This window comes from Micromonospora sp. D93 (genome assembly GCF_018070365.1).
Lineage (GTDB): Bacteria > Actinomycetota > Actinomycetes > Mycobacteriales > Micromonosporaceae > Micromonospora > Micromonospora ureilytica.
The window spans coordinates 1-56736 of sequence record NZ_JAGPXW010000040.1; the positions used below are offsets into that span (position 1 = coordinate 1).

52 protein-coding genes, 2 tRNA genes, 1 other RNA gene and 2 pseudogenes (1 of these 57 only partly in view) are annotated in these 56736 nt (G+C 71.0%); 25 read left to right on the plus strand and 32 right to left on the minus strand.

The annotated features are described in order from the left end of the window. Positions 1 to 3: 3 nt before the first annotated feature. Entirely contained in the window at positions 4 to 1065 is a 1062-nt protein-coding gene (locus KBX71_RS30460; protein WP_210821200.1) for an aspartate-semialdehyde dehydrogenase, read from the minus strand. A gap of 5 nt (positions 1066 to 1070) precedes the next feature. Next, complete coding sequence (locus KBX71_RS30465; protein ID WP_124823345.1) at positions 1071 to 2336, minus strand: aspartate kinase; 1266 nt, start codon at positions 2334 to 2336, stop codon at positions 1071 to 1073. 259 nt (positions 2337 to 2595) lie between these two features. Here KBX71_RS30465 and KBX71_RS30470 point away from each other — a divergent pair, with 259 nt between their 5' ends. The 3 genes from KBX71_RS30470 to leuA all read left to right on the plus strand — a co-directional run bounded on the left by KBX71_RS30470 (position 2596) and on the right by leuA (position 6163). Then, entirely contained in the window at positions 2596 to 3387 is a 792-nt protein-coding gene (locus KBX71_RS30470) for a hypothetical protein (protein WP_307847397.1), read from the plus strand. Between the two features lie 85 nt (positions 3388 to 3472). Beyond that, positions 3473 to 4003, plus strand: a complete 531-nt coding sequence (locus KBX71_RS30475) for a nitroreductase family protein (RefSeq protein ID WP_210821201.1) — start codon at positions 3473 to 3475, stop codon at positions 4001 to 4003. Positions 4004 to 4411: 408 nt separating this feature from the next. Next, positions 4412 to 6163, plus strand: coding sequence for a 2-isopropylmalate synthase (gene leuA, locus KBX71_RS30480; protein WP_196929115.1), 1752 nt, complete (start codon positions 4412 to 4414; stop codon positions 6161 to 6163). A gap of 29 nt (positions 6164 to 6192) precedes the next feature. On the opposite strand, the gene KBX71_RS30485 is transcribed toward leuA, so the two are convergent. Then, a complete protein-coding gene (locus KBX71_RS30485; protein ID WP_210821202.1) occupies positions 6193 to 7686 on the minus strand; it encodes an MFS transporter in 1494 nt (497 codons plus the stop codon). Between the two features lie 107 nt (positions 7687 to 7793). Here KBX71_RS30485 and KBX71_RS30490 point away from each other — a divergent pair, with 107 nt between their 5' ends. Then, positions 7794 to 8450: an HNH endonuclease family protein gene (locus tag KBX71_RS30490; RefSeq protein WP_210821203.1), complete on the plus strand. Its 657-nt coding sequence runs from the start codon at positions 7794 to 7796 to the stop codon at positions 8448 to 8450. Next, positions 8426 to 8815, plus strand: coding sequence for a hypothetical protein (locus tag KBX71_RS30495; RefSeq protein WP_210821240.1), 390 nt, complete (start codon positions 8426 to 8428; stop codon positions 8813 to 8815). Before KBX71_RS30490 ends, KBX71_RS30495 begins: the two co-directional genes overlap by 25 nt. 24 nt (positions 8816 to 8839) lie before the next feature. On the opposite strand, the gene KBX71_RS30500 is transcribed toward KBX71_RS30495, so the two are convergent. The 7 genes from KBX71_RS30500 to KBX71_RS30530 form a co-directional block, all read right to left on the minus strand. Continuing rightward, entirely contained in the window at positions 8840 to 9943 is a 1104-nt protein-coding gene (locus tag KBX71_RS30500) for an ABC transporter ATP-binding protein (RefSeq protein ID WP_124823353.1), read from the minus strand. Further along, positions 9940 to 10953, minus strand: a complete 1014-nt coding sequence (locus KBX71_RS30505; RefSeq protein ID WP_210821204.1) for an ABC transporter ATP-binding protein — start codon at positions 10951 to 10953, stop codon at positions 9940 to 9942. The genes KBX71_RS30500 and KBX71_RS30505 overlap by 4 nt, the downstream gene beginning before the upstream one ends. Before the next feature lie 7 nt (positions 10954 to 10960). Then, positions 10961 to 11923, minus strand: a complete 963-nt coding sequence (locus tag KBX71_RS30510) for an ABC transporter permease (protein WP_210821205.1) — start codon at positions 11921 to 11923, stop codon at positions 10961 to 10963. After that, positions 11920 to 12924 carry an ABC transporter permease gene (locus KBX71_RS30515; RefSeq protein ID WP_210821206.1) on the minus strand — a complete coding sequence of 335 codons (1005 nt, stop codon included), beginning with the start codon at positions 12922 to 12924 and terminating at the stop codon, positions 11920 to 11922. The genes KBX71_RS30510 and KBX71_RS30515 overlap by 4 nt, the downstream gene beginning before the upstream one ends. A gap of 85 nt (positions 12925 to 13009) precedes the next feature. Then, on the minus strand, positions 13010 to 14671 hold the full coding sequence (locus KBX71_RS30520; protein WP_210821207.1) for an ABC transporter substrate-binding protein: 1662 nt from the start codon (positions 14669 to 14671) through the stop codon (positions 13010 to 13012). Between the two features lie 313 nt (positions 14672 to 14984). Then, positions 14985 to 15578, minus strand: coding sequence for a recombination mediator RecR (gene recR, locus KBX71_RS30525; RefSeq protein WP_124823358.1), 594 nt, complete (start codon positions 15576 to 15578; stop codon positions 14985 to 14987). 8 nt (positions 15579 to 15586) lie between these two features. Beyond that, the gene (locus tag KBX71_RS30530) at positions 15587 to 15895 is read right to left on the minus strand and encodes a YbaB/EbfC family nucleoid-associated protein (protein WP_007466279.1); all 309 of its coding nucleotides are present in this window, start codon (positions 15893 to 15895) and stop codon (positions 15587 to 15589) included. Between the two features lie 200 nt (positions 15896 to 16095). Here KBX71_RS30530 and KBX71_RS30535 point away from each other — a divergent pair, with 200 nt between their 5' ends. Then, complete coding sequence (locus tag KBX71_RS30535; protein ID WP_210821208.1) at positions 16096 to 16767, plus strand: DUF998 domain-containing protein; 672 nt, start codon at positions 16096 to 16098, stop codon at positions 16765 to 16767. A gap of 61 nt (positions 16768 to 16828) precedes the next feature. Here the strand turns inward: KBX71_RS30535 and KBX71_RS30540 are convergent, their stop codons facing one another. Both KBX71_RS30540 and ffs read right to left on the minus strand, forming a co-directional pair. Then, the gene (locus KBX71_RS30540) at positions 16829 to 19978 is read right to left on the minus strand and encodes a DNA polymerase III subunit gamma and tau (protein ID WP_210821209.1); all 3150 of its coding nucleotides are present in this window, start codon (positions 19976 to 19978) and stop codon (positions 16829 to 16831) included. Between the two features lie 202 nt (positions 19979 to 20180). Further along, an RNA gene (ffs, locus tag KBX71_RS30545) (signal recognition particle sRNA small type) lies at positions 20181 to 20270 on the minus strand. An 82-nt stretch (positions 20271 to 20352) separates the two neighbouring features. Here ffs and KBX71_RS30550 point away from each other — a divergent pair. Then, positions 20353 to 20437, plus strand: a tRNA-Ser gene (locus KBX71_RS30550). A gap of 71 nt (positions 20438 to 20508) precedes the next feature. Here the strand turns inward: KBX71_RS30550 and KBX71_RS30555 are convergent. Both KBX71_RS30555 and KBX71_RS30560 read right to left on the minus strand, forming a co-directional pair. Then, positions 20509 to 21141 (minus strand): pentapeptide repeat-containing protein, encoded by a 633-nt coding sequence (locus KBX71_RS30555; protein WP_210821210.1) that lies wholly within the window; start codon positions 21139 to 21141, stop codon positions 20509 to 20511. Between the two features lie 100 nt (positions 21142 to 21241). Further along, the gene (locus KBX71_RS30560; protein ID WP_210821211.1) at positions 21242 to 21484 is read right to left on the minus strand and encodes a flavin reductase; all 243 of its coding nucleotides are present in this window, start codon (positions 21482 to 21484) and stop codon (positions 21242 to 21244) included. A 191-nt stretch (positions 21485 to 21675) separates the two neighbouring features. Between KBX71_RS30560 and KBX71_RS30565 the strand changes: the two genes are divergently transcribed. The 4 genes from KBX71_RS30565 (at position 21676) to KBX71_RS30580 (ending at position 24189) form a co-directional block, all read left to right on the plus strand. Continuing rightward, positions 21676 to 22443 (plus strand): helix-turn-helix transcriptional regulator, encoded by a 768-nt coding sequence (locus KBX71_RS30565; RefSeq protein WP_210821212.1) that lies wholly within the window; start codon positions 21676 to 21678, stop codon positions 22441 to 22443. After that, positions 22434 to 22625, plus strand: coding sequence for a DUF397 domain-containing protein (locus KBX71_RS30570; RefSeq protein WP_210821213.1), 192 nt, complete (start codon positions 22434 to 22436; stop codon positions 22623 to 22625). The genes KBX71_RS30565 and KBX71_RS30570 overlap by 10 nt, the downstream gene beginning before the upstream one ends. 422 nt (positions 22626 to 23047) lie before the next feature. Beyond that, on the plus strand, positions 23048 to 23602 hold the full coding sequence (locus KBX71_RS30575) for a hypothetical protein (protein WP_210821214.1): 555 nt from the start codon (positions 23048 to 23050) through the stop codon (positions 23600 to 23602). Between the two features lie 92 nt (positions 23603 to 23694). Then, positions 23695 to 24189, plus strand: coding sequence for a hypothetical protein (locus tag KBX71_RS30580; RefSeq protein ID WP_210821215.1), 495 nt, complete (start codon positions 23695 to 23697; stop codon positions 24187 to 24189). Positions 24190 to 24203: 14 nt separating this feature from the next. Here KBX71_RS30580 and KBX71_RS34895 read toward each other — a convergent pair whose 3' ends face one another. After that, positions 24204 to 24347, minus strand: coding sequence for an alpha/beta hydrolase (locus KBX71_RS34895; protein ID WP_210821242.1), 144 nt, complete (start codon positions 24345 to 24347; stop codon positions 24204 to 24206). Positions 24348 to 24361: 14 nt separating this feature from the next. Here KBX71_RS34895 and KBX71_RS30590 point away from each other — a divergent pair. Further along, positions 24362 to 24778 (plus strand): annotated as a pseudogene (locus tag KBX71_RS30590) (LuxR C-terminal-related transcriptional regulator); the annotation flags it as partial. 47 nt (positions 24779 to 24825) lie between these two features. Here the strand turns inward: KBX71_RS30590 and KBX71_RS30595 are convergent. Beyond that, the gene (locus KBX71_RS30595) at positions 24826 to 25020 is read right to left on the minus strand and encodes a hypothetical protein (protein ID WP_210821216.1); all 195 of its coding nucleotides are present in this window, start codon (positions 25018 to 25020) and stop codon (positions 24826 to 24828) included. Positions 25021 to 25039: 19 nt separating this feature from the next. On the opposite strand from KBX71_RS30595, the gene KBX71_RS30600 reads away from it, so the two are divergent. From KBX71_RS30600 to KBX71_RS30610, 3 genes are all read left to right on the plus strand, one after another. Beyond that, positions 25040 to 25258, plus strand: coding sequence for a TetR/AcrR family transcriptional regulator C-terminal domain-containing protein (locus KBX71_RS30600; protein ID WP_210821217.1), 219 nt, complete (start codon positions 25040 to 25042; stop codon positions 25256 to 25258). Between the two features lie 81 nt (positions 25259 to 25339). Continuing rightward, complete coding sequence (locus tag KBX71_RS30605) at positions 25340 to 26521, plus strand: ice-binding family protein (RefSeq protein WP_210821218.1); 1182 nt, start codon at positions 25340 to 25342, stop codon at positions 26519 to 26521. 337 nt (positions 26522 to 26858) lie between these two features. Beyond that, positions 26859 to 27608 (plus strand): SDR family oxidoreductase, encoded by a 750-nt coding sequence (locus KBX71_RS30610; RefSeq protein ID WP_210821219.1) that lies wholly within the window; start codon positions 26859 to 26861, stop codon positions 27606 to 27608. A gap of 57 nt (positions 27609 to 27665) precedes the next feature. Here KBX71_RS30610 and KBX71_RS30615 read toward each other — a convergent pair. Continuing rightward, positions 27666 to 27752: transfer RNA gene (locus KBX71_RS30615), tRNA-Ser, on the minus strand. A 75-nt stretch (positions 27753 to 27827) separates the two neighbouring features. Between KBX71_RS30615 and deoD the strand changes: the two genes are divergently transcribed. Next, a complete protein-coding gene (deoD, locus tag KBX71_RS30620) occupies positions 27828 to 28535 on the plus strand; it encodes a purine-nucleoside phosphorylase (protein WP_074315244.1) in 708 nt (235 codons plus the stop codon). Positions 28536 to 28639: 104 nt separating this feature from the next. On the opposite strand, the gene KBX71_RS30625 is transcribed toward deoD, so the two are convergent. The 4 genes from KBX71_RS30625 to KBX71_RS30640 are packed head-to-tail and all read right to left on the minus strand — an operon-like array spanning position 28640 to position 32131. Beyond that, a complete protein-coding gene (locus tag KBX71_RS30625; RefSeq protein WP_210821220.1) occupies positions 28640 to 29839 on the minus strand; it encodes an ABC transporter permease in 1200 nt (399 codons plus the stop codon). Continuing rightward, positions 29839 to 30522, minus strand: a complete 684-nt coding sequence (locus KBX71_RS30630; RefSeq protein ID WP_210821243.1) for an ABC transporter ATP-binding protein — start codon at positions 30520 to 30522, stop codon at positions 29839 to 29841. Before KBX71_RS30630 ends, KBX71_RS30625 begins: the two co-directional genes overlap by 1 nt. Before the next feature lie 8 nt (positions 30523 to 30530). Next, positions 30531 to 31622: a peptidoglycan-binding protein gene (locus KBX71_RS30635; protein WP_210821221.1), complete on the minus strand. Its 1092-nt coding sequence runs from the start codon at positions 31620 to 31622 to the stop codon at positions 30531 to 30533. Continuing rightward, positions 31619 to 32131, minus strand: coding sequence for a hypothetical protein (locus tag KBX71_RS30640; RefSeq protein ID WP_247684376.1), 513 nt, complete (start codon positions 32129 to 32131; stop codon positions 31619 to 31621). The genes KBX71_RS30635 and KBX71_RS30640 overlap by 4 nt, the downstream gene beginning before the upstream one ends. 141 nt (positions 32132 to 32272) lie before the next feature. Here KBX71_RS30640 and KBX71_RS30645 point away from each other — a divergent pair, with 141 nt between their 5' ends. Next, the gene (locus KBX71_RS30645) at positions 32273 to 32929 is read left to right on the plus strand and encodes a response regulator transcription factor (RefSeq protein ID WP_210821223.1); all 657 of its coding nucleotides are present in this window, start codon (positions 32273 to 32275) and stop codon (positions 32927 to 32929) included. Beyond that, the gene (locus KBX71_RS30650; RefSeq protein WP_210821224.1) at positions 32926 to 34080 is read left to right on the plus strand and encodes a HAMP domain-containing sensor histidine kinase; all 1155 of its coding nucleotides are present in this window, start codon (positions 32926 to 32928) and stop codon (positions 34078 to 34080) included. Before KBX71_RS30645 ends, KBX71_RS30650 begins: the two co-directional genes overlap by 4 nt. 13 nt (positions 34081 to 34093) lie before the next feature. On the opposite strand, the gene KBX71_RS30655 is transcribed toward KBX71_RS30650, so the two are convergent. The 4 genes from KBX71_RS30655 to KBX71_RS30670 all read right to left on the minus strand — a co-directional run bounded on the left by KBX71_RS30655 (position 34094) and on the right by KBX71_RS30670 (position 35948). Continuing rightward, positions 34094 to 34540, minus strand: coding sequence for a nucleoside deaminase (locus tag KBX71_RS30655; RefSeq protein ID WP_210821244.1), 447 nt, complete (start codon positions 34538 to 34540; stop codon positions 34094 to 34096). Positions 34541 to 34685: 145 nt separating this feature from the next. Continuing rightward, positions 34686 to 35213 carry a tRNA adenosine deaminase-associated protein gene (locus KBX71_RS30660; protein ID WP_124821381.1) on the minus strand — a complete coding sequence of 176 codons (528 nt, stop codon included), beginning with the start codon at positions 35211 to 35213 and terminating at the stop codon, positions 34686 to 34688. A gap of 117 nt (positions 35214 to 35330) precedes the next feature. Then, positions 35331 to 35498: a hypothetical protein gene (locus tag KBX71_RS30665; protein WP_167493094.1), complete on the minus strand. Its 168-nt coding sequence runs from the start codon at positions 35496 to 35498 to the stop codon at positions 35331 to 35333. Positions 35499 to 35609: 111 nt separating this feature from the next. After that, positions 35610 to 35948 (minus strand): hypothetical protein, encoded by a 339-nt coding sequence (locus KBX71_RS30670; protein WP_210821245.1) that lies wholly within the window; start codon positions 35946 to 35948, stop codon positions 35610 to 35612. Positions 35949 to 36063: 115 nt separating this feature from the next. Here KBX71_RS30670 and KBX71_RS30675 point away from each other — a divergent pair, with 115 nt between their 5' ends. After that, positions 36064 to 36825, plus strand: coding sequence for a M23 family metallopeptidase (locus KBX71_RS30675; protein ID WP_210821225.1), 762 nt, complete (start codon positions 36064 to 36066; stop codon positions 36823 to 36825). 2 nt (positions 36826 to 36827) lie between these two features. After that, entirely contained in the window at positions 36828 to 37901 is a 1074-nt protein-coding gene (locus KBX71_RS30680) for a PHP domain-containing protein (RefSeq protein ID WP_210821226.1), read from the plus strand. On the opposite strand, the pseudogene KBX71_RS30685 reads toward KBX71_RS30680, so the two are convergent. After that, positions 37784 to 38903, minus strand: a pseudogene (locus KBX71_RS30685) (DMT family transporter); the annotation flags it as partial. The gene KBX71_RS30680 and the pseudogene KBX71_RS30685 sit on opposite strands and share 118 nt — an antisense overlap. Before the next feature lie 130 nt (positions 38904 to 39033). Here KBX71_RS30685 and KBX71_RS30690 point away from each other — a divergent pair. After that, positions 39034 to 40704, plus strand: a complete 1671-nt coding sequence (locus tag KBX71_RS30690; protein ID WP_210821228.1) for a DUF885 domain-containing protein — start codon at positions 39034 to 39036, stop codon at positions 40702 to 40704. 80 nt (positions 40705 to 40784) lie between these two features. On the opposite strand, the gene KBX71_RS30695 is transcribed toward KBX71_RS30690, so the two are convergent. The 3 genes from KBX71_RS30695 to KBX71_RS30705 form a co-directional block, all read right to left on the minus strand. Beyond that, positions 40785 to 42203 carry a DUF6114 domain-containing protein gene (locus tag KBX71_RS30695; protein ID WP_210821229.1) on the minus strand — a complete coding sequence of 473 codons (1419 nt, stop codon included), beginning with the start codon at positions 42201 to 42203 and terminating at the stop codon, positions 40785 to 40787. Between the two features lie 91 nt (positions 42204 to 42294). Further along, entirely contained in the window at positions 42295 to 42918 is a 624-nt protein-coding gene (locus KBX71_RS30700) for a DUF6230 family protein (protein WP_210821230.1), read from the minus strand. A gap of 391 nt (positions 42919 to 43309) precedes the next feature. Beyond that, positions 43310 to 44506: a DUF3068 domain-containing protein gene (locus KBX71_RS30705; RefSeq protein WP_210821231.1), complete on the minus strand. Its 1197-nt coding sequence runs from the start codon at positions 44504 to 44506 to the stop codon at positions 43310 to 43312. Positions 44507 to 44617: 111 nt separating this feature from the next. Between KBX71_RS30705 and KBX71_RS30710 the strand changes: the two genes are divergently transcribed. Both KBX71_RS30710 and KBX71_RS30715 read left to right on the plus strand, forming a co-directional pair. Continuing rightward, the gene (locus KBX71_RS30710) at positions 44618 to 45883 is read left to right on the plus strand and encodes an acyltransferase (RefSeq protein WP_210821232.1); all 1266 of its coding nucleotides are present in this window, start codon (positions 44618 to 44620) and stop codon (positions 45881 to 45883) included. A gap of 109 nt (positions 45884 to 45992) precedes the next feature. Continuing rightward, the gene (locus KBX71_RS30715; RefSeq protein WP_210821246.1) at positions 45993 to 47171 is read left to right on the plus strand and encodes a glycosyltransferase family 4 protein; all 1179 of its coding nucleotides are present in this window, start codon (positions 45993 to 45995) and stop codon (positions 47169 to 47171) included. On the opposite strand, the gene KBX71_RS30720 is transcribed toward KBX71_RS30715, so the two are convergent. Genes KBX71_RS30720 through KBX71_RS30730 form a run of 3 tightly spaced genes read right to left on the minus strand, consistent with a single transcriptional unit; the run spans position 47156 to position 51009 of the window. After that, complete coding sequence (locus KBX71_RS30720; protein ID WP_210821233.1) at positions 47156 to 47350, minus strand: hypothetical protein; 195 nt, start codon at positions 47348 to 47350, stop codon at positions 47156 to 47158. The genes KBX71_RS30715 and KBX71_RS30720 overlap by 16 nt on opposite strands. 35 nt (positions 47351 to 47385) lie before the next feature. Then, positions 47386 to 49131 carry a hypothetical protein gene (locus KBX71_RS30725; RefSeq protein ID WP_210821234.1) on the minus strand — a complete coding sequence of 582 codons (1746 nt, stop codon included), beginning with the start codon at positions 49129 to 49131 and terminating at the stop codon, positions 47386 to 47388. Further along, positions 49132 to 51009: a hypothetical protein gene (locus KBX71_RS30730; RefSeq protein WP_374102668.1), complete on the minus strand. Its 1878-nt coding sequence runs from the start codon at positions 51007 to 51009 to the stop codon at positions 49132 to 49134. A gap of 167 nt (positions 51010 to 51176) precedes the next feature. Between KBX71_RS30730 and KBX71_RS30735 the strand changes: the two genes are divergently transcribed. Next, the gene (locus KBX71_RS30735; protein ID WP_210821235.1) at positions 51177 to 55574 is read left to right on the plus strand and encodes an alpha-(1->3)-arabinofuranosyltransferase; all 4398 of its coding nucleotides are present in this window, start codon (positions 51177 to 51179) and stop codon (positions 55572 to 55574) included. Next, positions 55571 to 56736, plus strand: the 5' portion of a protein-coding gene (locus KBX71_RS30740) for a lipopolysaccharide biosynthesis protein (RefSeq protein ID WP_374102667.1). It continues 175 nt past the right edge of the window; the window shows 1166 of its 1341 coding nt (coding positions 1–1166); the start codon lies at positions 55571 to 55573; the stop codon falls past the right edge of the window. The genes KBX71_RS30735 and KBX71_RS30740 overlap by 4 nt, the downstream gene beginning before the upstream one ends.

The window sequence follows — 56736 nt, forward strand, 5'->3', positions numbered from 1 at the left end:
GGGTTAGGGGGTTCGGAGTTCTTTGGCTAGGAGTTCGGCGATTTGGGCGGTGTTGAGGGCTGCGCCCTTACGGAGGTTGTCGCCGGTGACGAAGAAGTCGAGGGCACGGGGGTCGTCCAGGGCGCGGCGGATCCGGCCGACCCAGGACGGGTCGGTGCCGACGGCGTCGATCGGCATCGGGAACTCCCCGGCCGCGGGGTCGTCGACCAGGATCACTCCGGGGGCGTTACGCAGCGCCTCGCGGGCGCCCTCGGCGTCGACCTCGGTGGCGAAGACCGCGTGCACGGCGACCGAGTGGGCGGTGACGACCGGCACCCGGACGCAGGTGGCGGACACCTTGAGGTCGGGGAGGCCGAGGATCTTCCGCGACTCGTTGCGGATCTTCATCTCTTCGGATGACCAGCCGCTGTCCGCCGGGGAGCCGGCCCAGGGGACCACGTTGAGCGCCATGGGTGCCGGGAACGGGCCCAGGTCGTCGCCGACCGCCTGCCGCACGTCACCGGTGCGCGAGCCCAGCGCCCGATCGCCGGCGACCTTGGCGAGCTGGTCGTGCAGGATGTCGACACCGGACTTGCCCGCGCCGGAAACCGCCTGGTAGGAGGCGAGGACCAGCTCTCGGAGGCCGTACTCGCGGTGCAGCGGCGCGACCGCGACGATCATCGCGAGCGTGGTGCAGTTGGCGTTGGCGATGATGCCCCGCGGCCGGTTGCGGACCTGCTCGGGGTTGATCTCCGGAACGACCAGCGGGACGTCGCGGTCCATCCGGAACGCGCCGGAGTTGTCGACAGCGATCGCGCCTCGGGAGACGGCGATCGGGGCCCACTCGGCGGAGACCTCGTCGGGCACGTCGAACATGGCCACGTCGACCCCGTCGAACGCCTCGGGGGTCAGCGCCTGGACGACCATCTCCTCGCCCCGGCAGCGCACCCGGCGCCCGACGGAGCGTTCGGAGGCGAGCAGCCGGATCTCACCCCAGACGTTGCGTCGCCCGGTGAGCAGCTCACACATCACGGTGCCGACGGCACCTGTCGCTCCGACCACGGCGAGGGTGGGCAGCGCCGTCATCGGCGCTACCTACCCGTCCCCGCGTAGACCACGGCTTCGGTGTCGCCGCCCAGCTCGAACGCGTCGTGGATGGCGCGGACGGCGGCGTCGAGGTCGCTGTCCCGGCAGACCACGGAGACCCGGATCTCGGAGGTGGAGATCATCTCGATGTTGACCCCGGCGGCGCCGAGCGCGGCGAAGAAGCCGGCCGCCACACCGGGGTGCGAGCGCATGCCCGCGCCGATGAGCGAGACCTTGCCGACGTGGTCGTCGTAGAGCAGGCCCTTGAACTTGACCGGCTCCTGGATCTTGCTGAGTGCCGCCATCGCGGTGGGGCCGTCGGCCTTGGGCAGGGTGAACGAGATGTCCGTCCGGCCGGTGCCCTCGGTGGAGACGTTCTGCACGATCATGTCGATGTTGATCTCGGCACCGGCGACGGTGTCGAAGATCCGCGCGGCGGCACCCGGCTCGTCGGGCACCCCGACGATCGTGATCTTGGCCTCGCTGCGGTCGTGCGCGACCCCGGTGATCAGTGCCTGCTCCACGGAAAGGTCCTCCATCGATCCGGTGACCATCGTGCCGGTGTTGGTCGAGTATGACGAACGGACGTGGATCGGCAACCCCGCCCGCCGGGCGTACTCCACGCTACGCAGGTGCAGCACCTTCGCGCCGCACGCGGCCAGCTCCAACATCTCCTCGTAGGTGATGTGCCGGATGTGCCGGGCGTTGGGCACGATCCGCGGGTCGGCGGTGAAGACGCCGTCCACGTCGGTGTAGATCTCGCAGACGTCGGCGTGCAGGGCGGCGGCGAGCGCCACGGCGGTGGTGTCCGAACCACCGCGGCCCAGCGTGGTGACGTCCTTGGTGTCCTGTGAGACGCCCTGGAAGCCGGCCACGATGACCACCGACCCCTCGTCGAGCGCGCCCTTGAGCCGCCCGGGGGTGACGTCGATGATCCGTGCGCGGCCGTGCACCGACGTGGTGATCACGCCGGCCTGCGAACCGGTGAACGAGCGGGCTTCGTACCCCAGGTTGTGGATGGCCATGGCCAGCAGGGCCATGGAGATCCGCTCCCCGGCGGTGAGCAGCATGTCCAGCTCGCGGCCCGGCGGCAGCGGGCTGACCTGGTTGGCCAGGTCGAGCAGCTCGTCGGTGGTGTCGCCCATCGCGGAGACCACCACCACCACGTCGTCGCCGGCCTTGCGGGCGGCGACGATGCGCTCGGCCACCCGCTTGATCCGCTCGGCGTTGGCGACGGAGGACCCGCCGTATTTCTGCACCACGAGTGCCACGACGGTGCACTCCCTCCCAGCGACCCTGAGCGTGCCGACGCCGCCGGAACCGGGGCCGGCGGCGCGTGTCAGACCCCTTGAGGGTATCCGGCGGGTAACGACGCCGGGTCAGGTGATCCCACCATCCGGCCCGCCCGGGGCCGGCCGGGCCGGATCCCACCAGGTCGGGAGGTACGCCGACACGCCTCGCCCGACACGCCGGGACGAGCCCGGTACGCGTCGGCACCCACCGATCGCCCGCACCCACCAGAATGGGCCGGTGCCCGTCCTCATCCGCTCGGCCGGCCGCGTGCTCGGGCCGCTCGTCCTCGCCCTGCCCGCGCTCCTGGCCGGCTGCACCAGTGCGCAGCAGCCCCCGGCTCCGCCGCCCGCCGATCCGGGGCCGGTCGACGTGGACGCCGCGCGGGATGAGCTGGCCGCGCTGGCCGCGGCGGCCCAGGACCGCCACCTGGTGGCCCAGTACGTGTACAGCCAGACGGGTCGACCCGATCGCACCATCGTGCTCACCAGCGCCAACGACGGCAGCTGGCGGGTCGACGTGCCGGGGGGCGCGTTGGGTGGCACGGCCGACGTCTCGATGGCCGAGACGGCCGACGGGCTGTTCCAGTGCGCCCTCCCGTCGTCCGGTCATGCCGAGTCGGCGAGTTGCGTACGCCTGGGTGATCGCGACGACGCGATCCCACGTCGGTCGGACCCCCGGGTCCAGCACCCGCTCACCGACTGGCTGGACGTGCTCACCGACCGACGCGCACCCTTGGCGGTGGCCCCGGCCGACGCGCCCGAGGGTGTCACCGGCACCTGCTACTCGGTGGACTCCACCTCGGCCTCGCTCAACGCCCCGCTGGACGTGGGCATCTACTGCTACGACCGGGACGGCACGCCGACCGGCGTCCGCACCGGGGCCGGGACGCTGCGGTTGGCCGCTCCACCCGGCCCGGCGCCGGCCACCGTGCAGCTGGCCGGCCCGGTGGTGGTCGACCGGGAGCCGCTCGACACCGCGGCGCCGCCGACCCCGGACCCGTCGGAGAGCACGGGCGCGACAACGCCCTGATCTTCGTCCCGTTACGGGTGCTCTTGCCCACATTCAGCCACCCCTGCCTGTGTGGGCGAATCGCCCATACAGGACGATCCGTCGTATGGCCGACCTCACCCCGCTGCTCGCCTACCGCTGGAGCCCACGAGCCTTCGACCCGAGCGCCGAGCTGACCCCGCAGGAGTCCGCCTCGCTGCTCGAGGCCGCGCGCTGGGCCCCGTCGGCCGAGAACGGGCAGCCCTGGCGGTTCGCCCTCGGCCACCGGGACGACGAAACCTGGAAACGGATCCTGATCAGCCTCCCGGTCGACGACCAGACCTGGATCCGGCACGCCGCGACCCTTGTGGTCGGCGCCCACACCGGCCTCGACACCGAGCGCGCCGCGTACGACCTGGGGCAGGCGATCGCCCACCTGACCGTGCAGGCCACCGCGCTCGGCCTGCACGTGCACCAGCTCACCCGTTTCGACCGGGCCGGCCTCTCCACCGAACTCGACCTGCCCGGAGGCGTCCGCCCGTTGGTGGTCGCCGCCGTCGGCCGGCTCGGGGACCCGTTCGCCCTCCCGGCCGAGCTGCGTGCCCGGGAGACCGGTCTGCGCCGCCGTCGTCCGGTTGCCGACCTGCTGCTGCGCTGATCGAGCTCACCCGCCGCGCTCCGGGTGTCCACCGGCGGGTGGGGTTGGTTACCGACGGCAGCGATCTTCGTGCTGGTAGGGCTGGCGATCGTGCCTGCGGTGAGCTGGGCCGAACGGACGCCACGGCTGGGTGCCGAGGTCGCGGAACAGCCCATGACTCCGGTCCCATAGTCCGGACCTGTCTTTCCACCCCCCGTTCCATCACGTAGGGTGACCTGGTCATGTGGCAGGCGCTGCTCCTCCTTAGCCGCCGCGACGAGGCCTGACCGGCCGGCACCTCGTCGCGGAGTCGCATCGCGCCGTCCAGCACATCCGAGTTCCTTCTCGGCACCGCCGCGCATCGTCGCCCGGCATCTCGCCGACACCTTCCGATCTGCTGACGCCACATGTTCCAGGGAGCACTCTGAGATGGCTCAACCTGTCACCGACGCTGAGACCGATCCGATCGCCCGGCAGCGCCCCAGCCGGATGCCGTACCACCGCTACCAGCCGTACCGGGAGCAGTTCCGGGTCGAACTGCCGGACCGCACCTGGCCCACCCGCACCGTCGACGCCGCCCCCCGCTGGTGCGCGGTGGATCTCCGCGACGGCAACCAGGCCCTGATCGACCCGATGTCGCCGGAACGCAAGCGCCGGATGTTCCAGCTGCTGGTCCAGATGGGCTACAAGGAGATCGAGGTCGGCTTCCCGTCGGCCAGCCAGACCGACTTCGACTTCGTCCGGCAGCTCATCGAAGACGACATGATCCCGGACGACGTCACCATCCAGGTGCTCACCCAGTGCCGCGAGCACCTGATCGACCGGACGTTCGAGTCGCTGCGCGGCGCGAAGCGGGCCATCGTGCACTTCTACAACTCGACCTCGACGCTCCAGCGACGGGTGGTCTTCGGGCTGGACCGGGACGGCATCGCCGACATCGCCACCAGCGGCGCGCGGCTCTGCCAGAAGTACGCGGAGATCCACACCCCGGACACCGAGATCTTCTACGAGTACTCGCCGGAGTCGTACACGGGGACCGAGCTGGAGTACGCGCTGGAGGTCTGCTCCCGGGTGATCGACGTGATCGACCCGACCCCGGACCGGCCGCTGATCATCAACCTGCCGGCCACCGTCGAGATGGCCACCCCCAACGTGTACGCCGACTCGATCGAGTGGATGCACCGGCACCTGCCGCGCCGCGACAGCGTGGTGCTGAGCCTGCACCCGCACAACGACCGGGGCACCGGCGTGGCCGCCGCCGAGCTGGGCCTGCTCGCCGGCGCGGACCGCATCGAGGGCTGCCTGTTCGGCAACGGTGAGCGCACCGGCAACGTCGACCTGGTGACGTTGGGGCTCAACATCTTCTCCCAGGGCATCGACCCGATGATCGACTTCTCGAACATCGACGAGATCCGGCGAGCCGTCGAGTACTGCAACCAGCTGCCGGTGCACGAGCGCCACCCGTACGCGGGTGACCTGGTCTACACCGCCTTCTCCGGCTCCCACCAGGACGCCATCAAGAAGGGCTTCGACGCCCTCGCCGCCGACGCGAAGGCGGCCGGCGTACCTGTGGACGAGCACACCTGGGCGGTGCCCTACCTGCCGATCGACCCGAAGGACCTGGGCCGCACCTACGAGGCGGTCATCCGGGTCAACTCGCAGTCCGGCAAGGGCGGCGTCGCGTACATCATGAAGAGCGAGCACCAACTGGACCTGCCGCGCCGGCTCCAGATCGAGTTCTCCGGGGTGGTGCAGCAGGTCACCGACCACGACGGCGGCGAGGTCGACCCGACCGCCATGTGGGAGATCTTCGCGACGCACTACCTGCTCGACCACCAGCCCGACCCGGCGGTCCGGTTGGCCGGCTACACGATCGGCACGGCCGACGGCAAGGTCGAGATCGAGGCCCAGGTCGGTGTGGGCGGCGAGCAGCGGTCCCTGGCCGCCGTCGGCAACGGCCCGATCGACGCGTACGTCAACGCGCTCCAGTCGGTCGGAGTGGGCGTGCGGGTGCTCGACTACCACGAGCACGCGCTCTCCTCCGGTGGTGACGCGCAGGCCGCCGCGTACGTGGAGTGTGAGGTGGACGGGAAGACGGTCTGGGGTGTCGGCACCGACGCCAACATCGTCACCGCGTCGATCAAGGCGGTCACCAGCGCCGTCAACCGCGCCCGCCGCTGACCTACGCGCGGCACCCCCGGGGTGGTTCCCTACTTCGGGGGTGTCGCGACGGGCAGCGAGTGGCAGGGCTGGGAGGGCGGGGCTTTCCGGGGCGGTCGGTGGACCAGCACGAGGGCCAGCACCGCGCCGGCCACGAGCAGCCCGGCACACCACTCCATCGCGCCCCGGAACGCGTCGGTCAGGTCGGCCTTCTGCTCGTACCCGGCGCCGGAGAGCCCGACCAGCAGCGGCAGCGCCGCCACCGCGAGCAGCCCGCCGGCCCGGGACGCGGCGTTGTTGAAGCCGCTGGCCACCCCGGAGAACCGGTCCTGCACGGCGGCCAGCACCGACGCGGTCAGCGGCGCCACCACCAGGGTCAACCCGATGCCGAAGAGCAGCACCCCGGGCAGCACGTCCCGCCAGTACGACGCGCCCGGTCCGACGCCGCGCAGCAGCAGCAGACCGACAGCGGCGATCACCGGTCCGATGGCGAGCGGCAGCCGTGGGCCGATCCGCGCCGACAGCGCACCGGCCCGCGCGGAGCCGACCAACAGCAGCAGGGTCATCGGCAGCAACGCGATGCCGGTGCGGAAGGCCGACCACCCGACCACGTTCTGCAGGTAGACGGCGAAGAAGAAGGTGAAGCCGCCGAGCGCCGCGTAGACGACAACTGTGAAGAGGTTCAGCACCGAGAAGAGCCGGCTGCTGAACAGCCCGGTGGGCAGCATCGCGGCGTCGCCACGCCGCCGCTCCAGCAGGACGAAGGCCACCGCGGAGAGCACCCCGACCACTGCCGCGATCAGCACCTCGGCGGAGTCGAACCCGCGGGCCGGCGCGTCGATCAGGGCGTAGGTGACGCCGGCGAGGGCGAGCGCTCCGAGCAGGGCTCCGGCCACGTCGAACCGCCGTCGGGCCCGATCCCGTCCCTCGGTGCGGGAGGCGCTCTCGTCCCGGCTCTCCGGCACCCAGCGCAGGGCGGCCAGCAGCACCAGCACGGCGATCGGCAGGTTGAGGAAGAAGATCCAGCGCCAGGAGAGCGTGTCGATCAGCCAGCCCCCGATGAACGGGCCCAGCGCGGTGGACACCCCGGACAGCCCGGCCCAGGCACCGATCGCCCGGCCCCGGTCGTCGGGATGGAAGCTCGCCTGGAGCACCGACAGCGACCCGGGCGTGAGCAGCGCGCCACCGGCGCCCTGGAGGAACCGGGCCGCGATCAGCATGCCGGTGTCCTGGGCCAGCCCGCAGAGCACGGAGGCGGCGGTGAACCAGACCACGCCGATGAGGAAGATGCGTCGCCGGCCGAAGCGGTCGCCGAGCGCGCCCCCGAGCAGCACGAACGCCGCCAGCATCAGCAGGTAGCCGTTGATGGTCCACTGGAGATCGGCGACGTTCGCGCCGAGATCCTGCCCGAGTTTCGGCAGCGCCACGTTGACGACGGTGCCGTCGAGGAAGACCATGCCAGAGGCGAGTACGGCGGCGAGCAGCGTGCCGCGGCCGGCAGTGGTGCCCATCCGGAGGGGGGACGCCGGTACGGGTGCGGTCATCCCACCAATGTGCCTTGCATCATGTGGGAGACGCCACGAAACGCCGAAACCGTGCCCGGGTACTGTGCGCAATCGCCGGGAGCCCCCAAGCTGGAGAGGTGTCGTCTGTGCGTACCAGATCAGGACCGCGAGCGGCGGTGACCGCGCTTGCCGCGGCGCTGGCGCTCGGCGTGGCCGGTTGCGTCCCGCAGGATGAGCCGACCACACCGCCGCCGAGCGGCGGCGGCAACGCCGCGGAGCAGCTGAGCCAGCTCACCGTCGCTACCGCCGGCTCGATGAAGGGCTACAGCCGGGAGCGCTTTCCGCACTGGCGGGACACCGGCAAGAACTGCGATGTCCGGGACAGCATCCTCCAGCGCGACGGCAAGGACGTGAAGCTCTCCGGCTGCAACGTGGTCGGTGGGCGCTGGGAGAGCGTGTACGACGGTCGCAGCTTCTCGGATCCCTCCGACGTGGACATCGACCACATGGTGCCGTTGGCCAACGCGTGGCGCTCGGGTGCCGACGGTTGGGACAACGCGAAGCGCGGCGATTTCGCCAACGACACCACCCGTCCGCAGCTTTTCGCGGTTTCGGCGTCCTCGAACCGGTCAAAGGGTGACCAGGACCCGTCCCAGTGGAAGCCGGCAAACCGGTCTTACTGGTGTAAATATGCGCAAGACTGGGTGACGGTCAAGCACTACTGGAAGCTGACGGTGACCAGCGCCGAGAAGGCCGCCCTGACCGACATGTTGGAGGGCTGTTCAGTGGGGAGCGACTCGTGACCGCCGCCGGCGACACCGGCCCGTCCGCCGCCGGCATGACCGCGGACGGCAGCGCCGAGACCCCCGCCGCCGTGCCGGGTGCCGGCATGGTCGCGGATTCGGACGGCGCGGCCGGCCCACAGAGCCGCACCACCGACATCGTGCCCGGCCCCGGCGGCGTGATGACCGACGAGGTCGGGGTCGTCACCGGCGACCTGACGCTGCGCACCGAGTACGCGGACGGCACTGTCACAGTGCGGGTGCAGTACAAGGACGCGGACGAGTGGTACGCGGTAACCGGCACGTCGGTCACGCTGGCCGACCCGGCCGGGCTGGACGCGGTGCACGGCGTCGCGGTGGGGCTGCTGAACCGCCCCGAGGGCTGACCAGCGCCGGCACCGCGTCCAGTCTCAGACGTACGAGCCGGGCTCGGTGGGCGCGGAGACCACGGCCGGCGCGTCCCCCTCGCCCTCGGGTCGGACGATCTGCGCGCTGACCCCGTGCGGGCGCAGTTCGCCGCTGGCGATCTGCTCGGCCCAGTGGCAGGCCACCCGGCTGGCGCCGATGTCCCGCAGCACCGGTCGCTCGTCGGCGCAGCGGGTGGGCTGCGCCCACGGGCAGCGGGTGTGGAACCGGCAGCCCGACGGCGGGTTGGCCGGCGACGGCAGGTCACCGGCGAGCAGGATGCGCTCCCGGCGGTCCTCCACGTCCGGGTCCGGCACCGGCACCGCGGACATCAACGCCCGGGTGTACGGGTGCAGCGGCTCGGTGTAGAGCCTGTCGCTCGGCGCCTCCTCGACCAGTGCGCCCAGGTACATGACGCCGACCGTGTCGGAGATGTGCCGCACCACCGCGAGGTCGTGCGCGATCACCAGGTAGGTCAGCCCCAGGCTGTCCTGAAGTTCGTCCAGCAGGTTGACCACCTGGGCCTGGATCGAGACGTCGAGCGCCGAGACCGGCTCGTCGGCGACGATCAGCTCCGGCCCGAGCACCAACGCGCGGGCGATGCCGATGCGCTGCCGCTGCCCGCCGGAGAACTCGTGCGGGTAGCGGGACAGCGCCCAGCGCGGCAGCCCGACCGCGTCCAGGGTCTCGCCGATGATCCGCCGCCGGTCGGTGCGGTCGGTGCCGATCCCGTGGGTCTGGAGGCCCTCGGTCAGGATCGACTCCACGTTCTGCCGAGGATCGAGGCTGGACATCGGATCCTGAAAGATCATCTGCATCCGACGACGCATGCTGCGCAGCTTGCCCGACGGCAGCGTGGTCAGCTCGACACCGTCGAAGCTGACCTCACCGGCGGTCGGCGGGGTCAGCTGGAGCAGCGCCCGACCCAATGTGGACTTGCCGCAGCCGGACTCGCCGACCAGGCCGTACGTCTTGCCGCGCGCGATGCTCAGGTCGACCCCGTCGACGGCCTTCACGTGGCCGACCACCCGGTCGAAGAGCACCCCCCGCTTGATCGGGAAGTGCACCTTCAGGTCGCGCACCTCGACGAGGATGTCGTTCTCACTCATGCTGATTCCTCCTCGCGCGGGGCGGGCACCAGGCCCGGCAGCGGCTCCGGGTTGACGCACCGGTAGCTCCGTCCGTCGTGCGCGTGCACCAGCTCCGGCGGCTCGCCCACACACTCGTCGATCCGGCGGGCGCAGCGCGGGGCGAAGGCGCATCCATCCGGCCAGGGCAGCAGGTCGCGGACCGAACCGGGGATCGGGTTGAGCTTCTCGCCCCGCCCGGCGTCCAGGCGCGGCACCGAGCCGAGCAGACCCACTGTGTACGGGTGACGCGGCTGGCGGAACAGCGGACGACGGCGGGCCGTCTCCACCACCCGGCCGCCGTAGAGCACGTTGACGGTGTCGCACATGCCGGCCACCACGCCCAGGTCATGCGTGATCATCAACAGTGCGGTGCCGGAGTCCCGGACCAGCTCCTTGAGCAGCTCCAGGATCTGGGCCTGGATGGTGACGTCCAGCGCGGTGGTCGGCTCGTCGGCGATCAGCAGCCGTGGCTGGCAGGCCACCGCCATCGCGATGAGCGCACGCTGGCGCATCCCACCGGAGAGCTGGTGCGGGTACTCCTTGAGCCGACGCTTCGGGTCGGGGATGCCGACCCGGTCCAGCAGCGCCGCCGCCTCCTTCGCCGCGGCCTCGCCCTTCATCCCCCGGTGCCGGGTGAGCACCTCGGTCACCTGCAACCCGATCGGGATCACCGGGTTCAACGAGGAGAGCGGGTCCTGGAAGATCATCGCGATGTCCCGACCCCGGATGTCCCGCCGCGACCGATCGTCGAGCTGGAGCAGGTCGGTGCCGTCGAATACGGCCTTGCCGCCGACCCGCAGGCCGGGCTGCTTGGGCAACAAGCCCATGATCGCGAGCGAGGTGACGCTCTTGCCGCAGCCGGACTCGCCGACCAGGCCGACCACCTCACCGGCGTCGACCGAGAAGGACACCCCGTCGACCGCGTGCACGGCCCGCTGACCGCGGCGGGCGAACGTGACGGAGAGATCTTCAACTTCGAGCAGTGCCATTACGGGCCTACTTCCGCAGCTTCGGGTCGAGGGCCTCACGCATCGCCTCACCCAGCAGGGTGAAGCCGAGCGCGGTGATGATGATCGCGACGGCCGGATAGATCGCCAGTGACGGCCGGATGCCGAGGTACTGCTGCGCGTCGGCGAGCATGACCCCCCACTCCGGCACGGCGGTGTCCGGATTGCCGAGGCCGAGGAAGGAGAGCGCCGCAGCCTCGATGATCGCGGTCGCCAGGGTCAACGTGGCCTGCACGATCACCGGGGCGAGCGAGTTCGGCACCACGTGGGTCAGCGCGATCTTCGACTTCTTCACGCCGAGCGAGGTCGCCGCCAGCACGTAGTCACTGTTGGCCTGGGAGATCATCGAGCCGCGCAGCAGCCGGGCGAACACCGGCACCGAGACCACACCGACCGCGATCATCACAGTGGTCAGGCTGGCCCCGAGCAGAGCGGCGATGCTCACCGCCAGCAGCAGGCTCGGCATCGCCAGCAGCATGTCGATGAAGCGCATCAGGGTGGTGTCGATCCACCGCCCCCAGCGGCCACCGAGACCCGCCGCGGCGCCGGAGACGCCACCGATCAGGGCGCCGATCGCCAGACCGATCAGGGTGGAGACCACGCCGACCAGCAGGGTCTGACGGGCACCCACGATCATCCGGCTGAACTCGTCCCGGCCCTGGTGGTCGTAACCGAACCAGTGCTCACCGGTCGGGCCGGGAATGACACCCGGCCTGATCAGCCCCTCCCGGATGCCGATCGTGTCCGTCGCCGCGTACGGCACGAGGAACGGGCCGACCACCGCGACCAGCACGAAGAGCGCCAGGATGACGGCGCCGACGATCGCGGCCGGGTTACCGCGCAGCCGGCGGAACGCCTCCTGCCAGAGGCTGACACCCCGCTCGTCGTCACGGGCGGCCAGCTCGGAGAGCCGGTCGATCTTTTCGCGCTTCTTGCCTGGGCTGAGTGTCATCGCACCCTCACCCTCGGGTCGATGAAGCTGTAGGAGAGATCGACCAGCAGGTTCACCAGCACGTACACCACCGCGATGATCAGGATGAAGCCCATCAGCACCGGATAGTCGCGTTGGCCGATGGCCTCGGCGACGAACGCTCCGATGCCGCTGAAGGCGAAGACGGTCTCGGTCAGCACCGCGCCCGAGAGCAGGCCGCCCGCGAGCAGACCGATCGAGGTGGCGACCGGCAGCATGGCGTTGCGTAGGACGTGCCGGCGACGAACCGTCTGCTCGGTCAGGCCCTTTGCCTCGGCGGTTCGTACGAAGTCCTCGTTCAGCACCTCCAGCACGCTCGCCCGGGTGATCCGGACGATGATCGCCAGCGGGATGCTGGCCAGCGCAATGCTGGGCAACACCAGATGCCAGAGGGCGTCGGCTGCGGCGTCCCACTCACGGGTCATCAACCCGTCCAGGACGAAGAAGTTGGTGACCCGGGTCGCCCCGAGAGTCGGGTCCTGCCGGCCGCTGGACGGGAACCAGTGCAGGTTCTCCGAGAAGATCGCTTTGAGCACGTAGCCCAGGAAGAAGACCGGGATGCAGATGCCGATCAGCGAGCCGCCCACGGACGCGTGGTCCAGGAAACGGCCGCGACGGCGAGCAGCCAGGTAGCCCAGCGGGATGCCGACACCGATGGCGATCACCATGGCGGTGATGGTCAGCTCGACGGTGCCGGGGAAGCGCTCGATGAACTCCGTGGTGACCGCCCGCTTGGTGGAGGTCGAGGTGCCCAGGTCGAGCTTGATCATCCGCCGTACGAACCGGCCGTACTGCACCAGGATGGGCTCGTCGAGCCCCATGTTGCGGCGGATCGCGGCCCGCATCTCGGGTGTGCCGCGCTCGCCGAGAATGGCGGTCTCGGGGCCGCCGGGGAGTCGGCGGAGCCAGATGAAGAGCAGGAGGGAGAGCCCGAACAGCGTGGGTATCAGCTGAAGCAGGCGCCTGACGATGAACCGGAACACGGCGGCCTCGAAGGGGTGCGGAGGGTTGCGGGCGGGCGCTGTGCGACAGCGCCCGCCCGCGTTCCTTGCTGCGTCAGATCAGGACTTACTTGAACTCGGCGGTCGCGTACCGCTCGTCGGTGAGCGGGCTCGCCTTGACGCCGGTCACGTCCTTGCCGAACACGATCGCCGGCGGGGAGTGCGAGATCGGCACACCGGGCAGGAACTCCATCACGGACTTGTTCAGGGCCTTGTACTTCTCGGTCCGGGCCGCGATGTCAGCGGTGCTGTCCGCGTCCTTGAACTGGTCGAACAGGGCCTTGTTGTTGAAGCCCCACTCGTCCTTCGGCCGGTCGAAGAAGGTGCCGATGAAGTTGTAGGCGTCGCCGTAGTCACCGGTCCAGCCCAGGAAGTGGATGTCGTGCTTGCTACCCGAGGTGGTGGCGTTCAGGTAGTCCGGGCTCCACTTCAGCGGGATCGCCTCGACGGTGATGCCAACGGCCTTCAGGTCCGCCGAGAGCAACTCGAAGATGTCCTTCGGGTTCGGCATGTACGGCCGGGTGACCTCGGTCGGGTAGTGGAACTTCAGCGTCAGGTTCGACGCGCCGGCCTCGGCCAGCAGCGCCTTCGCCTTGGCCGGGTCGTAGGTGTACTTCGTGACGTCACCGTTCCAGCCCTCGACGGTGTCCGGCATGAAGTTGTCGGCGACCTTGGCTCCCGGCGGCAGCTTGGAGGTGACCAGCTGCTGACGGTTCAGGGCGTACGCGATGGCCTGCCGGACACGGATGTCGGCGAGCTTCGGGTTGCCCTTCTGGTTCATCGCCAGGTAGAGCACGTTGAACGCCGGGCGCGTGAGCATGTTGAAGCCCTCGGACTTCAGCGGCTCGACGTCGGCCGGGCCAACCAGGTCGTAGCCCTGGATGTCACCGGAGCGCAGCGCCTGCTTACGGGCGTTCTCATCCGAGATCGTCTTGAAGATGAGGGTCTTCAGCTTGGCCTTGGCGCCCGAGTAGTCCTCGTTGCGCTCCAGGGTCAGCGTCTTGTTCGCGACGTCCCAGGTCTTGAACTTGAACGGGCCGGTGCCGGTCGGGTGCTCCGTCGCGTACGCCGGGTACTTGATGTCCTCGGCGGTGCCCGCGACGTTGCTCGCGTCGAACTCCTGCAGCGCCTTCGGGCTGTGGATGGAGAACGAGGGGAGCATCAGCGCGGCCGGGATCTTGCTGGAGACCCGGGTGAAGGCCAGGTCCACAGTGGTGGCGTCCTTGGCGGCGCAGGACTTGAAGAGACTCGGCGGGAGATCCGCGTTCTCGTTCTTGGCGAAGCCGCCCATGACGTCCTGCCAGTACGCGGTCACGTCCGGGCTCTGCATGAGGCCCTTGGCGTTGTACCAGCGGTTGAAGTTGACGCAGACGGCCTCGGCGTTGAAGTCGGTGCCGTCGTGGAACTTCACGCCCGAGCGGAGCTTGAAGGTCCAGGTGGTGCCGGCGGCGTCCGGGGTCCAGGACTCGGCCAGGCCGGGGGTGACCTTCGTGCCACCCTCCTCCGGTCGGACCAGGGTCTCGAAGACCTGACGCGCCACGCGCAGCGACTCACCGTCGCTGGCGAAGCTCGGGTCGAGCACCTTCGGGTCTCCGGCGACGCCGAAGACGAGGGTGTCCTTCTTGCTACCGCCGGATTTGTCGTCGCGGTTGCTCTCGGCGCAGCCTGCTACCGCGAGGGCCGCGACCGCGATGGCCGCGATCGCGACCTTCGGCCTGGGTGCACGCATGTGTGCTTCACCTCGTCCTTGGGGGTACGGACAACGTGGTGACAGGGGTCACCGATGGCGGTGACCATAGCTCCCGATGCGTCCACCCGGAAACCGCCGGGTGGACGGTTGGTATCGAATCGTGCCTCAACCGCCGCTTGGCATTCGATTCTTAGGTAAACAGCGGCAAAAACCGATCAATCTGCATCCGCGATGCTGAACTGTTACGTCGAACAGCCCCGATGAGGGGACAGGTGTCAGATCATTTCCGGGCAGAGACACAGCGGTGGCCGGCACCCACCCGGGTGCCGGCCACCGGCCGTACGTCAGGGAATCAGACGGCCCGGCGCCCCTCGAAGGCCCGACCGAGGGTGATCTCGTCGGCGTACTCCAGATCGCCGCCGACCGGCAGCCCACTGGCCAGCCGGGTCACCGAGATGCCCATCGGCTTCACCATCAGCGCCAGGTAGGTGGCGGTCGCCTCGCCCTCGGTGTTCGGGTCGGTGGCGAGGATCAACTCCCGCACCTCCCCACCGCTCAGCCGGGTCATCAACTCCCGGATGCGCAGGTTGTCGGGGCCGATCCCCTCCAGCGGATTGATCGCCCCGCCCAGCACGTGGTAGCGACCGCGGAACTCACCCGTCCGCTCGACCGCCACCACGTCCTTGGGCTCCTCCACCACGCACAGCACCTCGTCGGTGCGGCGCGGGTCGCGACAGATCCGGCACTGCTCGGACTCGGCCACGTTGTAACAGGTCGTGCAGAACCGCACCAGCTCCTTGACCTTGCGCAGCGCGCCGGCCAGCCGGTTGACGTCGGCCGGATCCGCCGACAGGACGTAGAACGCGATCCGCTGAGCGCTCTTCGGGCCCACGCCCGGCAGCCGACCCAGCTCGTCGATCAGATCCTGGATGGCACCTTCGTACATCTGCCGGCTCAGAAACCGGGCAGGCCGAGGCCGCCCATGCCGCCGGCGACCGGGCCCATCTTGCGCTCGGTCAACTCCCGGGCCGCCTCAGCGGCGTTGTGCACGGCCGCGACGACCAGATCCTCAAGCGTCTCCACGTCGTCCGGGTCGACGGCCTTCGGGTCGATCTTGATGGCCTTCAGCTCGCCGGAGCCGGAGACGGTCGCGGTGACCAGCCCGCCACCGGCGGTGCCGGTCAGCTCGGCCTCGGCCAGCTCGGCCTGGGCGGCGGCGATCTGCTGCTGCATCTTCTGCGCCTGCTTCAGCATCTGCTGCATGTTCGGCTGTCCACCTGGGCGCACGGGATGGCTCCTTCTCACACTCGTCTTCTCGACCGCCGCTCAGCCTATCCGCTGGGACCGACCTCGCCCCGCCCGGTTCGTCCGCCCACGCCGAGCCTTGGGTACGGCTACCCCTACCCCGAACCGGCCATCTGCGGGTAGTGCGCCGGGAGCCGCCGCACTGGTCTGCTCGTGTCATGAACCTCAACCGCACCGGCCGGGTCGGCGCGCTGTGCTGGGTCGCGGCCGCACCCATCTTCCTCGTCGCCAGCCTGATCAGCGGGCTGCGGTGGCGCGAGCCCACCTACAGCTGGGCCACCCACAACATCAGCGACCTCGGCAACGCCCACTGCGGCGTCTGGGACACCACCCGCCCCCGCTACGTCTGCTCGCCATGGCACCCACTCATGAACACCGCGATGCTGGCCACCGCCGTACTGCTCACCGTCGGGCTCCTGCTGACCTGGCGGATCCTCGGCCGCGGCCCGGCGGTGCGCTCGGCCCAGACACTCCTGCTGCTGGCCACCAGCGGATACGCGCTCGCGGCCGTCCACCCGGCCGACGTGGACGAGAACCTGCACGTCCTCGGCGCATTCCTGATCATGGGGATGGGCAACGTCGGCCTACTCCTCGCCGGCTTCGCCCCGCACACCACGACGCTCGGCCGCTGGCGACCGCTCACCCTCACCGCCGGGCTGATCGCGCTGGCCGGAACGACACTGTTCTTCGCCCAGCAAGGCGTCGGGATCGGAGTAGGAGGCATGGAACGCCTAGCCGTCCTACCCTTTCCCCTCTGGGCCTGCGCCCTGGGAGTCTTGCTAGCCGAACCCCCTCCCCTGCGCGATCTTGCACTTTCTGCCTCGACATAAGGGGGCATTCTCCGCAAGACGGCGACCGAAACTGCAAGATCGCCGAGCCGGGGCGGGGCTGTTAGCGGGCGTCGATCTCGTTGATCTTTTCGGCGCCGAAGGTTTCCCGGAGCAGCCGTACCGCCTGCTCCTCGCTCGACTCCCGCGCCGTCTTCTCGTCGATGATCTCGTCCAACGGCTCGTCGCCCGGGTCGAACCCCTCGAAGGCCGGGGCCGCCGCCGGTGCCGCGCCGCCGGGCCGGCCGGCCCGCGCCGGGCCGTCGAAGTCCGGGTCGTAGGGCGGCTCGCCGGCCCATTCGGCGTCCGCGACGGGCCGGGCTGCCGCTCCGGTACGCGCACCGCGCCCCGCCGCCGCCGCGCGAGCCGCGGCGATGGCGCTGCTCACCGGGGCACCACCGGCTGTCGCCGGCTGCCGGGCCGCCGGTGTCGGGTTACCCCGCCCGCCAGGCTTACCGCCACCGGCCGCTGCCCCGGGACCGCCCGAACCGCCCGGTCCGGTGCTGTTCGCGCCACCGCCGTTCGCGCCACCGCCGTTCGCGCTACCGCCATTGGTGCCACCGCCGTTGGTGCCGCTGCCGCTCCCGGCGCTCGCGATCGTGGCGCTGCCGTTCGCGCCAGTCGACGCCGGCCCGGAGTGGGGGCTCGACTCGTTTCCGGCCGATGCTCCGCCCGGTCGGGCGGCCTCAGGCCAGTCCTCGTCATCCGTCGCCTCAGCGGCGGGGGCGCCGCCGCCGGGACGGGCCGCTTCCGGCCAGTCGCCGTCGTCGTCCGCCGCCGGGGCGGACGGCGTCGCACCCTGTCGACCGGCACCGTGACCACCAGAACCCGCGCCAACACCGCCGCGCGAAGCCGAGCCGGCAGCAGCGCCGGCCGGGTTCGCCGAGGTGAACGAGGCGTTCGTCGAGTCGGCGGCGGTCGGGGCGTGAGGTGCCACACTCCCCGACCCGGCAGGGTTCGAGCCCGGAGCGGGGTTCGAGCCCGGCATGACGTTGGAGCCTGACGCAGCGTGCGAGCTAGGCGCAGCGTGCGAGCTTGGCGCGGGGATCGAGCTAGGCGCAACGTTCGAGCCAGGCGCAACGTGCGAGCCTGACGCGGGGATCGAGCCAGGCGCGGGGTTCGAGTCTTGCGCAACGTTCGAGGCAGACGCGACGTTCGAGCTTGGCGCGGGGTTCGAGTTCGCTGCGGCTGGCGGCGCGCTCGTCGGACCGGCGGCGGCAGCCGGGGTCGCGGCGTTCGTCGCAGCGGGCGGCGTGTCCGGCCCGGAGGACGGCGCGGCGGGTCGGGCGGCGGGTTGCGAGCGCGTTGAGCCGGATAACGAAACGCCACCGCGCTCGCCGGCCACCTCGCACCGGATCTGCCAGCGCCCGCCCAACTCCTCGTAGAGCGCGTCGGTGAGCACCGCCGCGTGGTCGGCCATCATCTTGGCCAGCACCGTGGACTTCACAGTCAGCACCAGCATGTCGCCGTCGAGTTCGCGGACGACCGCGTCCCGCATCAGGGCGGCGATCCGCTTGTTGGTCCGGTTGACCTTGCCGACCACGTCGGGCCAGACGCGGCGGACCGCGACCGCGTCCAGCGCGGCGGGCGGTGCCCCCGGTCGGGGCGGCGCGGGCGTGGCCGGGTCGGGCAGCACCGCCGACGGTGGCACCACGCGACGCGGGGCCGGCCCGGCGGGCGAGACGGGTACGGCCTGGTCAGCGGGTGCCGGCCCGGTCGACGCGCCGGGAGACGCCGGGATCGGCGAGTCGGCCGCCGAGACGTACGGGGCCGGCACGCCGGAGGTAGGAGCGCCCGAGGCCGGAGCGCCCGAGACGGGTGCGTGCGAGGCGGGAGTTCCGGTGACCGAAGCGGCCGGGGCGGGAGCGCCCGAGGCCGCGGCGTTCTGGGTCGGGGACGCCGCCGGGTCGACCGCCCACGGCGGTGCGGAGGTCGGGGCGTTCGCGGGTGCCAGGGTGGCGGCAGCCGGGACCGGGGTGGCTGGCTGTGGGCGTACCCCTTGGTGGTTGGTTGGCGCGGAGCCGGCGGTGGCCGACGGCGCGTCGGTGCCGCTCAGGGTGAGCCGACGTTCCATCCGCTCAAGGCGCTGGAGCAGGCCGCCGGTGGAGTCGTCGACGCCGGGCAGCAGCATCCGGGCGCAGATCAGCTCCAGCAGCAGGCGGGGCGCGGTGGTGCCGCGCATCTCGATCAGCCCGTTGTGCACGATGTCGGCGCAGCGGGAGAGCGTGGCCGAGCCGAGCTGCGAAGCCTGGGCGGCCATCCGCTCGATCTGGTCGCCGGGGCCGTCGATCAGACCCTTCGCGGCGGCGTCCGGCACCTGCTGGATCACGATCAGGTCGCGGAGCCGTTCCAGGAGGTCGGAGGCGAACCGGCGCATGTCGTGCCCGGCCTCGGCGACCCGGTCGACGGTGGCGTACGCGGCGGCGCCGTCCCCGGCGGCCAGCGCGTCGCACATCTCGTCGATCAGCGCCGAGTCGGTGACCCCGAGCAGCGCGACGGCTCGGGCGTAGCTGACCCCCTGCGCGCCCGCGCCTGCGATGAGCTGGTCGAGCACGGAGAGGCTGTCCCGCATGCTGCCGCCACCAGCGCGCACCACCAGCGGAAAGACCGCCGGCTCGACGGCGACGCCCTCGGCCTGGGTGAGCTGCTCCAGGTACGGGCGGACGACCTTCGGCGGAAACAGCCGGAACGGGTAGTGGTGGGTCCGCGACCGGATCGTGCCGAGGACCTTCTCCGGCTCGGTGGTGGCGAAGATGAACTTGACGTACTCCGGGGGCTCCTCGACCAGCTTGAGCAGGGCGTTGAAGCCCTGGGTCGAGACCATGTGCGCCTCGTCGATGATGTAGATCTTGAAGCGACTGCTGGCCGGCGCGAAGAAGGCGCGCTCGCGCAGCTCGCGGGCGTCGTCGACACCGCCGTGGCTGGCCGCGTCGATCTCGATCACGTCGATCGAGCCGGCACCGTCAGTGGCCAGCGAGCGGCAGGAGTCACACTTGCCGCACGGCTCGGGAGTGGGGCCCTGCTCACAGTTGAGCGAGCGGGCCATGATCCGGGCGCTGGTGGTCTTGCCGCAGCCACGGGGGCCGGAGAAGAGGTAGGCGTGGTTGAGCCGTCCGCTGCGCAGCGCCTGCGACAGCGGCTCGGTCACGTGCTCCTGACCGATGACCTCAGCGAAGGTACGCGGCCGGTACTTGCGGTAGAGCGCCAGCGTCACTCGTCCCGCCTCCTCTCGACCGAGCCATTCTGCGCCGGTCGGGCGCGGGTGACCACCCACCACCCCGGGCGCCTGGGCCTTCGGGCTTGATCGACTCGGCTGTCGGCCTTGATCGACTCGGTTTCCTGGAAACCGTGGTGTCCGCGTGGCCGGGACACCGCGACATCACGGATGTCGAGTGGATCAACCAGCCCACAGACAAAAAGGCCTCCCGTGCACCCGGCAGAGCTCGCTTATCCTTGCTGCCTTCCGGCCCTGGGGAGGTTCACGAGATACCGCCGCACGGGAGGTGACGCCCAGCCTACCCGACCGCCCGTCGATCTTCAGGGGGTGGTGGGGTGGCCCGGCCGACGCGGGCCTGTATCCTGGCTCGCGGAGGATTCGCCTAGAGGCCTAGGGCGCACGCTTGGAAAGCGTGTTGGGTTTACACCCTCACGAGTTCGAATCTCGTATCCTCCGCTCATCTGAGCAGCACGAACGACAGGGCCGGCCCCAACGGGGACCGGCCCTGAGTCGTCTGTGCGGTGGCGTCAGTCCACCACCTTGACGTTCTCCGCGCCCTGCCCCGAGAACCACGCCTCCAGCTCGGCGCCGCCGAGAGACCGGGTCGCTTCCTCGTCGACGAGGACCGGACCGACGACGGCGCCCTTCGCGCCCTCGAACTGGCAGCCGAACATCCTCGCGCCGGTCAACACCGTCGGCATGCTCGTGCCGCCGAGCGTGCACCAGCGCAGGCTGGCCAGCTCAAGATTGGCGCCGCGCAGATCGGTCTTGTAGAGCTTGGCGGAATTGAGGATCGCGTGGCGGAGATCCGCCCCTTGCAGAACGGCATCGTCGAGCTGCACCGCGAACAGTCGAGCCGAGCGGAACAACGCGTTAGCGGCCGAGCAACCGACCATTTCCGCCTTGGCCAGGTCGGCGAAGGAGAAATCCGCGCCCTGCAACTCGGCGTTGCTCAGGTTGGCGTCGCCGAGGTTGGCCTCCTCGAATCGGACACCGACCAGATGAGAATTGGCGAGATAGGCGCCGAGCAGGTCGAGTCCGCTGAGGTCCGCACCGCGAAAATCAAGAAAATCCCCGGACAGGTACGCCGTGGCCGAAGCGTCGGCGAGCCACTCCTCCAGCGCTTCCCGCGCGTCAGGGCTGTCTGGCCAGCGGATCACGTCGCCGCTGGACCGCCTGTACCTGCTCATTTGTCGACACCACCTTGCCGTCCCACTCCGACCTCGGCCTCGATCCGGAAACTAGCGTGCGCTGGCGAGGTCAGGCGCGGGCGCGGGCCCAGGAGAGGAAGCGCTCGGTCAGACGGGCCGGGTTGACGTCGGTGAGATGTTCGCCGGCCTCGGTTTGCAGCGTCGCCAGGTAGACGGTCAACCCGAGCCGGTCGTGCCGGTATTCGCCGAGCAGCCGCAGCTTCGCCGCCGAGCAGGGCCAGGCGATGCCGCACGCCGCACAGCGCCAGGTGGGTCGGGCCGGCAGGTGGTTCCGGTAGCGGCGGCGGGACACGGGCGGACCTCCTTCACTGTGGACGGGGGTCGCCCCCACCGGGGCGACCCCCGGACTGACGCCGACCACCGGGCTCCTGCGCCTCCACCGGCCACGCCGTCTTCTGTGGACCACCCTTGGGTGAGTTACGAGGCAGATACACCGCGTAGCGATATGGTCACCAGATATCCGGGACATCCGATGGAGGAGCCGTGAACGACGCGCTTCGAGTGGCGCTCAGCGACACCGGGCACACCACCGAATCCCTCGCCGAGACCGTCGGCGTCGACCCGAAGACGGTAGGACGCTGGTTGACGAAGGACCACATCCCGCATCCCCGTCACCGGTTGGCGGCAGCAGAGGCACTACACAAGGACGTGTCGGACATCTGGCCGGACACTTCAAGACGTCGCGACCCCATTTGGTTCCGTCCGTGGCAGGAGATCGAGCGCGAGGCGGTGTCGCTTCGCTGGTTCGAGTCGACCGTGCTGCCCGGGTTGCTCCAGACCGAGGCGTACGCCCGTGCGGTGCTGGGCGGCGCGGGCCTGATCCCCCGGGGCGAGATCGACCGACACCTCACGGTCCGGCTCGGCCGGCAGGGCGTGCTCAAGCGGGACGACCCGCCGCAGTTCACGGCGGTGATCGACGAGGCGGTCATCCGCCGCCCGGTGGGCGGCCGGGCGACGATGCGCGAGCAATTGTTGGCCGTGGCGGCGGCGTGCGTCGAGCCGCACATCCGGGTGCACGTCGTGCCCAGCACGGTCGGCACCTATGCCGGCCTCAACGGACCGTTCGTGATCGCACACAGCCACGACCACCGGGTTGCCGGCTACCTCGACAACCAACTTCAGGGACAAGTCGCTAGCGACCCCGAGGACATCGCCGCCATGATGGCGGCATGGGAGAACGTGCGCGGGGAGGCGTTGTCGCACTGGCAGTCGGTCGAACTCATTACGGAAGTGGCGGAGTCATGGAGCTGAACCGCGCCCGGTGGCGCAAGAGCAGCCGCAGCAGCGGCAACGGCGGCGCCTGCGTCGAGGTCGCCGACAACCTGCCCGGCGTCGTCGGCGTGCGGGATTCAAAGGACCCGACCGGCCCGGCGCTCGCCTTCGCGCCCGTGGCCTGGCGCGCGTTCGTCACCCAGCTCGCCCGGCGGGCCTGAACGACCCCGACGATCCGTCACCCCTCCGGCCGGATGCGGCCCGCCGCCGGATGCGGCCCGCCGCCGGATGCGGCCCGCCGCCGGATGCGGCCCGCCGCCCTCAACTCCGCCGAGATCTTGGACAGTTTCCGTTCGCGCGGAACGGAAAGTGTCCAAGATCTGGGGATTTGATGCCGGGAAGGCTCGATGCGCTGACACCGTCCGTACCGGTTGGGGCCGGTTTGATCCTCGCCGGCGGGCTGACGACCGGCCGCCGGCTGACGGCGTTCTCGCGGCCCGGGACTCCCGCAAACGCCCGGGGCGGACCATTCGGTACTGCGCAACTGAGCGTGGACGACGGGTACCGTCCGGAGGCGCGGCCTCCGAGCCTGGGACCGTCGTACACATGTTCTATCCACAGGCTGTGGACGGCGGAGGGTTCGATGGCTTACCAGCTCAGCGCGGTCGTCGCGGACGCTGAGCTGCTCCGCGAGCAGACCGCCGAGCTGGATCATGCGGTCCTCGGCGAGCTGCGCCAGGACTTCGCGTTACTGCCGGTCACCCCGCAGCTGGTGATCGAGCTGACCGGGTCGTTGCCGGATTTCGCGACGGACGACCGGAGCGCCGCCCGCCCGTTCGACCTGGTGTTGTCGACGGCGCTGGTCGAGGTGCTGACTCGCTGGTCACAGTCGGGGCCGGTGGCCTATCTGGAGGCGGCATTCGGTGGTGGCGTCGGCTACCAGTCGGCGGTGGTGTGGTTGGGCGGGGTGTTGGCCTGGGGCCCGCGCTTCGACGACGAGTTGGACGCGTCGCGCGAGCAGTGGCCGATCAACGGTGCGCTGAGTCGGCTCGGCGTGGAGCCCGGCACCTGGATCGACAGGTTCGCCGAACTGGGGTTGCACCTGGAGCGGAACACCGACGGCTGGCTCGCGCACGGGCGACGTCGACTCAGCGCCGACTACTGGGATGAGCTAGTCGAACAGTGGGAAAACCAGTAATTCGGCCACCAGCAGCAACCTGAACGCTCCCGTCCCGTTGGGGACTGGGGGATTCCATGAAATTGCGACAATTTGCTTTTATTGCCATGCTGATGACGGCTGCCTCGATCGCTGGCAGCGGCGTACCGCCAACCGGGCCGATCTCGGATGGCCGGCCCGCCGGCAGCGTGGAGATCATCGGCCTGAACGGCCTACAGAACATCGAGTTCGGTGCCACCGAGGACGAGCTGACCCGACGCGGCATCCTGCGTACCAGCCTGGATGCCTGCGGGCCGGTGCTTGCCGGCCATGACACGGTCAGCCCGGTCTTCGTGGAGGACAAACTCGTACTGCTCTGGGTCGGCGACCCGATGCGGACACCGGAGGGCATAACGGCGGGCTCGCCCGTCGACCAGGTCTGGGACCGCTATCCGGAGGTCAGCCGGCTGCTCGCTCCACAGGGGACGCACCGCCTCGACGGGTTGCTCGCCCGCAGCGGCGACCGCGCGTACCTGTTTCTGCACGACGGGCGCACGGTCCGAAAAGTAATCGCCGGGTACGCGGACTGGGCCCGCCGCCTCTTCGACGAGGGAGCGGGCCCGTGCTGACCGGCGCGGACTGATCAGGGCGACGTGTGGCCGACGCAGTCGAGGTCTCTGGCCGGCAGCTTTCCGTCGGCAAGATAGGTGACGACCGCATCGTCCACGCACACGTTGCCGTAGTTGCCGAAGACACCGTGGATCCGAGCGTCGCGCAGGGTGAGCAGCCGGGAGCCGGCTGCCGGTGCTGCTGCTGTCCCAGCACGTCGAGCGTGCCTACGCGACCGAGCTGCTCACTGACGGGCAAGGCGGCGTCGGCTACCTGCTCAAGGACCGGGTGTCCCGGGTCGAGGAGTTCCTTGACGCCTTGCGTCGGGTCGCCGCCGGGGGCACCGTGCTGGACCCGCAGGTCGTGGCCCAACTCGTCACCGCCCGGCGCAACCCGCTCACCGACCTCACCGCCCGGGAACGCGAGGTGCTCGCGCTGATGGCCGGAGGCAGCACCAATACGGGCATCGCCGCCCAGCTCGTGATCACCGAGCGCGCGGTGAGCAAGCACATCGGGAACATCTTCACGAAGCTCGACCTGCCACCCGACGGCGACGTGCACCGCCGGGTCGCCGCCGTGCTCACCTTCCTGAAGGATCCGGGCCGATGAGCGGGCCGGATTCCCCGAGGGCCGGCCCGCTCGTGCCGGCGACCGCATCAGCGCCCGAGCGACCGCCAGAAGTCGTACGAGTGGGCCGCCGCGAAGTCCGTCCTGACCGATCCGCCGCCACCGGCGAACACCCGCACGTACGGGGCGTCGGGACGCAGACGAGGCCAGCCCACCCGGCCCGTCCGGGCGAAGTCGCTCCAGGTACGGACCGGCTCGGCGTAGTCGTGATCGGCAGCACGCACCCAACGTCGCGCTGGCGGGATGTGCGCGGTCGCGCGGGTAGCGGCTCAGCACACCGGCCTGACCGACGACGAGTGGATGGCGGCCCAGGCCGACGTGTTGGGCGGCCTCCTCGCGGCGGGTGAGTTTCCCCATCTGGCCCGACTCACCCGGACAGCGGTCGACCTCAATGTCGAGAGTCTTTTCGAATTCGGTCTGCAACGTTTGCTCGACGGCGTGGAACAGCTACTCGAGCAATGACCGATTAGATCCTTTTGGTGCCTGTTTATGCAACTATGGGTCGCTGAAGTGCTACCACCCATCCAGCCGCCCGAGGAGATCATGGCGACGCTTGCCCACAGTGGCGCTTCTCGGAAGGTCACGGGGATGGCCCGGGTAGCCACCGCCCTGACTCTGGTCGCCGCGACCACCGTCCTGGCCGTCCTGGCCGGACCACGCAACGCGAGCGCCGCCGAGCCGCCGGTGCCGCTGGGCACCGCTGCGGACTTCGCGGTCCTTGGCGGCATGAGCGTCACCAACACCGGCCTCAGTGTGATCAACGGTGATATCGGCGTCAGCCCGGGCACCACCGTGACCGGGTTCCCTCCCGGTCAACTGAACGGGGTGGTGCACGCCAACGACGCCCTTGCCATTCAGGGCATGAGCGATCTGACGACTGCCTACAACGACGCGGCCTCACGCACGACCACTGCCGTCGTCTCGGATCAACTCGGCGGCACCACCAAGACCACGGGCGTGTATGAGTCCGCCGAGGGCACGTTCACCATCACCGGGGACCTGACCCTCGACGCGGAGGGCGACCCGAACGCGGTCTTCATCTTCAAGACCGACAGCACGGTCATCACCGGCATGTCGAGCATGGTGAACCTGATCAACGGGGCCCAGTCGTGCAACGTCTTCTGGCAGGTCGGTAGCTCCGCCACACTTGGCGCCAACTCCACGCTTCGCGGCAACCTCCTCGCCCTCACCTCTGTCACCGTGGGCGCGGCGCTCGAAGTGGACGGTCGAGCGATGGTCATCAACGACACGGTGAGCATCGACACGAGCACGATCACCCGTTCGACCTGCGCGGTACCCGGTGAGTTGTCGATCAGCGCGCCGGAGATGGCCGATCTGGGCAGCGCCAGCCTGGGCGGAGTCGTGTCGGGCAATCTGGGACCGGTCACGGTGACGGATGAGCGTCTTCTGTCGGAGCCGACCTGGACCGCCACCGTCGTCGCGACGAACTTCGTCACCAGCGGCGTCCCGGTTCACACGATCTCCAACACCAACGCCTCCTACTGGTCGGGCCCGGCCACCGCAACCAGTGGGATCGGCACCTTCACCTCAGGCCAACCCACTGCGGCAGACGCAGAGATCATCAATGTCGAACGCACGGCATTCACGCTGACCGACGGCGTCGGCAACAACTCGGCGACCTGGGATCCCGTGGTCTCGGTTCAGATACCTCTGACGGCCGTCGCGGGCGTCTACAGCGGAACGATCACGTTCTCGGTCGCCTGACGACTATTTCGGACAACTACTCGACCGGTACGAGGTCCGTTGGGTGAGAGCGTCCCGCGCGTACTCCTTGTCTTTTTCGGCGTAGCGGGCCACGGCCTTGCGGAACCTCCGCCGCGCGCCCCAGCGCCTCGTCGGCGTCGAAGCCCCGCGGTCACCCTCGCTGCGGCACAGCTCACCCCTTCCCCGCACACATCTTGGCCGCGATAAAGACCGATCGGTACAGAAATTTGCGGACCCGGTCGGTGGTTGCTACGTTCGGTTACGTACCGCTCAGTACAGAACTTGCAGGAGGGCCGGCCGGCCGAACACCGCCACACCCCAACAGAGGAGATCCATCGTGGGACAGCTCGACGGCAAGACCGCCCTCGTCACCGGGGGCACCACGGGCATCGGCCTGGCCGCCGCCCGCCGCTTCGCCGCCGAAGGCGCGTACGTCTTCGTCACCGGCCGCCGCAAGGGCCCGCTGGACGAGGCCGTGGCCAGCATCGGCGCCAACGCCACAGGCATCGCCAGCGATGTGAGCAAGCTCGACGACCTGGACCGGGTGATGCGGGCGATCGAGGAGCGGGGCGCCGGGTTGGACGTGGTGTTCGCCAACGCCGGCGGTGGGGAGTTCCGTCCGCTCGACTCGATCACGGTCGAGCACGTCGCCAGCACCTTCGACACCAACATCTACGGCACCATCTTCACCGTGCAGAAGGCCCTGCCCCTGCTCAACGAGGGCGCCTCGATCGTGCTGACCGGCTCGACGGCCGCGAGCAACGGCACCCCTGCGTTCAGCGTCTACGCCGCGTCCAAGGCAGCCATCCGCTCGTTCGGCCGCACCTGGGCTGCCGAGCTGATCGGCCGGAAGATCCGGGTCAACACCCTGATCCCCGGCTCGACCGAGACCCCCGGGCTCGCGGGCCTCGCGCCCAGCCCCGCGGAGGCCCCCGGGCTGCTGAAGGCCATCGCCTCGGGCGTGCCCATGCAGCGCATGGCGCACCCGGACGAGATCGCCAACGCGGCGCTCTTCCTCGCCTCCGACCAGAGCAGCTTCATGACCGGCGGCGAGATCTTCGTCGACGGTGGCGAGCAACAGCTCTGACGCGAAAACGCCCGGTCGATCCTCGCGGATCGACCGGGCGTTTCTGCATTTCATGAGCGGTGGCGGAGGGATTTGAACCCTCGGAGGGCGTTAACCCTCACACGCTTTCGAGGCGTGCTCCTTAGGCCGCTCGGACACGCCACCGCCGACGAGGGTACAGGACCGCCGGTTCCGACGCCGAACCGGTATCGCCCGTGCCGGCCTGGCAGGATCTTTGCCATGAGTACGCACATCGGCGCGAAGCCGGGCGAGATCGCCGAGCGGGTCCTGATGCCGGGTGACCCCCTGCGGGCCAAGTGGATCGCGGAGACCTACCTCGAGGGCGCTACCTGCTACTCGACGGTTCGGGGCATGCTGGGCTTCACCGGCCGCTGGAACGGCGTCGAGGTTTCCGTCCAGGGCTCCGGCATGGGCATGCCGTCGGCCTCCATCTACGCCCACGAGTTGATCAACGAGTACGGCGTGAAGACGCTGATCCGGGTCGGCTCCTGTGGTGCCCTCAGCACGGACCTGCAACTGCGGGACGTGGTGGCGGCGATCGGGTCGTCCACCGACTCGAACATGAACCGGATGCGCTTCGACGGGCTGATCGACTACGCCCCGGTGGCCGACTTCGGGCTGCTTCGTACGTCGGTCGAGGTTGCCGAGCGGCGCGGCATCACCATGCACGTCGGGCCGATCCTGGCGGCGGACGCCTTCTACACCGACCGGCCGGACCTTTACGACACCCTCGCCGACTACGGCGTGCTGGCGGTGGAGATGGAGTCGGCGGCGCTCTACACGATCGCCGCCCGGTTCAAGGCCCGCGCGCTGACCGTGTTGACCGTCAGCGACCACATCAAGACCGGTGAGAAGACCACCTCGGAGGAGCGCGAGCAGACCTTCAGCCAGATGGTCGAGATCGCCCTCGACACGATCATCGCCTGACCTGTTCGGGCGGCAGCACCGCGAAGAGCGTGATGACTGTGTGGCATCAATATGCCTCAGAGTCATCACGCTCTTTCGCAGCAGGCCCGCCTGGCCGGAGAAAGTCAGGCGGCGGCCAGCGCCTCGGTCGGCGCGAGGCGGGCGGCGCGCACGGCGGGGTAGAGGCCCGCGAAGCCGCCGATGACCACCGTCGCGCCCACCCCGCCGAGCATCGCCCAGGCCGGCACCACTGTCGGCCAGTTCTGCGACAGCGCGTAGCCCGAGGTGACCACGATGCCCAGCACCACCCCACCGATCCCGCCGAACGCGGAGAGCAGCAGTGACTCGGTGAGGAACTGGGTCCGTACCTGACCGCGGGTTGCTCCGAGTGACCGGCGCAGGCCGATCTCGGCTCGGCGCTCCAGCACCGAGATCACCATGGTGTTCGCCACGCCGACTCCACCGACCAGCAGGGCGACCGCGCCCAGGCCCAGCAACAGCCCGGTGAACGCGTCGTCGGTGGCCTCGGCGGCGGCCAGCGCGTCCGAGGGCCGGGACACCTCGACCTCGTTCGGCGCCTCCGGGTTGGTGGTCGCGCCGAGCACCGACCGGACAGCCTCGACCTGGGACTCCTGCGCCCGGGTGTAGACGGTGGTCGGGTGGCCGTCGAAGCCCAGGTATTCGGTCGCCGCCGGCCAGCCGATCAACGCCGAGGTGTCCAGTTCCGGGGCGAGTGGTGCGGCGGCGAGGGTGCCGACCACTGTGAACGGCCGCCCGCCCAACCACACCTGCACCTGTGGGTCCGCCGTGGTGATCCCGAGCCGCTGCGCAGCGGTGGCGCCGAGCACGACCGCCGGGTAGCGGGCGGTCGCATCGTTGAGCCAGGTGCCGGTGGCCACCTCCGCCCCCACGGTGCCGAGCAGGTCCAGCCGGGCCGCCTGGGTGGCGATGCCACCGGTCTCCGCGGCCGGGATCCGGTCCGAGCGGTACACCTTGGCGTCGGAGACCTGCCCGGTCGCGGACACCTCGGTCACCGGGCCGATCCGCCCGATCATCGCGACCGACTCCTCGGGCAGTTGCGCGTCCGCACCGAACAGGGTGCTGCCCGGCGCGACGGTGAGCAGGTTGGTGCCGAGCGCGTCGAGCGCCCGGTCCAGCTCGGCCCGGGACGACGAGGAGATGCCGACCACCGCGATCATCGCGGCGATGCCGATCGCGATGCCCAACGCGGAGAGGAACGCCCGTAGCGGACGGGTCCGCAGCCCCACCCCGCCGACTCGCAGGACATCCGCCGGCCGCAGTCGGGCCGGGGTCAGCGTCGCCATCAGCCGACCCCGCCCGACGTGAGGGCCGAGTCGTGCCGCACCGCGCCGTCGCGCATCCGCACCTGCCGGGGCAGGCTTCCCGCGATCTCCCGGTCATGGGTGATCACCACGACGGTGGTGCCGGCCCGGTGCAGATCGTGCAGCAGCTCCAACACCCCGGCACCGGAGTGGGAGTCGAGGTTGCCGGTCGGCTCGTCGGCCAGCAGCACCGCCGGCTCGCCGACCACCGCGCGGGCCACGGCCACCCGCTGCCGTTCCCCGCCGGACAGCTCGTGCGGCCGGTGCCTCAACCGGTGGCCCAGGCCAACCCGGACCAGCGCGGCCTCCGCCCGTTCGCGCCGCCGCCTCAGCGGTACGCCGGAGTAGAGCAGGCCGTCGGCCACGTTGTCCACGACCGGGACGCCGGGCGCGAGGTGGAACTGCTGGAACACGAAGCCGATCCGGGTGGCCCGCAACGCGGACAGCTCCCGGTCGGTCAGCTTCGCCGCGTCGTACCCGTCGATGAGGACGCTGCCCGACGACGGCCGGTCCAGGGTGCCGATCAGGTGCAGCATTGTCGACTTTCCCGATCCGGACGGGCCGACGATCGCGACCAACTCGCCGTGGCCGATCCCCAGCGACACGTCGTCCAACGCGACGACGCCGCCGGCGTACCGCTTGCTGACCCGGTCGAGCACGATCACCTCGCCGCTCACGTCGGCACCACAACCGTCGTGCCCTCGGTGATGCCCGTACCGGTGACCTCCACCCGGCCGTCGGCGAACAACCCGGTGGTCACGGCGAGGACCCGGCTCGCGCCGTCCTCGGCGACCTGGACGCCGTAGCCGCCCTCGGCCAGCGCCAACAGCGCCGCCACCGGCACGGTGAGCACGTCGCGGCGCTCCGAGACGGTGAACGTGACATCCGCGCTGGCCTGGTCGAAGTCGGTGAGGGCCTTCGGGTCGGTCACCGCGACTGTCACCTCGATCTTCGTCTCGGCGTCGTCGGACTGCCCGTTGGCGCCGGCCGCGGCGGCCTGGACGACCGTCTCGACAGTGCTGATGGTGCCCGCCACCGTCCGACCGTCCGGCAGCCGCACGGTGACCTTCGCGTCGCGCTTGGCCAACCGCTGGTCGTCCACGTCCAACTCGACGGTGACGACCCGGCTGGTGCCGGTGTAGGTCAGCACCGCCTGGCCGGGCTTTGTGAGATCGCCGACGTCGGCCTGCTGGCTCTCCACCCGGACCTCCCGGTCCGCGTACACGATCCGCCCCGGCTCGACCCGACCGGTCTCGGTCAGACCCAGGTCCTCCTGCCACTCCCGGACGGCGTCCGCGGTGGCGCCGGTGTACTCGTCGTCGACAGTGAACCCGGTGTAGCCCAACGCGTCGAGGTTCCGCTCGAACTGCGCGACGTCGGCACCCTCCACCCCGGGGGCGAGGGTCCGGTACGCGGGCAACCCGCCGTAGAGCAGCACCACCTCCTCGTTGTCGACCAGGTAGAGCGCCTTGCCCCGTCGTACCGTCGACCCGGTCGCCGCCAGCGCGGTGACCGTGCCGTTGAGTTTCGCCGTGGCGGTACGCGTCGTGCCGTACCCCAGCTCGCCGTCCGCGGTCTCCGAGTCGGCGAGGGCCTGCCGGGTGACAGTGGCGGTGGAGGGTGGCACGCTGCCGGCCTGGGCGCGGCCCCCGTCGGCGCCGCCCCCGAAGCCCACCGCGGCGACCACGCCCATGGCAGCGACCAGCAGAACGACGCCTCCGGTGACGGCGGCGCGCAGCCGCGAGCGGCGGATACTGCCGATCACCGGCCACCGCCGAACTGCGGCGCGTGCTGCCGGCACTTCTCCAACGCGGCCTTCATGGCCGGATCGCCGATGTCGATGGCGTTGCCCCCCGTCCCGATGCGGACCCGCCCGTCGGCGTCCGGGTCCGGGAAGTCCGGCACCCCGTTCTCCCGCATGCACTTGGCCAATGTGCGCATCTGCTCGGCCTGCTCGGGGTTGAGCTGCGGTCCCTGCCCGCCGTTGGGCAGCTTGTCCTGGCACTTCTCCATGGCCGCCTGGACCTTCTGCTGATCCACGTCCGCGCCGAACCGGAAGCCGGGACGACCGCCCGCCTCCGGGTCGGGCATGTCCACCCCGTTCTCCCGCATGCACCTGGCGAAGGCGAGTTGCCGGTCCGAGTCACTGACCGGCGTGCCGCTCGCCGTGGCCCCGGCCTTCGCCCCACCGGCGGTCGCTACCCCGCCGTCGTCGTCGCCTCCCGCGCCGCACCCGGACAGCGCCAGGGCGAGCAGGACGGGGATCGCAAGCATCTGTCGTCGCATGGTGTCCGCTTCCGCTCAGGTCCGACGCGGTTCGCCGAACGTGACACCCAGTGCACGGCAACGGACGTATCTGCGGCGTTACCGTCGGCGGTTATGCCGCCGTTACCGCACCCCGAGCACCATGGAGGGGTGAGAGTGCTGGTGGTCGAGGACGAGAACGTGCTGGCGGACGCCATCGCCGAGTGGCTGCGTCGGGAGTCGTTCGCTGTCGACGTGGCGTACGACGGTGACGCCGCGCTGGAACGGCTCGGCGTCAACGAGTACGCCGTGGTGGTCCTGGACCGGGACCTGCCTGTGGTGCACGGCGACGACGTGTGCCGGGCAATCGTGGACGCGGGTGGGGAGACCCGGGTACTGATGCTTACCGCGTCGGCGGCGGTCCGGGAGCGGGTGGCGGGGTTGGCGCTAGGCGCCGACGACTACCTGACCAAGCCGTTCGCCCTGGTCGAGCTGTCGGCTCGGGTGCACGCGCTGACTCGCCGGTCCCGCCCGGCGGCGCCGCCGACGCTGCGTCGCGCCGGCATCCAGCTCGACCCGGCCCGACACGAGGTACGCCGGGACGACAGGCACGTGGCGCTGTCCCGCAAGGAGTTCGCGGTGCTGGCCGAGCTGCTCCGCGCCGACGGCGCGGTGGTCTCTGCCGAGGAGCTGCTGGAACGCGCGTGGGACGAGCACATCGACCCGTTCACCAACGTGGTTCGGGTGACAGTCATGAAGCTGCGCCGGAAACTCGGCGACCCGACGGTGATCGAGACGGTCCCCGGGGCGGGGTACCAGATCCGATGAAACGCCTGACGATCCGCGCCCGGCTCACCCTCATCTACGGCGGGCTCTTCCTGTTGGCCGGCGTGGTCCTGCTCGCCGTCACGTACGTGCTCGTGGATCAGCGGATGCCGCAGCCGTTCGGGGTGAAACTGCGCGACCTGCCGAAGACCTCCCCCACGACGCCCAGCGGGCAGAACGTCGACAGCATCCGCGCCCTGTTGCAGGAGGTGCAGGACGAGGCGAAGCGCAACGCGTTGGAGTCGCTGCTCACCCAGGGCGGGATCGCGTTGATCGTGGTGTCGACGGTGGCGATCGCGTTCGGCTGGCTGCTCGCCGGTCGGGCGTTGCAGCCACTGCACCAGATCACCGGCACGGCCCGCAGGATCGCCGGCGCGGACACCGCCGGTCGTGGTCTGCACGAGCGGATCGCGCTCACCGGCCCTCCCGACGAGGTACGCGAACTCGCCGACACGTTCGACGAGATGCTGGAACGGCTGGACCGCTCCTTCGACGGGCAGCGCCGTTTCGTGGCGAACGCCTCGCACGAACTGCGTACCCCGTTGGCGCTCAACCGCGCACTGGTGGAGCTGGCTGTCACCCGCCCGGACGCGTCGGCGGAGACCCGGCGACTCGGCGAGTCGCTGCTGGCGGTCAACGAACGCCACGAGCGGCTGATCGACGGCCTGCTGACCCTGGCCGACTCGGAGAACGAGCTGACCGAGCGTACGCCTGTCGACCTGGCCGAGGTCTGCGCGCACACGACCGACCAGGCTGGGAAGCAGGCCCCCGGCGTGCGGGTACGGCGGGCGCTGGCCCCGGCGCCGACCAGCGGCGACCTGGTGCTGTTGGAGCGGCTCACGTTCAACCTGGTGGAGAACGCGCTGCGGCACAACCTGCCCGCCGACGGTTGGGTGGAGGTGCGCACCGGGCTGGTCGACGGCCGTCCGACGCTCACTGTGACCAACACCGGCCCGGTCATCCCCGGCTACGACGTCGAGCCGATGTTCCAGCCGTTCCGCCGGCTGTCACGGGAGCGGGTGGCCGGGGCACGGGGCTTCGGGTTGGGGTTGTCCATCGTCCGCGCGGTGGCGCGGGCCCACGGCGGCACCGCCGAGGCGCAGCCCCGCCCGGGCGGCGGTCTGATCGTCACTGTCACTCTGCCGCCGGCCTGACCGGCGACCGGCCTCAGCGGAAGAACGCGCGCAGGACGGCGGCGGTCTCGGCCTCCAGCACCCCGCCGTAGACCTCGGGGCGGTGGTTGAGCCGACGGTCCCGCAGCACGTCCCAGAGCGACCCGGCCGCGCCGGTCTTGGGCTCCCAGGCGCCGAACACGACTGTGGAGACCCGGGCCAGCACCAGCGCCCCGGCGCACATGGTGCACGGTTCCAGGGTGACGACCAGGGTGCAGCCGTCCAACCGCCACCGGCCGGTGCGCTCGGCGGCCCGGCGCAGGGCCAGCACCTCGGCGTGGGCGGTGGGGTCGCCGGTCAGCTCCCGCTCGTTGCGTCCGGTGGCCAACTCGGTGCCGTCCGGCCCGTAGAGCACCGCCCCCACCGGCACGTCGTCGACGTCGGTGCTGACGGCGTCGCCGACGGGCGGACCGGCGACGGCGATCTCCAGGGCGCGGCGCATCCACAGCTCGTGCCGCTGCCGTCGGCCGACCTCACCCGGGTCGGCGAGGCCCTCGTGGGCGCCGGGCCCGGCACGGCGCACCGCACCGGGGGTCGGCTGTCCCGGCCGGATCGACTCCAGAGACGGATCGGTGGCGTCGGCCGGCTCAGACCTCACGCAGCTCCTCGACCTCGTCGGCGCAGCCGAGCACCTGGCAGATCTCGGCGGTGACGTCCGCCGGCATCATCCCCTCGTGCGTGCACAGGGTCAGCAGCTTCTGCGCGGAGATGCCCAGGTTGGCCAGCAGGTCGGCGTCACCGACCGGGTCGGCCTCCGGGTCGACGACGGGCTGCTCGCTCTCCTCGTCGCCGGTGCTCACCGGGCGTGGCTCGTCGTCACCGTCGAGCCCGGTGACCGAGGTCTTCAGGTCACCGACCAGCAGCGACCCGAGCTGCGACTCCTCGGCGTACGCCGAGTCCGAACCGAACACCCGCAGGTCCTCGCCCTCGTCGAGGCGCAGGATCACCAGGTACGCGTCGTCGGCCTCGACGAAGAGCAGCGACACGTCGGCCTCCAGGTCGACGTCCCGCAGCCGGTCGGCAACCTCGTCGATGTCGGTGGCGCCACGCAGGCTGACCTCGGCGGCGGTCCAGCCACTGTCGTCGCGCACCACGGCCGCAGCGAAGTACGACACGGTCCCCCCAATAGCCCTCGACACAGCGTCGACTCGTTACGCGTGCACGTTAGCCGGTCGAGTCGGCAGGCGACCCGTCAACGCCCCGAAGGGCCTGTCATTCCTGACAAAGTCGGATCAGCCGACGACTCGGCGGCGGGTGGCGATGAGCTGGCGCAGACGCTCGGTGCGCTGCCGCTGCGGCCGGCTGCGCTGGCGGACCGCCCGGGCGCCCGCCAACTCCGCCAGCAACTGCAGTCGACGGCGACTGCGATCGGGATCCTGCCGGGGAGTGGTCCAGGCCATAGCCCCGAGCGTGCCGAGTCTGGGCGGCCACGTCAAGACGGCGTTCGCTACGCAGCCAACCGGGCACACGGTGCAGTCAACGAGCGCCTTTTCGGGGCCTGTCCGTGCCGGTCACCACAGCGGCCAGTCACCGCCGGTGGCCCAGCGGACCGCCACCACGGCGGCGGCGATGCTCCAGCCACCCGCCGTGACGATGGCGACCCCGGTGGCCACCCCTCGGTCGCCGTAGCGGACCAACACCAGGGCGGTGACCCAGGCCAACAGGCCGGCGATGACCGTCCACCACGCGTAGCTGGCCACGTCGGTGCCGAGCAGGCCGAACAGCAGCAGCCAACCGGCCGCCGTGCCGCCGCCGGCAGCGACACCACCGCCGGTGATCGGGTGCGGTTCACGGTAGGTGGGCCGGGTCGGTGGCCCGGAGGGGAAGAGACCCGACGGGGTACGCGGCATCGGGCGGACGGCACCGAAATCCGGGCCAGGTTCGGGTCGGGCAATGGTCACCGTCGCTGCCCTCCCTCACGCGTGCCGCTCGTACCCACGGTACCGGCTCTGCCAGGATGACCGGATGTCCTCGCCGACGATCAGCCGCCGCGCTCGTCCGGCGTACCCGATCCTGCTGTTGCTCGCCCCGGTGCTGGCCGCCGGCTGCGCGACCACCCGGCCGGGGGTGCCCGACGGCGCCGCGCCGACGCCACCGGCGGTCTGGGCGACCGCCGACCAGCCGGCGTCGCAGTCGCCCACGCCGACGGCGACCGACCCGGGCCCCCCGGCGCCGTCGTCGGCCCGGCCGTCGGCGACGGCACCCCGCACCGGGCTGAAGCACGTCTTTCCGGTACGCGCCGACGACGTCGACTACCACCCGACGCACGGGGCGTACCCGGCGACGGACCTCTTCGCCGACTGCGGCGAGCCGTTCGTGGCGGTGACCGACGGGACGGTGCTGGAGGTGAGCCGCGTCGACAGGTACTCCAAACGTGGGCCGCAGGGGCCGGACAACGGCGGCCTGTCGGTCTCCCTGCTCGGCGACGACGGGGTGCGCTACTACGGCTCGCACCTGAGCGTCGTGGCCAGCGGCGTCGACGCCGGGGTGCGGGTCCGCGCCGGGCAGCAGCTCGGCAAGGTGGGCCGCACCGGCAACGCGAACAACGTCTGTCACGTGCACTTCGGCATCTCACCGGCGTGCGCCGGTAAGGACGGCTGGTGGATCCGGCGCGGGGTGATCTGGCCGGCGCGTTACCTGGACTCCTGGCGCCGCGGCGGCAATCGCGAGCCGGCCGCCGAGGTCACCGCCTGGCAACGTAAGCACGGCTGCCCGAAGGTGCCCTGATCATGGTTGACGCGAGAGATCCCATCGCCGATCTGCGCCGGATCGCGTTCCTCCTGGAACGCGCCAACGAGGCCACCTACCGGGTACGCGCGTTCCGGTCGGCGGCGAAGGCGCTGGCCGGCCTGTCTGCGGCCGAGCTGACCGAACGGGCCGGCAACGGCACGCTCACCGAGCTGGCCGGGGTCGGTGACGTCACGGCTCGCTGCGTGGCGGAGTCCCTCGCCGGTGAGGAGCCGGTCTACCTCCGCCGGCTGGTGGCGACCGAGGGCAGCGACCTGGGCGCCGAGGCCACGGCGCTGCGCGCCGCCCTGCGCGGCGACTGTCACACCCACTCGGACTGGTCCGACGGCGGCTCGCCGATCGAGGAGATGGCGTTGGCCGCTGTGGAGTTGGGCCACGAGTACCTGGTGCTGACCGACCACTCGCCCCGGCTGACGGTGGCCCGGGGGCTGACCGCGGAGCGGCTGCGCAGGCAACTCGACCACGTGGCGCAGGTCAACGCGGCGCTGCCCGAGGGTTTCCGGATCCTCACCGGGATCGAGGTGGACATCCTCGCCGACGGATCCCTGGATCAGGACGACGACCTGCTGGGGCGACTCGACGTGGTGGTCGGGTCGGTGCACAGCGGCCTGAAGGACGAACTGTCGAAGATGACCCGGCGCATGCTGAAGGCTGTCGCCAACCCGCACCTGGACATCCTCGGCCACGTCACCGGCCGGATGGTGTCGTCCCGCCCCGCCGGGGTGACCGGTCCGGGCGATCGGGGGCACCGCGCGCGTACCCGGGCGGAGAGCGACTTCGACGCGGACGCCGTCTTCGCCGCCTGCGCCGAGAACGACACCGCCGTCGAGATCAACTCTCGGCCGGAGCGGCAGGACCCCCCGAAGCGCCTGATCCGCCGGGCGCTGGAGGCCGGCTGCCGGTTCGCCATCAACACGGATGCGCACGCGCCCGGCCAACTCGACTGGCAACGCTTCGGCTGCGAACGCGCCGCCCTCTGCGGCGTCCCCGCCGACCGTGTGATCAACACCTGGTCGGCTGAGCAACTGGTGGACTGGACGCACCACCGCCCCTGACCAGCCCCCGGCGGTGGTCAGTCAGCGACGGGCGAGTTCGGCGGTGGGGATGGCGGGTGCGCCGACGCCGACGACCGGGCTGGTCCGGCGGCGGCTGAACATGCCCTGCGAGACCGCGACCCCCAGCAGCACGATCAGCGCGCCGACCGGTTGGTGCCAGTTGAGTCGTTCGTCGAGCGCCACGGCACCGATCAGCACGGCGAAGATCGGGATCAGGTACGTGACTGTGGAGGCGGTGCTCGCGCCGGCCAGCCGGATGTTGCGCATGTTGATCACGAACGCGAGGCCGGTGCCGAGCGCGCCGAGGGTCAGCACACTTGCCACCACCCCCGTCGACAGCTCGGTGGGCAGCGGCGGCAGGCCCGCGACGAAGGGGGTGACGATGGCCAGCTGCGCGGCGGCGAGCAGCAGTTGCGCCGTGGAGAGCGACAGACCCGAGTACGCGCTGCCGGCGACGAACCGCTTCTGGTACGGGATGGCCAGGCCGTAGCAGGCCGCCGCACCGAAGCACATGAGCTGCCCGGTGAAGTGCGCCCCGCCGATGCCCTCCCAGACCCCGAGCACCACCAGCACCCCGACGAAGCCCAGCCCGAGCCCGATCGCACGGCGCACTGTGAGCCGCTCGGTGCGGAAGACCAGCACGGCCAGCGGCAGCACGATCAACGGCGTGGTGGCGTTCAAGATGCCGGCCAGCATCGACTCGACCCGCTGCTCGCCGTAACCGAAGAGGGTGAACGGCACGGCCACGCCGAAGGCGGCGACGACGGTCAGGTGCGCCCAGACCCGGGGTTCGCGGGGCAGCCGGTCGCGCAGCACGGCGAGCACCACCAGCAAGGTCAACGCGCCGGCGACGACCCGGTAGAGGGTGAGTTGAACCGGGTGCAGCTCGGCCACCCCGACCTTGATGAAGAGGAAGCTGGAACCCCAGATCGCGGCGAGGGCGACGAAGCCGGGCAGCCAGGCGCGGACCGGCGCTCTGTCAGGAGTGGTATCGGTGGTCACCCCTGACACTCTGCCGCATCCGTACGACAAAGTCGCGTGCCTTTCGCCCGTCGCGCCGCGCTCGAACCCGCAGGTCCAACACGGCAAACGTCGACGACAACGGGGTGGGGTGGTCACGTAGGGTCGCAGCGTGGGACGAATTGATGAACTCGCCAACCGCTACGTGGCCGAGTGGGCGCCGTTGAGCCCCACCGGCGCGACCTTCGTCGGCATCGCCGGCCATGACGACCAGCTCGACGATCTCTCGCCCGACGGCTACGCGGCGCGCGCGGACCTCACCCGCCGGACCCTCGCGGGGCTGGAGGTGACCGAGCCGGAGACCGAATCGGAACGGACCGCCAAGGAGGCCATGCAGGAACGGCTCGGCCTGGACCTCGCCCGGTACGACGCCGGCGAGGTGACCAGCGAGGTCAGCGTGATCACCAGCGGGCTGCACGAGATCCGCATGGTGTTCGACCTGATGCCCGCCGCGACCAGCGACGATCAGGCCAACATCGCCGCCCGGCTCAACGGCTTCGGCGCCGCACTGGAGGGCTACAAGACCACGCTGCGTGAGGCGCTCAACGCCGGTGAGGTCAGCTCGAAGGTGCAGCTGGTCGAGGTGGCCAAGCAGTGCGACATCTGGGTCGACCCGACCGGGGACAACTTCTTCCACGGGCTGGTCGAGCGGCTGGGGGCCGAGGGCACGCTCGGCTCGGAGCTGCGTCGGGGTGCGGCGGCGGCGACCGCGGCGACCGCGGAGTTCGGCCAGTTCCTGCGTACCGAGCTGGCCCCGCACGGGCGGGACAAGCAGGCCGCCGGCCGGGAGCGCTACGAGCTCGCCTCACAGTACTTCCTCGGCGCCAAGATCGACCTGGACGAGACGTACGCGTGGGGCTTCGCGGAGCTGGCCCGCCTGGAGGCGGAGATGCGGGTCGTGGCGGGGCGCATCGCCGGCTCCGGTGCCACCGTCGACGAGGCCGTGGCCACCTTGGATGCCGACCCCGCCCGGACCATCCAGGGCAAGGAGGCGTTCCGGGACTGGATGCAGGCGCTGGCCGACAAGGCGATCACCGAGCTGCACGGCACCCACTTCGACATCCCGGAGCAGGTCCGCCGCATCGAGTGCTGCCTCGCCCCGACCAGCGACGGCGCCATCTACTACACCGGCCCGAGTGAGGACTTCTCCCGTCCGGGCCGGATGTGGTGGGCGGTGCCGCAGGGCATCAGCGACTTCTCCACCTGGCGCGAGGTGACCACGGTCTACCACGAGGGCGTGCCGGGTCACCATCTCCAGGTGGCGCAGACCGCCGTCCGGGCCGACCTGCTCAACCGCTGGCAGCGGCTGCTCTGCTGGGTCTCCGGGCACGGCGAGGGCTGGGCGCTCTACTCGGAGCGGCTGATGGACGAGCTGGGTTACCTGGAGGATCCGGGCGACAAGCTGGGCATGCTCGACGGCCAGGCGATGCGCGCGGCACGGGTGATCGTGGACATCGGCATGCACCTGGAGTTGGAGATCCCGAAGGACAATCCCTTCGGCTTCCACCCGGGCGAGCGGTGGACGCCCGAGCTGGGCTGGGAGTTCATGCGGGCGCACTGCCGGGTTCCGGACGAGAACCTGCGCTTCGAGCTGAACCGCTACCTGGGTTGGCCGGGGCAGGCGCCGTCGTACAAGGTGGGTGAGCGGATCTGGCTCCAGGCCCGCGAGGACGCCAAGGCCCGCAAGGGCGCCGATTTCGACCTGCGGGAGTTCCACCGGCAGGCGTTGGACCTGGGCGCGCTGGGTCTCGACCCGCTGCGCCGGACGCTCGCCCGGCTCTGACCGGGCCGACACGGCTGCGCGCGCCAACGGTACGGCGAGTCCGTCGCCGCGCGCAGCCACGCGCTCGCGCGCCGGTGGGCTCAGCCGAGGGTGAGCGCCAACGCCGGGCGGGCGGTCAGCGTGTCGCTGGTGACGTACGCCAGGTCGATGGCGGGGTCGGTGAACGTGATCGGGATGGGCGAGGTGACCGGAATGCCGTCCGGTAGCGGCAGGTCCGGGGTCAACGTGATCTTGATGCCGAGTAGTCGACCGACGAACCGGGTCGCGTAGAAGGCCACGTCTCCCCGGACGGTCAGCTGGTTCGTCGCGTACCGCTGGTTGCGCCCTGCGGGGCCGTCGGCGCGTAGCAGGAAGTCGGCGGTCACCGCCTCCCGCATGCTGAACTTGAGCACCTTCAGGTCACCCGCCACTGTGTGCAGGTCCGTGACCCCGTCGAACCGCAGCCCGGTCATCCGCACCGACGACCCGGTGAGCTTCGACGGCGTCTGGGCCACCGTGGGCAGGGCCGGGTCGGCTGCGATGCGCGGCAGGGGCTTGCCCGGCTGCGCCGTTTCGGGCTTGTCCGGTGCCGTCGTGCCGGGCTTGCCGGGGGTCGGCTTGCCCGGGGACTGCGGCGGGCAGTCGGCGGGGCCGGGGCGGGGGGTCGCCGTGCTGGTCGGCCGGGTTGCCGGCGTGGCGGTGGGGTGTGCCGTGGGCGCGGGGTCCTCGCCGCCTCCGAGGCCGAGCAGATCGCCGATTCCGTCCAGGATGTCGGTGATCACGTTGCCGTCCCGCTCCGGGCTCGGGGTGGGTGTCGGCGTGGTCGCGCCGCGGCTGGGCGACGGGGTGACCGGCCGGAACGGAGTGGGACAGCCGTTCGAGGTCGGCCGGCTGGGCGCGGCCTGCACCGCTCGGGGCTGGCCGGCCAGGCCGACGGCCGCCAGGCCGAGAACCACGAGAGCGATGGCGAAAGCTCGCGGATCAGCGGAACGTCCCGGCGACTCGGGCGGCACCCCCTCGTCGGACGCCCGGCCCGCCGGCTCGGCGCGCTCGACGCCGGCCTGGTCAACGGTGCCCTGGTCAACGGTGTCCTGCTCGGTCTCCGCCTGTCGCTGGGCGGGTGGTGCGGGGCGGATCGGCGTCCAGGCGAAGGCGAGCGCGCTGCCGATGATGCCGAGCAGCAGACCGACGAAGAAGCCGCCGAGGTTGAGCCCGATCAGCGAGTACACCGCGGTGACCGCCGCGACGACCGAGTAGAATAGCCGCTGCGCCGGGGTGAGCCAGAGCAGCAGGCCACAGGTCACCAGGATGATCGGGATCAGCAGCGAGAGCAGGCCGGTCGCGCCACTGTGGAAGCTGAGTCCGTTGAGGGTCATCCGGGTGGAGGCGAACATCTCCAGCCCGGCCAGGACGATGAGCAGGCCGCCCCAGAACGGTCGGCTGCGCTGCCAGCGGCGAAAGAGCCGCCACGCCTGAGCCGGACCACCGGGCCGGGCGTGGGACGGGTTCGCGGTTGTCACGTACTCCTCCTGGCCGAGCGGGGACGGGAGCCGAGCGGGGACGAGAGGTGGGCCGGCCCGCGGTGCTGACCACCGCGGGCCGCGGCTCACCTCAGAAGCACTCCTTGCCCTTGGCGTCGTCACCCACGTTGACCTTGAGTCGGAGGCCGACCAGGTTGAACGTTGCCGCCGTGGTGTAGCGGGACACCTGTTGCAGGTTGGTGATGGTGACGTGGTCGGAGTTCTGGCCGAAGGAGCCGGCCTGCGCGGTCGGGTTCAGGTCGGTGGCGTCCCGACCGATCCTGATGTTGGTGAAGGTCGCGTTGCCGTTCAACGAGTCCATCGCGATCAGCAGGTCCTTGGCGCGGGCGGGTTCCTTGCCCTCGCCGGCGTTGATGGTGAGCACCACCGGCAGGCCCGGCAGGTCGGCGCGGACGGACTGGCAGAGGCTGTACAGCTCGGCGCTGCTGATCTCGGAGAGCGCGATCGGGTGGACCTGGCCGGACTTTCCGTCCTTGCCCTTCTCGCGGACGATGCCGCCGTACTGCTTGAAGCCGTCGCCCTCCAGGCGGTCGGCGCCGATCTTGAACGTCTGCCCGGAGACCGTGATGTCGGACGCGATCGCGCCTGTCGACATTCCGAAGAGGATGGCGCCGGCGGCCGCCGTGGCGGGCACCATCATCGCGGCGAACCGCCACCATCGGGTACGACCCTGACTGTCAAATCGATCCTGCACGGGTTCCTCCTCGGGTCGATGCGCGCGAGTGGCCGGTCCCGAACTGGCGGCCCCACCGGGCCCGTCATCTGTTACCGGCTGGTAACCATCGGGCTTGATGGTGCACCCGTTGCGGCGCAGCTCACAACCCCCCGATTACCTGGCGGTAATAGTCGGACCACCGGACGGAGGTACGGCATCACGGATCGTCAACGCGCCCACCGCCGTGACCCTCCAAAATGGCAGTAAGGCGGGCATAAGGCCACCCGACAGGCAGCTCAGAGTGATGCCGCATTGACTAATTACAATCGAGTAACAAATGTAAAGCACCCAGGTCACACGGGTTACCCATGACTGAGGGGTGGACCGCGACGCGGTCCACCCCTCAGTCGTACATCCGGTAGTACGCGCGTCAGCGCTGCTCCACCTCGCCCGGTGCCGGACGCTGGGTCGGCACCGTCGGCTCCTCCGACTTCCAGTTCGTCGAAGCCGGCGGGATCTCGTCGGTCAGTGGCCCGCCGACCGGCTGCGGCCTGGGCTGCTCGACGGTCTCCGCGTCACGTACCGGCTCCTGGTCCACCCGGGTCGGCGTCGGGTCGTCGACCGCCGGCTCGGCGCGGTGCCGGGCCATCCCGCCCTCGGGCCGGGTCACCAGCCACACACCGAACACGACCGCGAGCAGACCGAGGACACCAGCGACGATCGGGCCCCAGAAACTGATCAGGCCGATCTTGAAGCGGTTTTCCTTGACCGTCTCGACACTGCGGCTGACCGTGTCGTCGGTGTAGTTGAAGTCCGCGTCCAGCAGCACGGTGGGGGTGCCGGTGTTGGGGCGCAGCTCCTTGTGCTGCTGCTCCCGCACGTTCACGTAGGAGCCGGTGACCGGGTCGACCCAGAGCGTACGAATGTTGCTGTAGACGATCTGGCCGCTGGTGGCGCCGGGGGCGAACTTGCCCACAAGCGTCTGGATGCTGCTCTCCGGGGTGGCCAGCACCTCGTTCTCGATCCGCTGCTCGAAGCGGTACGCCTCGACACCCTTGATCTTCTCGGTGCCGACGAACTTGGCCGGGACAGCCCGCTTCAGGTCACGGTCGAAAACCTGGTAGTCCCGCTTGGCGGTGCCGAACGGGAACTTGTAGATCTGGCCGGAGTACTTCACGTTGCCGACCGGAGTCCCGTCCGCCCCGGTCTCGTTGAGCCACTGGTCCTTCCACGAGGCGGCCGCACCGGAGATCCGGTAGAGAGCGAGTTCGGTGCTGTACTGGCTGACCACGTCCTGGTTGTCGGTGCGCCGAACCGTCTGGTAGACGTCCCAGATCACCGCGTCGCCCTTGAGGTCCTTGGGCAGCCGGTCCTTGGTGTCGTCGGGCTGTGGAATGACCTCGACATTGGACACCAGATCGCCCTGTGGAACCTCGATGCTCACCGAGCTCCCGGTTGCCGTGATCTTCAGGAACCTGGCGTTCTTCGCCTCCGCGACGGACGTCGTCGGCTCAAGATCGTAGGGGAGCTTGGTCACGGCGGGGGCCACATAGAACGGCAGCCCGGCCGCGAAGACCAGCAATAAGACGCCAAGCCCGAAGAGCGCGGCGCCCACGCGAAGCTTCACTCATCCTCCTGTAACCTGCCGCCCTACGACCTGTTGTCCGGGGCACCCGATCCTTAACATGGCGGGAGGTTACTCCCCGGTCACCTTCAAAGCGACCCCCTGGATGTCCAGATGTCCACAGCCGCCGCGCCAACAGTTTCGGAGCCTTCGGTAACCGGCCGACTTCCCGCCCTCGACGCGCTGCGAGCAATCGGCGCGGTGGCGGTCGTCGGTCACCACGTCGGGTTCCAGACCGCCGTCACCATGAACACCACCTGGGGCGGCTGGCTGGCCCGGCTGGATGTCGGCGTGGCCATCTTCTTCGTACTGTCCGGGTTTCTGCTGTTCCGGCCGTGGGCCCTCAGCGCGGCGACGGGCCGGGCCCGACCCCGCGCCAAGCGCTACCTGTGGCGGCGGGCCCTGCGCATCCTGCCCGCCTACTGGTTGGCGATCGTGGTCTGCCTGACCGTCCTGCCGCAGAACGGGCAGGCATCCGTCGCCGATTGGATCCGCCACCTCACCTTCACGCAGATCTACCAGGCGGGGCAGTTGCGCGCCGGGCTCAGCCAGACCTGGAGCCTCGCCACCGAGGTCGTGTTCTACCTGATCCTGCCGCTGGTCGCGGTGCTCGCCGTCGGCCGGTCCTGGCGTCCGGTCCGGACCATCGTGATCGTCAGCGGGAGTGCGCTACTGACCGCGGGGTGGCTCACGCTGATGGGGCTCGGCTGGCTCGATGCCGCCCTGCACACCATGTGGTTCCCCTCGTACGCCACCTGGTTCGGCGCGGGCATGGCACTGGCGGCGGCGCACGTCGCGCTGCGCACCGGGACCGGACCCGCGGCCTTCCGGGTCCTGGACGACCTGGCCTCGGCTCCGGTCACCTGCTGGGCGGCCGCCGTCGGCCTGATGGCGATCGCGACGACGCCCGTCGCCGGCCCCCGCGACCTCACCGAGCCGACGGCCGCCGAGTTCGGCGTCAAGTTGGCCCTGTACCTGGTGATCGCGGCGCTGATCCTGATCCCGGTGGCCTTCGGCGGGCCGAGCCGGGCCAAGGAGATCTTCGGCAGCTCGTCCGCCCGGTGGCTCGGCGCGGTCTCGTACGGACTGTTCCTGTGGCACCCCATGGTCATCGAACTCATCTACCTGGTCGACGACCGACCGCTGTTCTCCGGCGGGCTGCTCAACACCTTCGCCCTCACCATGGCCTTCGGCCTGGTGTACGCCACGGTCAGCTACTACGGCGTCGAGCGACCCCTGCAACTGCTCGGTTCGCAGCGTCGACGTCGACCAACCGGGCGTGGGCAGGCGTCCGGGACCCCCGCCACCGACGTGGCCGCGCCGGCCACCGCACCTCCGACCGTCGCGGCCGGCACGCCGGTGCCAACGGTCGGCGGGTAGCGCCCAGCGCTGGCCCATCGGGGCATTGCCGGCCGGCACAGCAGCCCCTAGTGTGACGCGGGTCGCTAAATTACTTGAGAGTAGGGTTCGCGTGGAGCGTCGCTTCGGCATGCCCGGACACGTGTTGTTCCTCAACTGGCGAGACACCCGCAACCCCGAGGGTGGCGGTTCCGAGGTCTACGTCGAACGGATCGCCGCCGAGCTGGTGGCGCGCGGTTTCCGCGCCACTCTCTTCTGCGCCGCCCACAGCCAGGCTCCCGCCGACGAGGTCAACGAGGCGGGCGTACGGCTGGTGCGGCGCGGTGGCCGACACACCGTCTACCTCTGGGCGGCCCTCTGTTATGTCGCGGGCGCGCTCGGCATCGGCCCGCTGGCGGCCCGTCGAGGCGGTCGGCCCGATGTCCTGGTCGACGTCTGCAACGGCTTGCCGTTCCTCGCTCCGCTGTGGGCCCGGCGCCCGGTGGTCAAGCTGATCCACCACGTGCACCGCGAGCAGTGGCCGGTGGTGCTTCCACGGTGGGCGGCCCGCTTCGGCTGGTGGATCGAGTCGTCGCTCGCCGTACGCCTCTACCAGCGGTGCCGGTACGTCACCGTCTCCGAGGCGACCCGCCGAGAGTTGGCAGTGCTCGGTGTGCCACCGGAGCAGGTCTCCGTGGTGCACAACGGCACCCCGACGCTGCCCCACACCGACGCCGAACGGGCGGCGTTCCCGCTGCTCGTGACGCTGAACCGACTGGTGCCACACAAGCGGGTGGAGGTGGCGCTGCGAGCCGTCGCGGCCCTCGCCGACGAACTGCCCCAACTACGTCTGGTCGTCGCCGGCCAGGGCTGGTGGGAGTCGCACCTGCGTGAACTCGCCGCGGAACTCGACATCACCGAGCGGGTGGACTTCCGAGGCTTCGTGACCGAGGAGGAGAAGGCCGCCCTGCTCGCCTCGGCCTGGGTGGCCCTGACCCCGTCACTCAAGGAGGGCTGGGGGCTCACCATCGTGGAGGCGGGTTCGGCGGGCACCCCCACTGTCGCGTTCCGGGGAGCGGGCGGGGTCGCCGAAGCGGTCGTCGACGGGCGTACCGGCCTGCTGGCCGACGACATCGACGACTACCTGATGAAGGTGCGCACGCTTCTGCACCGGGATGAGCTGCGGCGGGAGATGGGCGCACAGGCCCGGGAGCATGCGGCGAGCTTCACCTGGCAGGCTGCGGGTGGACGCTTCGAGGCGATCCTCAAGGGTGTGGAGTCGCCCCGCCCAGTCCAGCAGCGGGGCGAGCCGTCCTACCTGTCGCCGTAAACCGCGGGGGCGTACGGGTCCTTCTTTCCGGCCCGCTTGGCCGCCTCCGAGACGAGCTTGGCCTCGGTTGCGGCCTCCTCGTCGGTGGCGGTCGCGGCGGCCGAGATCCCGCCGAGAGCCAGGATCCCCAGCAACGCCGCCACCAGGCCAGACACGACCAGGGTCAGAGCTCTACGCATGCCAATCCTCCAATGGCGAGACGTGCGAGCGGACGTTACCACGCGGTAGCTCGCCGGTGTAGTGCCGAAACGGCGGCAGCGATGACCACCAGAAGGGCAGCTCCGAGTGCCGCCACCACCGCCAGTCGGGCCGGCCCTGACCCGCCCGATTCCGGCACGGTCGCCGGGTTGCGGTACAGCGTCAGGAACGGCCCGTCGTGGACCGTCACCAGGCCGCCGAGCACCTCAGAGTCCACCTCGCCGGAGATCTCGTGCTGCACCAGGACCCAGCGCACCCCGGTGGTCCAGACGGGCCGCCCCTCGGCCAGCGCCCGGCGCATCTCGCGGACGCGCGGGTTCTCGCCGGCCACGGCGACGTCGCCGACCCGGAGCGTGTCGTCGGTCAGGACCGTTCCCGGCAGGTAGCGGGGCGCCGGGTCCAGGACGACCCGACCGGGGTTCCACGGGTACGCGCGGTAGGCGCTCAACGGCAAGGCGAGGATCTCCCCCGGCTCCTCGTCGATGTGCTCCGCCACCCGCTGCCACTCGGCCGGATAGCTCACCGGACGAAGCCGACCGGCACCGCCGAACGCGAGGTCGGGCAGGACGGCCACCGGCAGGAACAGCAGCCCGATCAGGACCACCCCGGCCACCTCCCGGTCGACCCGGGCCACCAGCCGCTCGGCCCCCAACGCGGCGCACACCACCAGCAGCAGCGCGTACGGAGCCAGGAACTTCTGGCCATCTCGCAGCAGCCCCGCGCCCGGCAGGTGCACCACCGCCCAGCGCAGCGCGGCATCCCCGCCGGGGAGCACGCCGACGGCGGCGAGAAGACAACCGATCCCGACGAGCACCGCCAGGCGCGCCGCGCCACCCGGAGGCAGCCGCCGCCGCAGCAGGCCCGCACCGACACCGGCCAGGACCAACAACACCACTGTCGCCACCGGCACCAGCGGCGCGGCGCGACTGGCGGGGGTGGCCTGTGCGCTCCAGATGCCGCCGGTGCCGGCCAGCGCCACCAGCGGACCGGCCCAGTTCTCCGAACGCGCCGCGAACGCCGCCACCCCCGCCGGGTCCGAGGAACCCCCGGCACCGGTGACCAGGGCCGCGACCACCCAGGGGGCGTTGAGCACTCCGACAGCTGCCAACGCCTGCCGCGACCGGTGCGGATGCATCCGCTGCGACACAAGCAGCGACCGGGGCGCGCGCATCCGGTCCGACGTCAGCACCAGCACCGTGCCCAGCGCGATCAACCCGCCGGTCGGCGTGATCGCGGCGGGAGCGGCGGCGAGCACCACCCGGGCGAGCGCACCGGCGCGCCCCGCCCGCAGGTCCAGCGCCGCCCGCACCAGCCAGGGCAGCGCAGCGTACGCGAGGAGCAGCCCCCACTGCCCGATCAGCAACCGCTCGGCGAGGTACGGCGTCCACGCGTACGCCACCGCGGCGAACAGTCGGACCGCGCGCCGGTCGGTCGGCACCAACCGGCCGGCGCCGACCGCGGCGAGGAAGACCGCCCCGGCGAGCGCCAGTCGCTGCACCAACCAGCCCGGCACGAGTTGGGTGACCAGCGAGACCAGCGCGTCCATCGGCACCGCCCGGGGCAGGCTCTGCGCCGGGGCGACGAGATCCCAGGTCAACGGCTGCCGGGGTACGAACACCATGTCGTACAGCAAGGCGTAGCCGGGCGCCGCCAGCGGGGCCAGCACCAGCACCGTGACCGCCGCGGCGACGGCGTACAGCGGCAGGGTGTCCCGCGCCCGCCGAACCGGTGCGGCCTCGACGCCGTCGGTCGGCTCAACCATTCACGACGCCGGCACCGCCCGGCCGACGGTGATCAGTTCGGTGCACACCCCGACCCCTGGCGTCCGTACGGTGACCTCGACGGCGTCCCCCGCGCCCTCCAGCAGGAAGAACAGGTCGTTCAGCCCGCGTCGCAAAGTGATCTCGCGCGTGGCGTCCCCGAGCCGGAACAGGGCCGTCGAGTCACCCGAGCTGAGGTAGCCGAAGTGCACGACGTACGGCCACTCCACCAGGTACCCGTCCAACGGGATCCGGGTGGGTCGGCCACCCTCCGCCAGGTGCCCGCAGCCGTTCACCGGGCCGGGCACGATCTTCCGGCCCTGGACCACGACCGGGCGGATCCGGCCGAGATCGTCGAACGTCGACGGCCGCGCGGCCTCCGTCACGAAGGTGGGCCGGCGCTCGGCCGGGCGGAAGAAGTGCGACTGGAGATTGTCCGGCCAGAAGTAACCGGCGACGACCCGGTCCGGGACGGCGGTGTCGAAGAAGACGGTGCCCGGCGGCGCGGCCGCGAGCTCGGCCTGCGTCGTCGCGAGATAGTCCCGCCCGTACTTCGTACTCCAGTTGTCCCCGAAACGGGCCGTGCTCCACAGGGTGCCCACGCCGATGGTCGCCAGGACGACGATCATCGAGACCAGGCCGACCGCGAAGGCGCCCGGCTCCCGCAGGACCGTCGGCACCGGCCACGTCGACACCTCGTCCTCGTCGGTGTCCCTGATCCCCAGCAGAGCCGCACCGACACATATCGCGGCGACCAGCACCACGTCGGCGACGTACCGGGGGACGACACCGATCAGTGGGCCGAGCGGGCCGCCGAGCCGGGTGACCGCGAAGAGCGTGGCGACCAGCCCGAGGTAGGAGGTGAGCAGCAGCCAGGCCCGTCCAGCCGACGGCCGCCGCCGGACGGTGACCACGACGAGCGTCGCCAGCACCGCCCAGGACAACCACTTGGCGATGTCGTACGGGTTGACGAGTGGTGGACCGTCGCCGGCATAGTTCCAGCGCCAGGGGCCTCCGAGTAGACCCGGCACCATGGTCTTGCCGACCAGGTCGCTGAGGAAGTTGAGGACCGGACCGACCGAGGTCGGGTCCCGCAGTTCACCGGAGGGACGGGTCAGGTAGAGCGCCAGGTACGCCCCCGACAGCACGCTGAGCGTCAGCCAGGCCGGCCAGTGCCGGCGGATCGCCGTCCCGAGGCTGCGCCACATGCCACCGGACGTGAAGAGGAAGACGGTCAGCAGGAACAGCAGCGGCACGATCAGCAGGGACTTGGTGTCGAAGAGTAGGCCGAACACCAACCAGAGCGCGACCGCCACGAGGTGCCGCAGGCGACCGGTCCGCACGTACCGGACCTGGGCAGCCACCGCCATGACCAGGGCCAACTGCATCGGCAGCACGAGCAGCCCGACCAGCCACAGCGAGGAGACCTCAAGCGTCAGCGGGCTGAACACGAACAGGCACAGTGGGATGAGCAGGCCCCAGCCGGGCCGGAGGAGATCGCGCAGCAACCGGTAGACAGCGATCCCGGTCGCCGCCTGGCCGACAGCCAGCAGCAACACCCACGGCCAGGTGGCGAAGCCCGCCGCCCGCACCATCGCCCACGCCACCAACAGGCCGCCGGGCATGAGGTGGTTGTTGAACGTACGCAGCAGATAGTCCGCGTCCAGCCCGGTATCGAGAACCTGGGCGGCGATGACGAACTCGTCCTGCGAGAACCAGCCACGGGCAGCGAGGCCGGCGCGCCACACGACGGACACGGCGATGAGGGCGATCGCCACGGCGCGAACCGGGTCGGCGCGGAGCCATCGGCCGATCGGCCCCGGCCCGCCACCATCGGACGCGACGCGTTCCGGATGCGTCTCGGCCTCAGCTTCTGGCATTGACATGGTCGGCAGCCTGCCACACGCTTACACGCCGTGGGGACGGCCGTTCTCCCGATAACGCCACCGCAGCGCCCCTGGTCGCCCGTCCGTGCCCGGTCCGGATAACGTCGCGCGACAGTCGTCGGCTGCAGGTGCGCGTCCGGCCGGTGAAGACAGGAGCCGAAATGCGTGCAGAGGTGGCCAGTGGCGCCGCTCCGGGGTCCAGCCGGAGCCGGCACACGGCCCGGCGGTTTCGGCACCTGGTCATCTGCATCGCTCTCACCGCCCTCGCCTTTCAGCAGGTCCCGGGCCAGGTCGTGCCCGACACCAAGGTCGACCTGAACGTCAACCCGGCCGGGTGGCTGCTCCGCTCGCTGCACCTGTGGGACCCCACCGGCACGTTCGGCCAGCTACAGAACCAGGCGTACGGCTATCTCTGGCCGATGGGCCCGTTCTTCCTGCTCGGATCGGAGGCCGGCCTCGCGCCGTGGGTGGTGCAGCGGCTGTGGTGGGCACTGCTCTTCTGTGTCGCCTACCTGGGCGCCGTACGCCTCGCGGGCCGGCTCGGCATCGGGACGCCCGCCGGGCGCATGATCGCCGGCGTCGCCTTCGCGCTGTCACCCCGCATCCTCACCCAGCTCGGCTGGTCCTCGGTGGAGGCCTGGCCCAGCGCCGTCGCCCCCTGGGTGCTCATTCCGCTTGTCGGCCTCGCCGCCGGCACGCGACTGCGGCGCGCCGTCGCCGCGTCGGCCATCGCCGTCGCCTGCGCCGGTGGGGTCAACGCCACTGCGGTTTTCGCTGTGGTGCCACTCGCCCTGCTCTGGCTCGCCACCCTCCAACCCGTACGCCGCCGCGTCATCGCCATCGCCGCCTGGTGTGGCGTGGTGGCCCTGGCCACCGCGTGGTGGTTGGTTCCGCTGCTGGTCCTCGGGCGGTACAGCCCGCCCTTCCTGGACTACATCGAGACCGCCCGAAACACCACGAGCGTCACCGACGCGGCGACCACGCTCCGCGGCGCCTCCTACTGGGTCGCCTACCTGGCCTCCCCGTTCGGGGCGACCATTCCGTCCGGGGCGCGACTCGCCAACGATGCGGTACTGGTCGCCGCCACCCTGGCGGTCGCCGCCCTCGGTGTCCTCGGGCTGTCCCGACGCGGGATGCCGCACCGCCGGTTCCTCATCACCGGTCTGGTGCTCGGCGTCGCGCTCGTCGGTCTCGGGCACGTCGGTGACCTGCCGAACATCCTCGCCGGGCCACAGCGGGAGTTCCTCGACGGCGTCGGCGCACCCCTGCGCAACGTGCACAAGTTCGACGTCCTGCTCCGGCTACCCCTGTGCCTGGGCATGGCGCACCTGATCGGCCTGGCCGTTCGGGCTGCGCGCACCGCGCCCGCGCGGCACCGTCCTCGAACCGTCGCACGCGCCTGGCTGACCGCCGGTGCCGCCATCGTCGCCGTCACGGCGGTCGCCACGCCCGCGCTCGCGGGCGGACTCGCCACCCCCGGCAGCGTCAAGGAGGTACCCGGCTACTGGCACGAAGCCGCCGACTGGCTCGACGCGAACACGGGACGTGGGCGGGTGCTCGTCGTACCCGGGGCGCGCTTCCCCTCGTACGACTGGGGCAGCACCACCGACGAGATCACCCAGCCGCTGCTGAACAGCCGGTGGGCGGTACGCAACGCCATCCCCTTCACCCCACCGACCACGATCCGGCTGCTGGACGTGATCGAGTCGACGCTCGCCACCGGCGCCGGGTCGACCGGCCTGGCGGACCTGCTGGCCCGATCGGGGATCAGCCACGTCCTGTTCCGGGCCGACCTCGACCACGGCCGCTCCGACACGGCCCGCCCGGCGGTGGTCCGTCAGGCGCTGGAGCGCTCACCCGGGTTGACCCGCGTCACGTCCTTCGGCCCCCTGCGCGGCGGGCCCTCGTCCCCCGACGAGTTCCGCGACCATGGGCTCGACGTGCCCGTCCGGGCGCTGGAGGTCTACCGGGTCGACCGGCCCGTCGAGCCGGTGGTCGCCTACGACCGAGCTGACGTGACCACAGTGGTGGGCGGCCCCGAATCCCTCCTCGACCTCGCCGCGGCAGGGCAACTCGGCTCGGCGCCCACCGTCCTGGCCGGCGACGCGCCGACCGCCGACGTGGCCGGGCCGGTGGCGATGACCGATGGGCTCCGCAGGCGTGACGTGTCGTTCGGCGGACTGCGCGACAACACCTCCCAGACGCTTACCGCCGACGACACCTTCGAGGTCACCGCACCCGCACACGACTACCTGCCCGAGTGGGGGGCACAGCAGTCCACCGTCGCCCGTTTCGGGGGCATCGACGCGATCCGGACCTCCACCGCCCGCTCGCAGGTGGACTCCCCCGGCGGCGCCCGCCCCGAGCACCAGCCGTACGCGGCGATGGACGGCAATTCGGCGACCTCCTGGCAGTCCGCGCCGTACTCGTCCAGCGACCGGCAGTGGATCGAGGTGGGCCTCGCCAACCCGACGACTGTCACCCGCATCGAGGTGTGGTTCGACCTGAAGGCCGACGCCCTACCCACGACGGTGACCGTCAGCGCCGGGTACGAGAGCAGCACCATCGAACAGTTCGCCGACCACATGGTGTTCGAGCTGCCCGGCGTCCACGCCACCCGCGAGGTCCGGGTCTCGGTCGACGGCGCGTACGACCTGCGCCCGTTCGGGAACGGATCGGTCGGCATCGCCGAGATCAAGATTCCGGGCATCCAGACCAGCCGCACCCTGGTCCTTCCCGCTGCACCGGTCACCGAGCGTCCGGCGACCGTCGTCGTGTCCGCGGCGCCCACCACGCCGGCCTGCTTCTCCGTCGACGGCCAGCCTCGCTGCTCCACCGACGCCATCCGTGGTTCCGAGGACGCGTCCACCATCGACCGGACCCTGACCCTGCCGGCACCCGGCACGTACGACGCCAAGCTGTGGGCGCGGCCGACGGCCGGCCCCGACCTGGACAACACCCTCGACAAGCTGGTGACCGACGCGCAGCCGCTGCGCCTCGCGGCGCAGATCAGCGCCTCCTCGACGGCCGTGCCCGACCCGACCGGCCGGGCCGGCGCGGCGCTCGACGGGAACCCCGCCACCAGTTGGTCACCGGCGATCGACGACGAGGCGCCGATCCTGCGGCTCAAGTGGCTCAAGCCGCAGACCATCACCGGGCTCCGCTTCTCGGTCGACGAGAAGACGGCCGCCACCCGTCTGGGCAGTGTGCGGGTGGTCGGCGACGACGGCTTCCGCAGCAGCCTGCTCGGCGACGACGGGCTGCTCCGCCTGGACCCGCCGATGCGCACCGACGAGATCACCATCCAGTTCCTCGACAAGCCGTCCGCCACCAGCACCGACCCGTACAAGCTGCGGTTGCCGGAGCAGTTGCCCATCGCGGTCGGCGAGGTGACAGTGCTACCCGGAGCGCCCACCGTCGGACCGCGCCTCGACACGCCCCTGTCGCTGGCCTGCGGATCGGGTCCCACGCTGCAGGTCGGCGCGGCGCGGGTGACCACCTCGCTGCGCGGCACGCTCCGCGACCTGCTGGAAATGCGCGAGATGCCGGTGACGCCGTGCGGCCGGGCCACGCCCCGGCAGCTCGACCTGGGCCGCGGGGAGCACCGCATCGTCGCCACCCCGAGCCAGCTGGCCTCGCCCACCAGGGTCGCCCTGGTGCCACGGACGACGCCCACGACGGCTTCGGCGACCGCCAGCGCCACCGAGATCGAATCCTGGGCAGCGACCGAGCGACGGGTACGGGTGGCCAGTCACCCCGTCGACCGGGTGCTCGCCGTGCGGGAGAACACCAACACCGGCTGGCAGGCGACACTCGGCGGGCGGACGCTGAGACCACTTGTGGTGGATGGGTGGCAGCAGGGCTGGATCCTTCCCGCCGGCGCCTCCGGAGAGGTGCTGTTGCGTTTCGCCCCGGACACCCCGTACCGGGCGGGGCTCCTCCTCGGCGGCGTCCTGCTCGCGGTGGTGGTCCTGCTCGCGGTGCTGCCCGCTCGACAGCCCACCGGGCGAACCCCGGCGACCGCCGTACCGCGCGGCCGACGCCGGGTCACCCGTTCGCTGCCGCTGCTGGCCGTCGGGGCCGCCGCGCTGGTGCTGTCGAGCGGCCTCATCGGCAGCCTGCTGGTCGCGGCGGGATTCATGCTGGCGGTGCCCGGCCCACGCCGCCTGCCCTGGCCGGCCGACCCACGTCGGGCGAGGACGATCAGCCGGACCGTCGAGACGTGGCTCCCGGGCGCGCTCGTCCTGCTCGCCGGGTGGCTCTACCTCGACTCGACTCGACGCAACACCGACGCGCTGGTGCAACTCACGATCGTCCTCGCCCTGGGTGCCCTCTGGCTCTCCACCGCCGCCCGACGACGGCCCGTACGCCGGCCTACACCAACCGCCGGGACCTCGGTCGATGCGACGGCTGCGCTGGTCGCGGAGGGATCGACGCCGTACCCGGTCAAGCCGGACGCCAGCGAGCCGGCCGAGCACGACGCGGACGAGCCGGCGAGGCCGGGCCAGTCGGCCGGGCCAGCCGACGGGCAGCTTCCGACCTTCTCCGAGATCACGTGAGCCCCCGACGACCTGTCCGTCGGGAGACGACTGCCCAGACGGAGCTGACACGCGGACGGAGTACTGGCCTCGGCGCTGCTGGCGTCAGCGTCACCCTGGCAGGGGTTCTCGTCAACGGCCTGGCCTACCTGGTGCCGGTGCTGGCCGCCCGACGGCTCGACCCGGCCGACCTCGGTGCGCTCGCCGCCGCCCTCGGTCTGGTGGCCATCATCGGTGTGCCCGGGCTCGGTCTGCAACTGGCCGTGGCCGTGCACCACGCCCGGCACGGATCCTCCGACACCCGGCGGCTCACCGCGGTCACCGCCGCCGTGTGCGCGGGAACCCTCGTCGCGGCGACACCACTGCTGGTCGCCGCCCTGGATCTCCCGGTCGAGATGCCAGCGCTGCTGGCGGTCACCACCGCGGCGATCGTGCTCTCCTCACGGTCCCTCGGGGAGTTGCAGGGTGGCCAGCGTTTCGTGCGACTCGCCGTCGGGATGGCAGTGCTCGCCGCCGGCCGCTACGGCGGCGTGATCGCCGGGTTGCTGCTCGGCGCGGGACCGACCGGCGCGCTGGCGATCGGCGCGTTGACCGCCGCGCTCGCCCCGGCGGTGCTGGCCCGACTCGCCCGCGAGCCTGGACGACCGTCCACCGCACCACGACTGAGCGCCGCTCGGGTCGTTGCCGGCTGCGGTGCGACACTGGCGATGCTCGTCGTCTCCTACGCCGACCTGCTGCTGGCCCGGCAACTGCTGTCCCCGTCGGATGCCGGGGCGTACTCGGTCGGGACCGTCCTGAGCAAGGGCGCACTCTGGGCGCCGCAGGTCGCCGCCGTCCTCGCCCTACCGCGGCTGGCCCGCGGCGACCGGCGCAGCCGAACGGTTGCGCTCGCGGTGACGGGCGGTTGTGGCACGGTGCTGGTCCTCGCCTCGACACTCGCCGGAGGGCTCGCCTTCCGGCTCGCCGGTGGGCCCGACTACGACCACCTCGGCCGGTACGCGCCAGTTTTCGCGGCGGTCGGTGCGCTCTACGCGGTGACGTTCGTGCTGCTCAACGACCGTCTCGCGACCGGCGCACGATGGGCGGCGGCACCGCTGTGGGTGGGCGTGGCCGGCTTGGTGGCCGGCACCGCGATCCTCCGACCCCACACCGTCAGTGGTCTTCTCCTCGCGGCCCTGGGCAC

Coding starts and splice junctions, on each gene's coding strand:
- KBX71_RS30670 (WP_210821245.1), bottom strand. CDS start 35,948: ATGCCGCGTACCCCGTCGGGTCTCTTCCCCTCCGGGCCACCGACCCGG.
- KBX71_RS30650 (WP_210821224.1), top strand. CDS start 32,926: ATGAAACGCCTGACGATCCGCGCCCGGCTCACCCTCATCTACGGCGGG.
- KBX71_RS30505 (WP_210821204.1), bottom strand. CDS start 10,953: ATGGCACTGCTCGAAGTTGAAGATCTCTCCGTCACGTTCGCCCGCCGC.
- KBX71_RS30510 (WP_210821205.1), bottom strand. CDS start 11,923: ATGACACTCAGCCCAGGCAAGAAGCGCGAAAAGATCGACCGGCTCTCC.
- KBX71_RS30575 (WP_210821214.1), top strand. CDS start 23,048: ATGGCTTACCAGCTCAGCGCGGTCGTCGCGGACGCTGAGCTGCTCCGC.
- KBX71_RS30475 (WP_210821201.1), top strand. CDS start 3,473: ATGGCCGACCTCACCCCGCTGCTCGCCTACCGCTGGAGCCCACGAGCC.
- KBX71_RS30535 (WP_210821208.1), top strand. CDS start 16,096: ATGAACCTCAACCGCACCGGCCGGGTCGGCGCGCTGTGCTGGGTCGCG.
- KBX71_RS30500 (WP_124823353.1), bottom strand. CDS start 9,943: ATGAGTGAGAACGACATCCTCGTCGAGGTGCGCGACCTGAAGGTGCAC.
- KBX71_RS30625 (WP_210821220.1), bottom strand. CDS start 29,839: ATGGCGACGCTGACCCCGGCCCGACTGCGGCCGGCGGATGTCCTGCGA.
- KBX71_RS30675 (WP_210821225.1), top strand. CDS start 36,064: ATGTCCTCGCCGACGATCAGCCGCCGCGCTCGTCCGGCGTACCCGATC.
- KBX71_RS30710 (WP_210821232.1), top strand. CDS start 44,618: ATGTCCACAGCCGCCGCGCCAACAGTTTCGGAGCCTTCGGTAACCGGC.
- KBX71_RS30600 (WP_210821217.1), top strand. CDS start 25,040: ATGTGCGCGGTCGCGCGGGTAGCGGCTCAGCACACCGGCCTGACCGAC.
- KBX71_RS30725 (WP_210821234.1), bottom strand. CDS start 49,131: ATGGTTGAGCCGACCGACGGCGTCGAGGCCGCACCGGTTCGGCGGGCG.
- recR (WP_124823358.1), bottom strand. CDS start 15,578: ATGTACGAAGGTGCCATCCAGGATCTGATCGACGAGCTGGGTCGGCTG.
- KBX71_RS30485 (WP_210821202.1), bottom strand. CDS start 7,686: ATGACCGCACCCGTACCGGCGTCCCCCCTCCGGATGGGCACCACTGCC.
- deoD (WP_074315244.1), top strand. CDS start 27,828: ATGAGTACGCACATCGGCGCGAAGCCGGGCGAGATCGCCGAGCGGGTC.
- KBX71_RS30605 (WP_210821218.1), top strand. CDS start 25,340: ATGGCGACGCTTGCCCACAGTGGCGCTTCTCGGAAGGTCACGGGGATG.
- KBX71_RS30720 (WP_210821233.1), bottom strand. CDS start 47,350: ATGCGTAGAGCTCTGACCCTGGTCGTGTCTGGCCTGGTGGCGGCGTTG.
- KBX71_RS30460 (WP_210821200.1), bottom strand. CDS start 1,065: ATGACGGCGCTGCCCACCCTCGCCGTGGTCGGAGCGACAGGTGCCGTC.
- KBX71_RS30735 (WP_210821235.1), top strand. CDS start 51,177: ATGCGTGCAGAGGTGGCCAGTGGCGCCGCTCCGGGGTCCAGCCGGAGC.
- KBX71_RS30655 (WP_210821244.1), bottom strand. CDS start 34,540: ATGCGCCGCGCCCTGGAGATCGCCGTCGCCGGTCCGCCCGTCGGCGAC.
- KBX71_RS30680 (WP_210821226.1), top strand. CDS start 36,828: ATGGTTGACGCGAGAGATCCCATCGCCGATCTGCGCCGGATCGCGTTC.
- leuA (WP_196929115.1), top strand. CDS start 4,412: ATGGCTCAACCTGTCACCGACGCTGAGACCGATCCGATCGCCCGGCAG.
- KBX71_RS30580 (WP_210821215.1), top strand. CDS start 23,695: ATGACGGCTGCCTCGATCGCTGGCAGCGGCGTACCGCCAACCGGGCCG.
- KBX71_RS30570 (WP_210821213.1), top strand. CDS start 22,434: ATGGAGCTGAACCGCGCCCGGTGGCGCAAGAGCAGCCGCAGCAGCGGC.
- KBX71_RS30530 (WP_007466279.1), bottom strand. CDS start 15,895: ATGCAGCAGATGCTGAAGCAGGCGCAGAAGATGCAGCAGCAGATCGCC.
- KBX71_RS30640 (WP_247684376.1), bottom strand. CDS start 32,131: ATGCTTGCGATCCCCGTCCTGCTCGCCCTGGCGCTGTCCGGGTGCGGC.
- KBX71_RS30665 (WP_167493094.1), bottom strand. CDS start 35,498: ATGGCCTGGACCACTCCCCGGCAGGATCCCGATCGCAGTCGCCGTCGA.
- KBX71_RS30715 (WP_210821246.1), top strand. CDS start 45,993: ATGCCCGGACACGTGTTGTTCCTCAACTGGCGAGACACCCGCAACCCC.
- KBX71_RS30730 (WP_374102668.1), bottom strand. CDS start 51,009: ATGCCAGAAGCTGAGGCCGAGACGCATCCGGAACGCGTCGCGTCCGAT.
- KBX71_RS30520 (WP_210821207.1), bottom strand. CDS start 14,671: ATGCGTGCACCCAGGCCGAAGGTCGCGATCGCGGCCATCGCGGTCGCG.